The sequence below is a fragment of the Henriciella mobilis genome (assembly GCF_003576315.1).
In the GTDB taxonomy this organism is placed as follows: domain Bacteria; phylum Pseudomonadota; class Alphaproteobacteria; order Caulobacterales; family Hyphomonadaceae; genus Henriciella; species Henriciella mobilis.
On sequence record NZ_QWFZ01000033.1, the window covers coordinates 55,018 to 109,204 of the forward strand.

A 54,187-nucleotide genomic window follows, 5' to 3' on the forward strand; every position below is an offset into this window, starting at 1 on the left:
CCTCAACGGCCCGGTCGTTGTGCTCAACCTCAACCGGGACGATCCGACCGAAGCGCTGAAACTAGCGACCGAACTTCGCGCCGCTGGTATCCGCGCTGAGGCCTATATGGGCTCGTCGGGCATGCGCCCGCAGATGAAGTATGCCGACCGGCGCGGCGCGCCCGTTGCGGTCATGGTTGGTGAGGACGAGATCGCCAAGGGCGTCGTCACCATCAAGGACCTGAAAGAAGGCGCCAAACAGGCCAAGGCGATCAAGTCCAACGAGGAATACCGCGAAGCCCGCCCCGGCCAGTTCGAAGCGCCCCGCGCCGAAATGGTCGCCCGCATTCGTGAGATTGTGGAGGCGGCGGAATGAGCACGCCTCAGGATATCTTCGCCCGCCTCGGTGGCGAGCTTTGTGACCCGCCCATCGTTATGCCGGCGAACCAGCCGCTGGAGCTCTCCGGCGAGGCGGTGCGCGCGCGCCTCTGCGTCTTCGTCGGCGAGAATGGCGAGGAATGTGCGCTCCGCCCTGACCTCACCCTGCCGCTCGCCATCGCGCAGGCTGAAGCCGGGGTCTCCGGCGAGACGGTGAAGCGCTACGCCGCGCGGGCTTTCCGCCTGCCCGCCGTGGCGAGCGATCCGGTCGAGTTCACCCAGGTCGGCTTTGAGCGCTATGGCGCACCGTCCACGGCAGAGACCGACGCGGAAGCCTTCGCGCTGGTCTGCGAGGCGGCGGCGTCCTCTGGTGTCACCGAGAGCGAGACGCGCATGGGCGATCTTGCGGTCTTCCCGGCCTTTGTCGATGCGCTGGGCCTCGCGCCCGGCCTCGCCGAAGCGCTGAAGCGCGCCTTCCGCCAGGTGGGCGGCGTCTCTGCGCTGCTCAAGGCGAAGCCGAAACAGGCGGCGCATGGACTCGCTGCCCGCCTCAAGGGGGCGAGCGCTGCCGAAGCCAAGGCGATTGTCGCCGATATCTTCGCGCTGTCCGGCATCCAGCCGCAGGGCACTCGCAGCATCGACGAAATCGTCGAGGGCCTGCTCGCCCAGGCGGCCGACGCCGAACATGGCGGCGCGCCGGACCTTGCCCGCCAGACGCTGGAATCGGTCATGGCCGTCGACTGCGCGCCCGAACAGGCGGCAGACGCGCTGCTCGCCATTGCCAGACAAGCCGGTATTGACGGGGTCGAGCCGGTGCTGACCCGCCTCGATGCGCGGGTTGCCAGAATGCGCGAGGCAGCGCCCGCTTTCATGCAGGCCGCCCGCTTCGGCACGCCCTTCGGGCGGCGCTTCAACTATTATGACGGCTTTCTGTTCGAACTCTTCCGGCCGGGTGAATCCTCCGGACGGCGGCCGTTCGGGGCCGGTGGGCGCTATGACACGCTGCTGTCCAAGCTGTCGAACGGGGCGGTCGATGCCAGTGCGATTGGCGGTGTGGTCCGGCCCGACCGGCTGAATGGGGGAGACAGGCCATGACCCGGCTGACGATTGCAATCCCGTCCAAGGGACGGCTCAAGGACAATGCCGAAGCCTGGTTCTCGAAAGCGGGCTTTTCACTGAAGCAGGCCGGCGGCGAACGCGGCTATACCGCTGAGCTGAAAGGCCTGCCCGAAGCAGACGTCCTGCTATTGTCGGCGCGTGAGATCGCGCAGGGGCTGATCGACGGCGCTTTTCATATCGGCGTGACGGGCGAGGACCTTCTGAACGATCTCTCCGCCGACCTGCCTCGCGATGCGTCGGTGATCAAGCAGCTCGGCTTTGGCGGCGCAGACGTGGTCGTTGCGGTCCCGGCCGCATGGCTCGACGTGAACACGATGAGCGACCTTGAAGCGGCCGGCGCGCGGTTCCGCCAGCGTCATGGCCGGCGCATGAAGGTCGCGACCAAGTATCTGCGCCTGACGCGGAATTTCTTCGCGGCAAAGTCGGTCGGCGAGTACCGGCTGGTGGAAAGCGCGGGCGCGACCGAGGCGGCGCCGAGTTCCGGACAGGCGGAAGTGATCGTCGACATCACATCGAGCGGCGCGACGCTGAAGGCCAACTCGCTGAAGGTGCTCGACGATGGGGTGATCCTGAAAAGCCAGGCCGCGCTCACCGGATCGCTCAAGGCCGACTGGTCACAGGAAGCGCTCGGTGCACTGGAGAAACTTCTCTCATCTGTCGAGGCCGTGGAAACGGCGGATGCGACTCGCATGCTGGTCGCGGCGAATCCCATTTCTGATAGCGTTATCAAGGCTGAAGGAATGACACCTGTTTCGGCAACTTCTGTTCTTTCGCCTTCCTATGCCGCGGTAAAAAATGCCCGGGCGATCGCTGAATCCGGGGCCGGTCCAGTCACAATCTTGCGCACAGACTTCATTTTTGACCAGGAAACACCCTCATTTAAGAAGTTTGTTACCAATCTGAAATCGGTCGCTTGACAATGTGACACAAAAAAGGCGATACAGGTTTTGCAAGTTTCTGGGAGGAAACGCTGCAAGAACTCTTACAGGCGCGGCTTGATAGCCGCGCCAATTTTTTATCCGGTCTCCGCCTATTTCGCCGTTTTGACGCTGACGACTTGCGAGCCGGTTTTCCTGTTTCTCCAGCGCATATTGTGCGGCTTTGAGTGCCGACAAGGGCAAATCGACCGATTGCCCTGAATATAATGTCGCAGCCAAGAAAAAAGGGCCCTTTCGGGCCCCAAGCATAGGAGTTTCTCTGGGAGTGGAGCCCGACTGGCGGCTCAGGGTCAGGGCGTCAGGGTATCGCCAGCCGGGCTCTCTTTTCTTATTGTTAGTCAATATAGACTCTTATCGAAAAACGTCAAGGCCTTATCGAAAAACGATTCTTACAAATGCGTTAGCTGTTGCCACTGCAATCGTCAGGCAGGGCAGATAGGCAGTCCGGGAGCCGCTGGCTAGAGGCGGGATGTCATGGCGCCCATGCATAATTGCATTTGCAACCAGTTGTGGCATTTCTTCCAGACCGACAGCATTCCCTGTCCGCGGTATAGGGGCCTCGTGTTGACTTTGGCACCGGCCCCAGCCATGCGGATGGCTTCGCTGGCAAGATAAACATTGGAGTTTCAAGACATGTCAGATCCGCGCGCCCACATCATGCCCGTCTACGCACCGCCGTCAGAAGTGTTTGTGCGAGGCGAGGGCGTGCGCCTCTATACCGAAGAGGGCGCCGAGTATCTCGACTTCATCGCCGGCATCGCCGTCAATGCGCTCGGCCATTCGCACCCGAAACTGGTTGAGGCGCTCACCGAGCAGGGCAAGAAGCTCTGGCACCTGTCGAACATGTTCCGCGTGCCGGCTGGCGAGCAACTGGCCGACAAGATCTGTGCCCGCACCTTCGCCGACCGGGTCTTCTTCACCAACTCCGGCACCGAGGCGGTCGAGTGCGCACTCAAGGCGGCGCGCAAGTATCACTGGTCCAAGGGCGATGAGGAGCGCATCGAATTCGTCACCTTCACGGGCGCCTTCCATGGCCGCTCACTCGGCGCGATCAATGCTGGCGGCAATCCGAAATACCTGGAAGGCTTCGGCCCGCCAATCGAAGGCTTCACCCAGATCGAGTGGGGCGACCACGACGCGCTTGATGCGGCCGTGACCGACAAGACGGCGGCCGTCTTCGTCGAGCCAGTACAGGGCGAGGGCGGCGTGCGCGCCATGCCGGAAGAATGCCTGACCGGTCTGCGCAAGCTCTGTGACGAGCGCGGCGCACTGCTCATCTATGACGAGATCCAGTGCGGCATGGGCCGGACCGGGCAGCTCTTCGCCTTCGAGTGGGCCGAGAATGCCCAGCCGGACATCATGTGCCTCGCCAAGGGTATCGGCGGTGGCTTCCCGCTCGGCGCCTGCCTGATGACTGAGGAGGTTGGCCTGCCGATGCAGCCGGGCTCGCACGGGTCGACCTATGGCGGCAACCCGCTCGCCATGGCCGTCGGCAATGCGGTCTGGGACATTATCTCTGACGAGGCCTTCCTGGCTGAGGTACGCCGCGTTTCCGGCACGGTTGCGCAGGGGCTGAAGAGCCTAGCCGACAGCCACCCCGACAAGGTCGACTCTGTAACCGGCAAGGGCCTGCTGACCGGCCTGAAGCTCAAGGCCGCGCCGAAACCGGTCCAGAATGCCTGCCGCGAGAAGAACCTGCTCGTCGGTGTCGCGGGCGCCAACGTCTTGCGCCTCGCACCGCCACTGATCATCTCCGATGAAGATGTGCGCGAAGCCGTCGGCGTCATCGACCAGGCGCTCTCCGATTGGGAGATGGAGGGGTAGGCCGAGTGCTCGCTCTTCGATTGCTACTCTACGTAGTAAGCTGCTTTGCTATTGGAACGTCGGCTGGCATTGCTGTTTACTGGATCAACGTATGTCAGAGCGTTTGCATATCATCTGAGTCGTTGTTTTTTGGTGTGGTGTTAGGCGGTGCTTTTTCCTTCATAGGGTCGACTTATGTCGGATGGGGCCTGATGACGAAGGCGAGGAAACAGCCGAAAAAAAGCCGGCACCCCTGACAAGGTGCCGGCTTTCTGTCGATGAAGGGTTTGGAGGGAGGTCCTAGCCCTTCGTCGCTTTCTTCATGCCCATGCGGCCAAGCTCGTTGCGGCCGACCACCATGTGGTGAACCTCGTCCGGGCCGTCCGCGAGGCGCAGCGTGCGCTGCTGGGTGTACATGTCGGCGAGCGGCGTCCATTGCGAGACACCTGTTGCACCATGCATCTGGATCGCATCGTCGATGATCTTGCAGACGCGCTCCGGCACCATGGCTTTCACCATCGAGATCCAGACGCGCGCTTCCTTGTTGCCGAGCACGTCCATCGCCTTGGCGGCTTTCAGCACCATCAGCTTCATCGCCTCAAGCTCGATACGGGCCCGCGAGATTTTCTCGAGGTTGCCGCCGAGCCGGGCGAGCGGCTGGCCGAACGCATCGCGCGACATGCCGCGGTCGATCATCAGGTCGAGGGCCTTTTCGCCAGCGCCGATGGAGCGCATGCAGTGGTGGATGCGGCCCGGGCCGAGGCGGAGCTGGGAAATCTCGAAGCCGCGGCCAACGCCGAGCAGGATGTTCTCCTCAGGCACTTTCACATCCGTGAAGCGGATATGCATGTGGCCGTGCGGGGCGTCATCCTTGCCGAAGACCTGCATGCCTTCAAGGACTTCCACGCCGGGCGTGTCGATCGGGACGAGGATCTGCGACTGTTGCTGGTGGGACGGGCCATCCGGGTCCGTCTGCACCATCACGATCATGATCTTGCAGCGCGGGTCACCGGCACCCGAGGCGTAGTATTTCTCACCGTTGATGACCCACTGGCCATCCTTCAGGACAGCCTGGGTGCGGACATTGCGTGCGTCGGAGCAGGCAGTGCCGGGTTCGGTCATCGCGAAGGCGGAGCGGATCTCGCCGTTGAGCAGCGGCTTCAGCCACTTCTCTTTCTGCTCCGGTGTGCCGACGCGTTCCAGCACTTCCATGTTGCCGGTGTCGGGCGCCGAGCAGTTCAGGCATTCCGAGGCGAGCCGGTTCTTGCCGAGCTCGGCAGCGATGTAGGCGTAGTCCAGGTTGGACAGGCCTTCACCAGTCTCCGCGTTTGGCAGGAAGAAGTTCCAGAGGCCTTGTTCCTTGGCCTTGTTCTTGACCTCTTCAAGCATTTCCAGCTGGCCGTCGACATAGGACCAGCGGTCCTTGCGGCCCTCGCCGAGCTCGTGGAACTTGATGCTCATCGGCTCGACTTCCTCGGCAATGAACTTCTTGACGTGCTCATAGAGCGGCACGGCTTCTTCCGACATGCGCAGGTCATTCAGCGGATCGCGCACATCCATCTTTTCAAGGCTTCCGGTATCCATGGTTTTCTTCTCCTCCCAGAGACTCTAGCGTGAAGGATTCGAGGCCGGGGCAGCGAATTTGCGTTTATGCCCAGAACGGCTATTGTTTCACTAGTGAAGTATATCCGCCGAGGCAGGGCGGCGCAAGGGCGGGACATGGCAACAAGAACAAAAAATCCGAGGCTCTATTCCAGGCTCCAGATCGCGGCGCAGCTGCTTCGCAAGGTTACTGACCGCCAACTCGTTGAAGTGGCTGGTATTACAGGCCCGCAGCTGGGTGTGCTGACGCGCGTGGCTGCGGCAAAAGAACTCAACCAGACAAGGCTCGCGCGGGACCTGCGCCTGAACGACAGCGCCATTACTGCCATGGTTCGCCGTCTCATCGGCCTCGGCATGCTGGCCAAGGCGCGCAGCAAGACCGATAGCCGGTCCTGGGTCCTGACCCTGACAAAAGAGGGTGAGGCGGCGATCGACAAAGCCGGCAAGCAAGCCCTGTCGATCAATGCCCGCATCGAAAAGGAGTTTGGCGCCGACGGCCTCGACGCGTTCGTCACCAAGCTCAATCGCCTGATCGAGATCTGCGACGAAGAGCAGGCCGCCGAGACGGACGTGGAGTAGCGCCGCCCCTCAGGCGACGACACTCTCGCGCGCGGCCATCTTGTCATACCATTTCGAGACATTCTTGAGGTCGCGATTCAGCGGCTGACCAACCTGCTCGCCGAAAGCGAGGAAGGCGAAGAGCATGATGTCGGCGAGGGTGAACTTGTCACCGGCGACCCACTCGCGGCCTTCCAGCTGCAGGTCGAGGAAGGCCAGCTTGTCCTGCGCGATCGCCTTCAGCCCGTCGGCGGCCTCCGGAAGGCAGCGCATCCGGTCCTTGAACATGGGCAGGCCCTCAGCATAGCGGAAGCCGGCCGTCAGCGGCTCGATGATGTTGAGATCGACCCAGCGGGTCCAGCGCCGCGTCTGGGCGCGTTCCTCGGGCGTGGCGCCGATGAGGCTCTTGCCCGGCTGGGTTTCATCCAGGTACTCGCAGATTGCGGTGATTTCGGTCAGCAAGCTGCCATCGTCGAGGACAAGGGCGGGCATCTGACCGGCCGGATTGACGGAGAGATACGGCTCTTGGCGATTGGCACCGCCCATGATGTCGATTTCCTCGAGCGGCACTGAAATACCGCGCTCAGCCATGAACATGCGGACCACGTGGGGATTCGGGCCAACGGAATTATAAAGCTTCATGGTGAGACCTCCCTTTGTTTTCGAAAGAGTTAGGCACCGGGCGGGGCATCGCAAGCCGGGACGCAGCGTCAATCAGCGCTGCTCGCGAGGGCCCAGCGTGCCAGTCTGGAATCCGGTCGCCTGCGGCGTTAGGCTAAGGTCGGAGACAATCGGTGGAAGAATGAGGAAAGCAACGTCATGAAACAGGCAAGACACTGGATCGCAATCGGCTTGGTCATTCTTCTGGTGGTCTTCGCCGTCCAGAACATGGCGTCGATCCACGTCAACTTTCTGGGATTCGAATTTGCGACCAGCCGCATCATCCTGATTGCCATCTGTGTGGCGATCGGCTTTGCACTCGGCAAGGCGATCCGGATCAGGCATCACTGACTGGCCATGCACGGACCCCGAGGCGGTCTGCAGTTTCATCATCTGGAAAATCGACAAGCGGGAAGACGGACGCCATTCTCGCAAGGCTTGGTCAAGGGTGCCGACTTTCAGGGAGTTCAGCATAAAACCGATTTTTCAAGTCTTCGCAGCCCTTGCGGTCTTCGCCCAAGGTTCCTTCTGCGCGCCTGTCTTCGCTCAGGATACAAGCAGCGATCAGACTGCGGCCATCCTTCAGGACGTCAATGCTGTCTGCCATCTCGTGGCCACCCGATATGCCTACTACGAGACGCGCCGGGACGCTTGGGAGGAGGCCTGCCTGCAGGCCCGGGCCGAGGCAGAGAGCCCGCTGGTGCTGGGACAGGCTGGCCACCTTGCGCTTCTTGAGCGGCTGATAGACCAGCTGTGGGACAATCATGTGTCTCTGAACACCAATTCGGCGGTTTCCCCGCGCCTCGTGCCGTCCGGCAGTGACCTCTGGATCGAATGGCGAAATGGCGAGGCCGTGATCGGTGCTGTTCGGCCTGACTCTGGAGCAGCCCTGGCGGGATTGCAGGTCGGAGATGTCGTGCTGGCTATCAATGGAGACCCAGTGCCGGGCGCGGCCATGACGCGCATACAGGCTGGCCGCACGCAGGTGCCAGAAGCGCGTCTTGAATGGGCGCTCAACGCCGAGGCCGCCGGTTATCGCGGCGCTCCTCGGCAATTTACGATCCGGCGGCAGGACAGCGTGCAGGCGTTCGCCGTCGAACAGCCGGAACCCGCGCCGGCCGATCGTCTGGTTACCGCCCGGCGCCTGCCAGGCAATATCGGCTATATCCGGTTTGAGGATTCGCTTGACGATGACCTCACTGTGGAGGCCTTCGATGCAGCGCTGGAAGCCTTGCGCGGTGCCGATGGCTGGATCATCGATCTGCGGAATACGCCCGGCGGCGGTAATACCGATGTTGCTGAACCCATTCTCGGCCGGTTCATTTCGGGCGTGAAGCCTTACCAGAAATCCGGTCCTCGCTGGCAGGGTGAGCCGGTCCGCTATGCTGCCTCACGCGGACCTTGGAGGGTGCGGGGCAAGCTGGCCGTGCTTGCTGGCCGCTGGACGGGCAGCATGGGGGAGGGCATGGCGGTCGGCTTTGACGGGCTTCGCCGGGGCCGCGTATTTGGATCGCCCATGGCCGGGCTGGCTGGCGGAGTAAGCGGGTTCGAGCTTCCAGGCAGCGGCATGAGCCTGCGAATACCGACCTATAATCTCATGCACATCTCCGGCATCGACCGCCATCACTGGCGCCCTTCAGAAGCCGTTGTCGCCGACAACGGGAACGGCCACGACATCGCACTTGAAGCGGCCATGAACTGGCTGGACTGAACCTAGCCTTCGCTGTCCGGTTCTGGCTTGCGAAGGGTGAATTCGCCCATGTTGCGGAAATTGAGATCGCGCTGCGGGAAGGGTATTTCGATGCCGTACTTGGTCAGTGCGGTGTGCAGCGCCCAGTAATAGTCGGCCTTCACGCGGGACGGTTTCTTCACGGCCTCTTCGGTCAGCCAGATCACGAGTTCGAAGTCGAGCGCTGAGTCGCCGAAGCCGGTGAGCCAGACCTGCGGCTCACGGCCCGGCGTGTCGTCATATGTCCACGGAACGGCCTCAGCCGCTTCGAGGGCCGCCTTCTTGACCTCCTCCTTGTCCGAGGCATAGGCCACGCCGAATTCGACATGCATCCGCCGGCGCGCATCGCGCAGGGTCCAGTTGATGACCTGCGCCTTGATGAACTCCTCATTTGGGACGAGGATGTCGACATTGTCATTGGTGGTGACCAGCGTGGAACGGATGTTGATCTCCTTCACCAGGCCCGTCACGCCTGACTGAAGCTCAATGAAATCTCCAACTTTTACAGAGCGTTCGAAAAGAATGATCACGCCCGATATGAAGTTCGAGAAGATCGACTGAAGGCCAAAGCCGATACCGACGCCGAGGGCGCCGCCGAAGACGGTCAGCGCGGTCAGGTTCACCCCGAGGGTCGACAGGGCGATCAGGATGGCCACCGTCATGAAGGCGACTTTCAGCACCTGGCCGAGCAGGCCCGCCATGGACGGGTTGAGCGCCTTGTTCGAGCGCAGCTGGGATTGTGCCGCGTCACCGGCGATCCGGCCGAGCCAGAGCGCGACAATCGCGATGATGACGCTGGTGATGACGCGCAGCAGCGTGATCTTGACGCCGGCGACGGTGAAGGCGGCCGCGTTCAGCGCCTCGGTCGCCGGGCCGAGCAGGCGGAGAATATAGAGGGCAGCCACGGTCCAGGCGAGAACCGCGATGGCGCCCTGCCAGAAGCCTTCCTTCATGTTCGACGTGACAAACCGCACGACAATCCAGGCATTCATCAGGCTGGCAGCGATACGCAGGCCGGCATTGGATAGGTCGGTCGCTTCAAAGCTGGCCGTGGCGCTCCAGAGAAAGATGACGATGAAGGCGGGCCAGACGATGCGGGCGAGCGAAATCGCGAGCCTCGCGAGGACGTCGTGATGTTCGCGTCCTTCGGCGAACTTGCGCAGGCGGCCAGCCGGGTAGCGAGAGCACAGCCAGCCGAGCGCGACCGCCGCGACAAAGGCACAAAGCTGCCAGAGCGAGCCCCAGGAGATGAAGTTCTCGCTGAACGCGCTGTAGCTGTCGATGGCGCTCTGGCGGATACTGTCCCAGTCGAAGTGGGATTCCACGACGTCGCCGCCATTCTCGGAGGGTGTTTGCTGCACGCCCCGAAAAAGCGCCAGTGAAAATATCGAGTTTGCTATAGCCATTTCAGTTTCCTGAAGATCCAGAATTGCAGACCCAGCAGGGTCACGAGCATGCCGACCGTTATCCAGAAGGCATAGCTTGAATTGACGCCGGGCATGCCGCCGACATTGATGCCCAACAGGCCGGTGATGAAGCCGAGCGGAAGGAAGATCGCTGCCACGATGGACAGCATGTACATGGTCTGGTTCATCTTCGCGGCGGCGCGGTTATTGAGGTCGTCCTGCAGCACCAGCGCGCTTTCCTTCGACACGTCGAGGTCTTCAAGATAGCGCTTCAGCCGCTCGCCCGTCTCACGGATGTCGGCAAGGTTCTCTTCCGATAGCCAGGCCGGCGGTGTCTTCTGGATGAGGACCAGCGCTTCGTGCTGCGGGGACATGTACCGTTTCAGGGCGAGGCAGTTACGCCGGATGTCGGCGATCCGGGTGAGCATGGCGTCGGTATCGCGCTCGTCCTCATCCAGCGCTTCCATTGCATCGATATGATCGTTCATGTCGACAATGGCCCGGTTCATCTTCGCGACCATTTCCTCGAGCAGGGCCGTGAACAGGTCGCCGATCGTGCTGGCGCCCTTGCCGGCCAGTAGTTCGGCGAGGATGTCGCGCGGGGTTTGCAGCGGGCGGCGGCGCAAGGTGATCAGGCGCGTGCCATCACACCAGATCTGCATTGCGATCATGTCTTCAGGCTCGGCGCCCGGATTGAAATTGATGCCGCGCAGGACGGTGATCAGCGCATCGTCTTCAAGGAAGGCCCGCGGCCGGGTCTCGTTGGACAGCAGCAGGTCGGCTGTCGCCTCATTCAGGTCGAGGCGTTCTTCGAGCCAGTCGTCGAGGCCTCCATATACCCGGTCGAGGTGCAGCCACAGCGGCTTGCCGGCGATCTCGCCATCCCAGTCCCGCGCCACCTCCCAGTCCAAAAGGGCGCAGCCGCCCTCGCCATCGAGCGTGCAGCCGAATAGCAGCGGGCCATCCTGGGGAATATTCCTGGCTTGTGTCGCGGTGACCGCGCTCGCATCGTTCATCACAGTGAAACTATAGGCAAACCGGGGGCTGGCAAGTCACAGCCGCGCAGACGATCGGCGTCCTCGCAATTGGCAGTTGTGTCCGGGCACCTCTTTGCATGACGCCCATTTTCCATTATGGCGCGCGCTTTGGTTCTTGAACGCACGGTGTTTCGGCAGGAGGGCAGATGGCTATCCGGCATTTTATCGATCTATGGCAGCTTGAGAGTTCTGAGCTGCGCGCCATCCTGGATGAGGCTCATGCCATGAAGTCGGCCCGTGCGGGCTGGCCGAAAGGCAAGGTCGACGACGGCGCGCCGCTGGACGGGCACATCCTGGCGATGATCTTCGAGAAATCCTCGACGCGCACGCGCACGAGTTTCGATGTCGGAATCCGCCAGCTGGGCGGCTCTTCCATCGTGATGAATTCAGGTGACATGCAGCTCGGCCGCGGCGAGAGCATCGGCGATACCGCGCGCGTCCTCTCGCGTTATGTCGACCTCGTCATGATCCGGGCGAATGATCATTCCGATGTGGAAGACTTTGCCGAGTCGGCCTCTGTCCCGGTGATCAACGGGCTGACGGACCGCTCCCATCCCTGTCAGATCATGGCGGACCTCTTGACGCTTGAAGAGCATGGCCTCGACCTGAAGGGCGCGCGGCTGGCCTGGGTCGGGGATGGCAACAATGTCTGCTCTTCCTTCATCCACGCGTCTGCCAAGTTCGGCTTCACGCTCGCGGTGGGCACGCCGGACCGCTATGCACCGGAAGAGGATGATGTCGAGCTTGCCCGCGAGCTTCAGGGCCGTGTCGAACTCTACGACACCGCCGAGGACGCCGTCGCCGGCGCCGATGTTGTTATCGCCGACACCTTCGTCTCCATGGGTGACACCGACGCCGATGAGCGCCTGGAAGAGCTGGAACCCTTCGCCGTCACCGAGGAGCTGATGGATCTCGCCCAGCCCGGCGCGAAATTCCTGCACTGCCTGCCGGCCCACCGGGGCGAGGAAGTCGACAGCGAAGTCATCGACGGGCCCAACTCCCTGGTCTTCGACGAAGCCGAAAACCGTCTCCACGCCCAGAAGGCGATCATGCGCTGGTGCCTGGACAAGTAGTTGGTCGGGTGACCAGCCGGGCCTCTCGCTAGGGCAGGCTTTCCAAGGGACGGGTGTCCTGACAGTGTAAACCTGCATGTCAGACTGAGCGGCGCGAATAAAGACGCCGCCGGGACGATGCTGTGAGGAAACACCGGAGGAAGACCCCATGAAAGCTGCCGTGATGCGGGCGCCGAACCAGCCCCTGTCGATCGAGGATGTGACCATTTCAAAGCCCGGCCCGCGCGAGGTGCTGGTGCGCCTGAAAGCGGTCGGCGTCTGCCATTCGGACGTGCACTTCTGGGATGGCGCCTTCCCGGCGGAACTGCCGGTCATCCTCGGCCATGAGAGCGCCGGTGTTGTCGAGCAGGTCGGCTCCATGGTGAGCGCCGTGAAGCCCGGCGACCATGTCGTCTCGATCCTCTCGCCGTTCTGCGGGTCCTGCGAGTTCTGCCTGTCCGGCCACATGTCGGTGTGCCACACGGTGAACCGGGACTTTTTCAACCGGGAAGAGGGCGCCGAGCCGCGGCTCAGCGCTGGCGGAAAGCCGGTGAACCAGTTCCTGAACCTGTCGTCCTTTGCCGAGCAGATCCTCGTCCACGAGAACACGCTCTGCGCCATCGATCCGGAAATGCCGATGGACCGGGCCGCGCTGATCGGCTGCGGTGTGATCACCGGCGTGGGCTCGGTGTTCCATGCCGCGCAGGTCGAGCCCGGCTCGACCGTGGCCGTGGTGGGCTGCGGCGGTGTGGGGCTGTCGACCATCAATGGCGCGGCGATTGCGGGTGCCTCGCGTATCATTGCGGTAGACCTCGCCGACGAGAAACTCGCCATGGCGAAGAAGTTTGGCGCGACCGATTTCGTCAATCCAAAGAATGGCGACCCTGTCCTGCAGGTGAAGGAATTGACGGGCGGCGGCGTGCACTATTCCTTCGAGTGTATCGGCCTCAAACAGACGGCTGAGCAGGCCTATATGATGCTGCGTCCGCGCGGTGTTTCGACGATCATCGGGATGATCCCGCCGGGCGTGAACATCGAGGTGCCGGGCATCGAGCTGCTGGTCACCGAGAAGCGCCTGCAAGGGGCCGTCATGGGCTCGAACCGGTTCCGGATCGACTTCCCCCGCCTGATCGAACTCTACAAGCAGGACCGGCTGCACCTCGACGATCTCGTCTCCGACCGGATCGGCCTGGAGGGCATCACCGGCGCGCTGCAGAACCTCAAGGACAACAAGGGCACCGTCGCCCGGCAGGTCGTCGTCTTCGACTAGCCGGCGCGGCCGCGAATGTTCCGGCGAACGAAGGAAGACTGCGAGCGCTCTTCCAGCTCCATCAGCAGCGCCGGGTCGGCCATCTCCAGAGCGGCGTCGAGGGTGCGTTTGGTCACGCGAAGCGCATCCGGCGCCGCCTGCAGCATGTCGGCGGCGAGCTGGTCGCCATAGGCGATGAGCTCATCAGGCTCGACGACCGCGGAAACGATGCCGTTTTCCAGGGCCTGCTCGGCCGACATGGGCCGCGAGGTGAACAGGAATTCGCGCGCTTTCGAAATGCCCATTGTGCGCTGAAGGCGCCAGCTGACGCCAAGCTCAGACCCTGACAGGCCGATCTTGATGAAGGCCGGGACGAAGCTCGCCTTGGTCGAGGCAATGATGATGTCGCTGGCGAGGGCCAGCGCCAGACCGCCGCCCGCCGCCGCGCCGTTGACGAGTGAGATGATCGGCTGTGGGCAGGCGCGCATGGCCTTGATCGTGTCGCGAAGCCGCCAGTCGCCCTTCGGGCCGTCACGCAGGGCGTCCGGTGTGCCGATGGCTTTCAGGTCTGCCCCGGCATTGAAGGCGCGGCCTTCGCCGGTGACGATTATGACACGAACGTCCTGATTGCGCCGCAGCCCCTCGAAGAAGTCCAACAATTCGACCGACATGGGTTCATTGATGGCGTTCATGCGGTCCGGCCGGTTGAACGTCAGCGTCCAGACGCCATCGGCCTTCTTGATGTCGATTGTCATCGCTCTTGTCTCCCTCAAACCTTTTCCTGAGCATCCTTCCCCAGCGGCGCGTCAAGGCATTTCAACGCCCGGATTTTCGCTCGCCGGCGGGCGCGGCCACTTTTTGGTCAGGCCATGCCATTCCACCTCCAGGCTCCTGAATTTGCTGGCATGATCAGCAAACGTCGCGCTAACGTCCTGCAGGTGTCGAAGGGGGAAAGACATGACGGGGAGCTTGTCGAGACGCGATGTCATCTGGAATTTTTCCAGGGTGATGGGGCTGGCGGGGGCCTATGCCGCAATGGAAGCCCTCGGCTTTGTGGGAGATGCCGGCGCTTATTCCGGACCTCCGGCAGCGCCGTCATCGCTTGGCGCCGGACGAAGGGTCGTCATTCTCGGGGCCGGCATTGCCGGGCTTGTATCAGCCTGGGAACTGAAAAAGGCTGGCTACAGCGTCACCGTGCTCGAGGCCCGCAACCGGCCGGGCGGGCGCGTCTGGACCGTAAGGCGGGACTCGATCCTGGAACATGATCATCTGCCCGCCCAGCGCTGCCAGTTCAGTCCCGGGCATTATTTCAATGCGGGGGCCGCCCGCATCCCGGCCGTACACACAGGCATCCTGTCCTATTGCCGGGAATTCGGCGTTGCGCTCGAGCCGCATGTGAATGAAAGCGGCAGTTCGAAGTTTGTAAGCTCGAGCGTTCGCAACGGACAGCCGCTCCCCCACAGGCAGGTGGTCAACGATATCCGGGGCGGTGTCAGCGAGTTGCTGGCCAAGGCCGTCGGGCGCGGCGCGCTTGATGGAGAGATGACGGCCGAGGACAAGGACCGTCTGCTGTCTTTCCTCAACATCTATGGTGCGCTGGGCAATGGCGGCACATATGAGGGCTCGAACCGCAGCGGCTACGACCTCGAACCCACCATCCTCAATGCGCCCAGCAAGGTGCGCGCGCCCATTCCCCTGTCCGAGCTGATCGGCGATCCGACGATTGCCTTCAATCTGATGTTCGGCCAGACCATGTTCCAGCAGGCGACAATGATGCAGCCGGTCGGGGGCATGGACACGATCCCCTACGCCTTTGCTGCCCGGATGCGCCGGGACATCCGCTACGGTGTGCAGGTCAGCCACCTGACCCGGTCGGAAGAGGGCGTGCGCGTGCTCTTCGACCAGAAGGACGGAACGGGCGGCGCGATTGAAGCCGATTACTGTATCTGCACGCTGCCGTTTTCCGTGCTCAGGCACATCAACACGACATTGTCGGCGCCGGTCAAAGCGGGGATCGCGTCCTTCGATTATGACGCCGCTGGCAAGGTGGCCTGGCAGTCAAAGCGATTCTGGGAGACGGACGACCACATCTATGGCGGGCTGTCCTATGTGGACACGGACTCCAACCTCGCCTGGTATCCAAGCCAGGACTTCCATGCGCCGGAGGGGGTTCTGGTGGGCACGTATAATTTCGTCGGCCAGGCTGAGACATTTGCGGGCATGTCACTCCAGGACCAGTTCGCTGCGTCCCGGGCCTCGGTCGAGAAAATCCACCCGGGCAAGTCCGTGCAGTTGCAGCGGCCTGTCGCCGTCAATTGGGGACGTGTGCCGTATACGATGGGGGCCTGGGCGCATGAGGCATTCGGCGGCCCGCCCGTCGATCATGACACGCCTGAGGTCCGCGCGGTTCAGGCCGGCGACGGACCCATTGTCTTCGCCGGCCAGCATCTGAGCCCGATAGGGGCCTGGATGGAAGCGGCCGTGCGCACGGCGCATAATGCCGTCGGTCAGATCCACGAAAGAACAAGAGCAAACTGAGAGGAAACCATGTCCATCAAACGCGCCCATATCGCTGGCGGCCTGATCACGGGCGCCATGATGCTTGCCGGTTGCGGCGGAGCTGAGCCCGAATTGCAGGCGGCCGAGCCCGGAACGCCCGGCGTCATCAACCGCATCGCCATTCCCGGCTCGGATTTCCCCATCTCCATGGCGGTCCAGATATCGTCAGATGCAGAGATCCTCTATGTCAGCGGGATTGTTCCCCAGGTCGTCGATACGGAAGCTGACCCGAACAGCCGCGAAGCCTATGGCGATACCAAGCGGCAAACGGAGACCGTGCTGCAGGCGATGAAAGAACGGATGGAGGCGGCGGGCTGGTCGCTTGGCGATGTGGTGATGATGCGCGTCTACCTCGTGGGCGATGAGGCGACCGGCGGACGGCTGGATTTCGCGGGCTTCATGGAGGGCTATTCGCAATTCTTCGGCACACCGGAGCAGCCGAACAAGCCGGCACGCGCCGTGGTCGAAGTGGCCGGGTTGATCCGCCCGGGCTGGCGCGTGGAGATCGAGGCGCAGGCGGCCAGGATCCCCGACTAGGCTGCCGCGGCCCGGCGCTTCAGAACTGGCGTGAAAGCCAAAGCCGGACATCATTGTCCGGCGCATCGCCTGACGTTCCGAAGAGGTTCCCGGCCGTCCAGGTCCAGCTGCTGCTGCCGAGCGGACCGGAGAGCGTTGGCCCGATCTGGCTGTCCTGTCCGCCGGTGCCGAAATCCTCGCTTGTGCCAAGATCGAAAAAGCCGAGCAGGGCAATGCTGTAGCCGTCGCCGAGCCTGGTGGACGCGCTGGAGCGGCCCTCGAAGACAATAGCGTCGTCGGCATTGCCGCCAAAGGCGCGCTTTGCGATGAGCTGCGCGCGCAATTGAAGACCATTGTCGAAATTCCAGCGGTTCAGCCAGTGAATGGCAATCCTCTCGGAGTCGGGCCCATTGGAAATCCGCCCGTCAAAGCGAACGCCGCTTTGCCAGAACCTGGCAGTCTCGGGGGTCAGTTCGAAAAGCAGTTCGGCATTGATGTTATCGAAGCGCAAGTCGCTGCCGGGCTTGTCTTCCCAGCGGGCATTCAGCTTCAGGCTGGAACGCGCATTAAGGGCGAAACCGTAGTCGAACCGATGGGCATAGCTGTCGCCGGAGCCGTTCTCGCCGGGTGTCCAGCCGAAGCGGTAGCTCACCACTTTGCGGTCGTCAGTTACGACTGGCGAGGAGACCGATGAGGTGTTCTGGGCGGCGGCCCCTGTGGCACCCGCAATGAGCATTGCGACGACCGGAGCTAACCTTTTACCTGTTCGATCAATGAGAACGCAGTTCATGGAAAACGCCCAACGGAAACACCTTGCCGGGGCTAGTGCTGTGACAGTTTTGTGTCAATCATTTCGGCGCCTTAGCGCAGGGCAGAGACCATGGCGCGCGTTGCGGCCTGTTTCATCTCCGGGCGCTTGGCGATGAGCCGCGAGAGGCGATGGCGTTCCTCTCGGGTCTTTCCAAGATCGTAGAGCCAGGCGGCCTGCTTCATTGCGCGCAGCTGCTCGGCCGAAGGGGGCTCGGCACCGGTCTCATCCTTGTCCCAGCGCCCGAAATGAAACGAGCGCGTGACCTTGTCATCAGTGTTGGCAATCAGGAAAACGAAGCCGGCGGGCGCCGACACATTCTTGATGACCGCGTCAGGAATCAGGTCTAGCCAGTTCTGGTGCTGCTGCCAGCGCCAGGTGTTCGGGCTGTTCTTCGTGCGCACCTTCAGGCCGATGATCTTCAGCCGCCGCTGGACGGCATTCCAGTCAGTGCCGTCCTCGTTCGCCATCCGGTGGAGGATCTTGACCAGCGCGCCCATCGTGCCGCCATAAGCGATCATGTCGACGAGCGCGGTCGGCCGGTCTGCGGCCGCGATTCGGGCGGGCGACAGGCCGTTTTCTTCGAGGGCTTCCCTGAGCCCCGAGAACTTGTGCGCCGGGATTGCCGCAATCCCCCCTTCGCCTTCCCAGCGCATGGAAAACGGCACAAGCGACAGCGATGGCACGCCTTCGAGGCCACTGAAACAGCCGCAGAGATAGTCATAGAAGTTTTCCGGCGAGCGGCCGATGAAGGCGAGATCGGCGCCGTCGCTCATCGCCAGGATGCGGGCTGCAGACACGCGAAGCGTTTCCAGGTCTTCGGGGTGTGGGCGCCGGAAGCGCTCGGCCTGGTCGATCCAGCTGCCGAGCTGTTCGCGTTTCTCGAAGCTCCAGCGAAACGGTCGAGCCACGCACTACCCCTTCTGTCAGGCCGGTCAGCCCTCGGTCTGAAGGCTTTCCAGGAACGCGATCAGGGCATCGACCTCGTCCGGGTCGAAGCTGAACTCGGGCATGTCGGCATGGCCAACGACGATGCCTTCTGCGAGCGCTTCCTGCAGGCTGTCGATCGGGTAGCGGTCTGACAGGGTGCGGAAGGGCGGCGCGTCTGCATGCGAGCTGTCGGAGGTCGCATCCAGGGCATGGCAGGCCGCGCAATTGGTTTGCGCGATCTCGCGGCCCTGTTCAACGAGCGGCGAGCTGGCACTCTGCGGACCCGAACAGGCGGCAAGGGCGACGAAGACGAACGGTATGGCGACTCTCATGGCCACAGGGTGCCGCAATTGCAGGATTGATCAAGCCTCACTGTCGGAGGCCTGCACTTCTTCAAGGCCGAGCGCCACGACGGCGGCGCCCGCGCTCATGACGGCCAGGACGCCGATGACGGTCGCCACACCGGCCACCTCGGCCAGAAGGCTGAACACGGTCCCGAGGGCCAGCAGCACGCCGATGATCGTGTTCGACAGGGCCGTATAGGCGGCTCTTGTGTCTTGGTTTGCCATATCGACGAGATGGGTGGAGCGGCCAAGCCGGACGCCCTGATACGCAATCATCAGCGCGAAGACGACCAGTGGCAGGGCCCAGACGGCCTGGAGCTGTCCGGTAAAATGCAGGGTCAGTGTCGCCACGAGCGCGAGCGTTGCCGCGAGCGCCGAGAAGATCAGCACCTTGCGGCTCGACCGGTCGGCCAGGCGTCCCCAGACATATGAGCTCAGCAGTGCTGCCCCCGAAGAGGCGATGACCAGAAGGCCAAGCCCACCAAAGGCCGAGGTCGCCGTTTCCGACGCCGACAGGGCCACCATGAAGGGCGGGGCAAGCGCGGTCGAGATGAGCAGGCCGCGAGTCGCAATGAAGCGGCGTAGCTGCGCATCTTCCTTGAGCAGCGAGAGGTTCTTCCAGGCAGCTTTCAGGGGATTGCGTCCGCCCTCTGTCGAGCCGGGCTCTTCCTGAAGCGTGGAGAAGAGCAGCGCTGCCATCAGCCACAGGCCGCCTGCGACCAGAATGGCCGATGGCACGAGTGACGAGCGATCGAAGAGCCCCGACGCCAGGGCAAGGCCGAACAGGATGACGAAGAGCGAAGAAATCGACGCGGCTGTCCCGGTGGCTGTGCCACGGCGTGACTTGGACACGGTCTTGCCGAGGACGTCCTTGTAGGTGACCGAGCAGACGCTTCGCGCCAGGGCGAGAATGGCGAGTGCGGTAATGACTGCAGCGCCCGCAGCCGCGCCTTCTAGCGTCAGCGCGGCAATTGCGATCGATATGGCGGCAAGGCCCTGGACGACGCTGCCGGCGGCCCAGGCCCATTTGCGCTGTGCCAGCCGGCGCAGGCTGGCGGCGGTAAACAGTTGCGGCAGCAGCGCCCCGGACTCGCGGACGGGGACGAGCAGGCCGATGAAAGCGGCCGGCGCGCCAAGATGTGTCAGGAGCCAGGCGAGCACGAGTTTCGGATCGATCAGGCCGTCGGCCGTCTTGGTCGCACCGAGCGAGACGATATGCGTGAGGAAGTTGCGGGGCTGGTGGTTGCAGGCGCTTTCCGGGATGTCGAGGCAGACGCGACCGTCATCCTCGGCGGTCAGCGCCCGGTAGACCTTGTCCAGTGTGTTCATTGACAATCCGGAGTCTCTTTCACTTCCTGCCTCGCCGGGCGGAGGTAGCGCGGCTTTATCAATTAGCAAACCGGCCAGACGCTGGAGGAGTGGAAAATGTTCACGAATTGGCAGCTTCCTGCGGAACGGCTTGATGGTCTTGTCCGTTTGAAAGTCTGATGTCGCATACCGCTTCCCGTCAAAGGTCTTCGCTGCGCGAAAAGGTGTCAGCCTGGGGCAAAGGCCCGTGGTCGTTGCCACTCGCCGTCCTGATCGGTTTTTTCGAAAACACGATCATCGTTGTCCCGATGGAGCCGCTGTTCCTTCCGCTCATGGCCCTGCGCCGCAGGACGGCCTGGCTCGTCGCAGCGGCACTCCTGCTGGGCAATGTTCTGGGCGGCCTGATGATGTACTGGCTGGGCGCGACCTTTGCGGAAGAGGCGATCCAGCCGCTTGTGTCCATGTTTGACGCCGGGAGCGCCTATCAGGAGACAATGGATGGGCTGAAATCGAACGGGTTCACGACGCTATTCATGATCGGCGTCACGCCGTTTCCCTTTCAGGTAGGCGTGGCGGCGGCAGGGGCAGCCGGATACAACCTGTTGCTGTTCACAATTGCGGTGACACTTTCGCGGTCGATCCGCTATTTCGCGCTCGCGGTGCTAGTGATGCTGGTGGGTGAGCGTGCCGAGGAAATCCTGAAGGCGCATGAGCTGGAGCTCGCAGCCGTCGGTATCCTCCTGTTTGCCGGGTTTGTGGTTTACTTCTTCCTGTTCTGACCGCCGGCTTCCCTAGGGCGAGGCTTGCCCAGTGCGATATTCCCGGCGCAATTTGCTTCTGAATCAGAAACTCAGGAGGAAATCTGCCGATGGCTGGAACGGTGAAGGGGTCTTGCGATCCGAAGTTTGCGGAGCTGAAGGACGAGTTCGAGCGGAACTTCGAAGAGCGCGGTGAGGCAGGGGCTTCGGTCTGCGTCAGCGTGAATGGCGAGACGGTCGTCGATCTGTGGGGTGGTGTCGCCGATACGACCAGCGCCGAGCCCTGGCAGGAAGACACGGTTTCCATCGTTTTCTCCTGCACCAAGGCGGCGGTCGCATTGTGTGCCCACATCCTCGTCGACCGCGGCGAGCTGGAGTTGTCCGCGCCCGTTTCGAAATACTGGCCGGAGTTCGCAAAGAACGGGAAGGAAAACACCACCGTCCAGATGATGCTGAACCATGAGAGTGCCATTCCGGCCCTGCGCGAGCCGGTTCGCGAGGGCGGCTTTCTCGACTGGGACTACATGATCAAGCGGATGGAAGACGAGGCTCCTTTCTGGGAACCGGGCACGCGCAACGGCTATCACATGGTGAATTTCGGCTGGACGGTCGGAGAGCTGGTCCGGCGCGTATCGGGCAAGTCGCTCGGGACGTTTTTCGCCGACGAGGTCGCCGGGCCCACGGGCGCAAAGTTCTGGATCGGCCTGCCGGATGGGGTTTCACCGCATATCGCGCCGATCATTCCCTATGCGCCAAAGCCCGACGATCCCCTGTCAGACTTCACAAAGCTGCTGCTATCGGCGCCCGATTCCATTCAGGCGCTCTCCTTCCTCAACAATGGCGGCTGGTCGCCTAATGACCCGGCCGCTCACAAGGCCGAGATCGGAGGCGCCGGCGGGCTGTCGAATGCGCGCGGACAGGTCGCGATGTACACGCCGCTCGCCTGCAATGACGGATCGCTCGTCTCGTCCGAGCGGCTTCAGGCGATGAGCATGGTTTCGACGGCGACCCAGCAGGATGCGACACTTCTTGTTCCCACCCGGTTTGCATCCGGCTTCATGAAGTCGATGGACAACCGGGGGCAGCCGCCCGGGCGCCGGGAATCCGCCGTGATCGGTCACCGTGCTTTCGGGCATGTCGGAGCAGGCGGCCATATCGGTTTCGCTGACCCCGAATGCGGCATGGCGTTCAGCTATACGATGACGCAGATGGGACAGGGCCTGCTGATGAATGACCGCGGCCAGTCCCTGATCGATGCGGCCTACCGGGCATTGGGCTACAAGACCAATGCGCCGGGCGCCTGGTTCCGCTAGGCTGAAGCCTACTGGTTGACGACCGTGCGCAGGGGCGGGCGGTTCATCGTGTCGAACTCGATCTGCAGGACCATGTGAGCATCGCCTGATGAGAGCGGCTTGCTGTAGTAGTAGCCCTGGATCAGCTGGCCGCCGAGGTCGCAGACCAGATCGAACTGCTCCTGCGTTTCGACGCCTTCGACGATGCAGGCAATGTTCAGGTTCTCACAGAGGCTGAGCATTGAGCGCAGGACATTCTTGCTGCGCTCATTGGCGTGCAGGTCGCGTACGAAACTGCGGTCGATCTTCAGGATATCGATTGGCAGCCGGTGCACATAGGCAAGGCTGGAGAAGCCCGTGCCGAAGTCGTCGATGGCGACATGCGCCCCGGAACTGCGGATCAGGTTCAGGACTTCCATCGCGCTTTCGAAGTCGTTCATCACGGCAGATTCGGTGATCTCGAAGATCAGGCGATGCGTCGGGAAGCCAAGCTGGTCCGCGATCGAAAGCAGCCGCATGACCGGTGCTTCGGACGTCAGGCTTGTGGCGGACAGGTTGAAGCTGAGGGTCAGCTCGCCTGGCCAGTGGCGAGCTTCATCCACAGCCTTGCGGAACAGCACTTCGGTCAGCCGCCCGATCATGCCGATATTTTCGGCCGCCTTGATGAACAGGTCCGGGCGAATCCGGCCAAGCGTCGGGCAGGACCAGCGGGCAAGCGCCTCAAGTCCTTTGGTGTGACCGCAGCCAAGATCCAGGACAGGCTGGAATTCCACGCGCATTTCCTTGTCGAGGTCGGCATGCCGCAGGGCCTGTTCCAGGGCGCTGTTGGCGAAGATCAGGCGTTCGTGCTCATGCGAGAAGAAGACCGGTTCGGATTTCGCATTCTGCTTGGCGTAGTACAGGGCATAGTCGGCGCGATCGAACAGCAGGCTTCGGCTGTTGGCTGCAGTCGGGAAGCGGGCCATGCCGACCGTCGCACTCAGATTGGCGGCCCCTTCGTCGAAGGTAAAGGGCGTATCGAACGAAGCGCAGGCCATCCGGGCGATGGCCAGGACATTGTCATCGGTGCCGGGGTTGCGGATCAGCAGGCCGAACTCGTCACCACCGAGGCGGGCAACCGTGACGGGTTGGCCCTTGAACAGTTTCTGAAGACGCGCTGCGGTATCGACCAGCACCTGGTCGCCGGCCGGATGGCCAAAGACGTCATTGATCGGCTTGAAGCCGTCCAGGTCCATCAGCGCCACGACAAATTGCTGGCCCGTGCGCTCATGCTTCTCCACGCACGCGTCGATCTCGGCAAGGAACTGGCGGCGATTGGCCAGCCCGGTCAGGCTGTCCGTATTGGCCAGGCGCTCATTCTCTTCATTCAGCGCCAGCAGCCGGTTGTGCTGCTCACGCTGCACACGCCGCTGCGTGACCATGCGCGCGAAGTCCCGCTCGCTGTGAAGGACCAGCGAGCACAGGGCGACCGCAACCAGGCCCAGATTAAGGGCCACAGCAAGCATGACGGTGCTCTGGAGCGAGATCAGGAAACTGCAAGTGATGACGGTCACAGTCGTGGTGACCAGTATGGACGCCTGTTTTAGGTGCATCAGGCAGAAGGCGCAGGTCAGCAAGGTCACGCCGATGAAGAAGACGATCTGGGCGTGCTGGAGGTCATTGCCGAACTGGTAAAAGGAGAGACCCCAGGCGCAAATGACCAGTCCGGTCGGAAATGACAGCCAGAGCGTCTGACGCAGGCCGCGCAGAACTTCTTCATCTGTCAGGCTGCGATGCCGGACCCTGAGAAAATTTATCGTGCGCAAGGCCGCGAACAGCAGCACCATCACGGGCATGATCACCGACTGCAGGACGGGTGCGACATCCATATGGGTGAATGCGACCGCCAGTGTGTTGATCGACAGGATACCGTACATCAGCGGCAATTGCCGGCTCAGCGCTCTGAAGCGCGCGCGGTTCAGGTCGGTTTCGTTTTCGTCGATCTTCAGAAAGGAACGTAGTTCTTGCAGCACACTTCAGCCCTTAGGGTTGCCCTCAGCGTGTGCTTTAAACCAGTCATTTTAAAGTCGCCTTACAGCGATAGGCCGCATTTCATGAACCGTAGTAAACATTGCAGAAAGATATGCCGGGCGGCAGATCATGTGTTGCCCTGAACTTGTCGAGCCGGACTCAAGCCGCCACATCAGCGCCCAAACCGAAACCAAGGGGAAAGCATTGTGAGTGCCCTCTCTTCCCATCCTGAAGACTTCGTTGCCGGATTCTCTTCGGAGACCTTGCCCGTGGCCGGACGCATCTTGCGCATGGGCAGACGCACCCTGTCGCCCATCCTGCAGCGACATGCCTATCCGGACCATCTCGGCGAAATCCTCGGCGAGGCCTTGATCCTTGCCTCGCTTGTCGGTTCCGGCATGAAATTCGAAGGCCGGGTCATGACCCAGGCCGAGGGCGATGGCCCGGTCTCCATGCTTGTCGGCGAGTACCACAAGAATGGCAACGTCCGCGCCTATTCACGTTTCGAGCAGGAACGCTGGGCCTATCTCGAAAAGGTCAACAAGGGCGAAAAGCCTCACATGCCGCAACTGTTCGGCCCGATGGGCCGGCTTGGGCTCATCATTGTGCACGACCGGCCCAGCGCCCAGCCATACCAGGGTATTGTTCCTCTGGAGAAAGGCTCGCTGCAGGCCTGCGCCGAGGAGTATTTCCATCGGTCCGAGCAGGTGGAGACCTGCCTTGCCATGTCCGTCAAGCGCGACAAGGCCGGACAGTGGCATGGCGGCGGGATGATGATGCAGAGGATCGCGGGAGACGAAGCGCGCGGCGACACCGAGCAGGGATGGCTTGAGGCGCAGGCGCTTTTCAACACGCTGACCCCGGAAGAGCTGACCTCCGAGGAGCTGGCGGCGCCCGATCTTCTGTACCGCCTGTTCCATGAAGGCGGCGTGCGCATGGAGGCCCCGCAAATCCTGAAGGATGAGTGCACCTGCAATGAGGAGCGCTTGTTGGGGACCCTGTCCGGCATGGCGGACGAGGCCTTGCACGACATGGTCGAGCCGGACGGAACGCTGAAGGTTGATTGCCAGTTCTGCGCCCGTCACTACGACATACCGATCGAGGCTGTCACAGGCGCCACGAACTAGCGACAACCCCAACCGGATCGAAGAACAGGCGGACCCGGCGTCACGTCTCGTCACTTGCGTTGCGCGCTCCTAAGGTGGATGAAACACCGGAATATCAGGAGGAAGACTCGCATGGCTCGGACAAACAGGATCTGGAAACTTCGCAAGCGCCCGGTCGGCGATGTCAGTGAGGGCGACCTTGAACTTGTTGAAGAGCCGGTGCCCGCGCTGAATGATGGGGAGGTGCTGCTTCGCACCGTCTACCTGTCTCTCGACCCGACCAACCGGATCTGGATGTCGGACCGCGACCAGTACATGCCGCCAGTCGAGATTGGCGACCCGATGCGTGGGGGCGGGATCGCCATTATCGAGGAAAGCCGGTTCGACGGCCTTGAGCCGGGCGATATCGTCAATACCGGGCTCGGCCAGTGGGCGCTCTATCTGGTCAAGCCGGGCAATGAGGTAAACAAGCTGCCTCAGATACCGGGCCTGCCGCTGACGGCCTTCATGGGTCCACTCGGCATGACGGGGATGACGGCCTATTTCGGCCTGATGGACATCGGCAAGCCCCAGCCGGGTGAGACCGTCGTCGTATCGGCAGCGGCCGGCGCAGTCGGCTCGATGGTCGGTCAGATCGCCAAGATACAGGGCTGCCGCGCCGTCGGCATCGCTGGCTCGGACGAAAAGTGCAAATGGCTGACAGACGTCGCCGGGTTCGATGCGGCCATCAACTACAAGAAAGAGGATGTCGGCGCGGCCCTCGACAAGCATTGTCCGGACGGGATCGACGTCAATTTCGAGAATGTCGGCGGAGAGATCATGGACACGATCCTGACGCGCCTGAACGACTTTGCCCGGATGCCGCTTTGCGGCCTGATTTCTTCCTACAATGCGACGGATCCAGTACCTGGCCCCTACAATTTCTCGATGCTGCTGATGCGTCACGTGACGCTGAAGGGCTTTATCGTGACCGACTATATCGACCGTTTTCCGGAAGGCATGCAGGCGATGGGCCAGTGGCTTATGGAGGGCAAGATCAAGTTTGAAACCGATTTCGTTGAGGGGCTGGAGAATGCTCCGGCGGCGCTTGATCGGCTTTTCACCGGCAAGAACCTCGGCAAGCTAGCGGTCAAGGTATCGGAGCCTGGATGAAGCCGCTCCTGCGCATCGCCTGGCTTGCGGTTTTCCTGATCGGATTTTCGGTTCTCGTCAGCCTGCAGTTCATGTGGTTGCCCGTTGGCAGTGATGTGCTTGGATTTGTGAGGCTCTGGCTGCCCATCGCGGGCGGACTGATCTTCGTGCTTGGATACATGTTGCCGCGCGAGCCGGCTGTCTGGGCCGCGCCGCTGCTCGCCTATCTGGTGCCTGCGGCGTGGTTCAGGCGAGCAGAATTCGTCGATCCGCTCGCAATCCTGTTGCTGATTGCCGCGTCGGCCGCGTCAGCCTTTGTCTTCCGGCGGTATCTCTCCACCTGACGGTTCCTCTCCAGGAGCCTCGCCGACTGAAAAGCGGCCGGCATGCCTGCCTTCAGCGCCGGCATAGTGCGCCTGGATGCGTGGAAGGTCGGCCTCGTAGTCGCCGGTTGGCTGGATGATGCCGTCGATCCGGATTGTCCGCGACCCATAATCCAGAACCGAGACGATCAGGGGCACGCCAGCTGCCATCGCAATTCGGTAGTAGCCGCTCTTCCACTCCCCGGCCCGCGCGCGCGTGCCTTCCGGGGCGATGGCGAGGATCATCCGGTCGGCGTCTGCGAAAGCCGCAGCCATCTGTTCGACCACGTCACTGGCGGACGTCCGGTCCACAGGCACACAGCCGAGCCATCTGACCAGCCCGCCCAGCGCATGGTCCGTGAGGGACTTCTTGCCCATCCATTTCAGCTTGATCTGGTAGAGGCCTGCCGCCGCGAGCATCCAGAATCCGTCCCAGTTCGACGTGTGGGGCGCGGCGATCATGACGGCCTTAGGCGCGTCCGGCCAGTCGCCGCGAACCTTCCATCCGCCTACCGCAAGCACCAGCCGGCAGACCTGCCGCCAGACCGGCGCGAAGATGGATTTCGACGCCGCCGGACGCGCCCGCTGTCTCAAAGAATCGCACGCTTGAAAACCATCGGCGCAGACTGCGCTCATATACCGGGGCACGCCAGCAACCAGGCCGGGAATGGCCTGTTGATTCTCCCTTCCGGAGAATTCCGCCTACTTCTTCTTCACCGCACCCTGCAGGGTGAAACTGAAGGCGAGCGAAAGGATCAGCGGCACCCAGATCGGGAGCGTTCCCAGCCCGGGCGCTTCAAGCGCCGCAGCCAGATGATCATCGACACACCACCAAAGCAGGAACAGAAACATGCTCTTCGCCCTCCAGTCTTGCAGGCATGATAACCGGCCGTGCGAAGCGGGCAATCCGTCCCACCCTCCGGTGCCACCAGCTATTGCCCGTTCATGACCGATCTTCAGCCGCGCGCCCGCCCTGGGCTGCCTTTCCTGCTCAGCGCGCGCGGCGTGCAGTGCGATCCGCCGGGAGACTGGCGGACCTGGCTGTTCATGGGCGGGCGCGGCTCCGGCAAGACGCGGGCCGGTGCAGAATGGGTGCGCCGCCTCGCCCTGTTCGGTGGGGCGCGGCGGATTGCGCTCGTCGGGCCGACCTTCAGCGATGTACGCGAAGTGATGATCGAGGGCGTGTCGGGCCTGCGGGCGATCGTGCGTCCGGGCGAATTGCCGCCGTATTACCAGGCCTCCCGGCACCGCCTGATCTGGCCGAACGGGGCTGCGGCCTACGCTTTTTCTGCGGAGGATCCGGATGGGCTTCGCGGCCCTCAATTCGATGCCGCCTGGTGTGACGAGGCGGCGGCCTGGCGCAATGGACGCGATGTCTGGGACATGCTGCAGATGACGCTCCGGCTTGGCACCAATCCACGCGCCATGGTCACGACGACACCAAAACCCGTGCAGCTCATCCGCCAGCTGGTGAAGGATCCGTCTGTGGCTATCACGCGGTCGTCGACGCGCGCCAATGCCCAGCACCTGTCGCCAGCTTTCCTGAGCCATGTCGAGCGAACCTATGCCAACACCAAGCTTGGACGCCAGGAGCTGGATGGCGAATTGCTGGATGCGCCGGAAAGCGTGCTCTGGACGCGTGCCCTTATCGACCGGGTGACGCTGGGAACGGTCCCGGGCCCGTTGTCCGACGTCATCATTGCCGTCGATCCGCCAGCAGGGACCGGCCTCCAGGCCGATGCCTGCGGTATTGTTGCGGTTGGCCTCAGGCGTATGCCGGGTGCGCCGGATACCGCTTTCGTCCTTGGAGATGCGACAGTCCGGAGCCTGCCGCCGCATGAGTGGGCCTCCCGTGTGGTTTCCGCCGCCAGCCGGACGGGCGCCAGCCGTATCATCGCCGAAGCCAATCAGGGCGGGGAGATGATCCGCAGCATCCTCTACAATGCGGGCTGCCACCATCCTGTGACACTGCGCCATGCCCGGCTGTCGAAGCATGCTCGCGCCATGCCCGTCGGGGCGCTCTACGAGCAGGGCCGGGTTTTCCACATCGGTGGCTTTCCCGAACTCGAAGAAGAGATGATGGCCTTCGGCACTGCCGCGATGAAAGGTTCGCCCGACAGGGTCGATGCGCTGGTCTGGGCCGTCACCGCGCTGCTACTCGATGACCAGGGCGAGCCGAGCATTCAACGCCTGTGAGCCTCCCGATGGAGGAGCGATGAACAATCCTCCCGCCAGATATCCCGCAATGACGGGCAGGTTCCGGAAAGCGTCAGACCGCAGAGGCGGCCCGTCTAGTCTCACCATCATCGAGACACACCGGGAAGGACGGCATCGCTGTCTGCCCTGAAGCCGGAGACATCGTGCATGAAGTGGCCATGGCAAAGCGCGGAAACCCGCTCATCCTCATCGCTTGTCGCCCTTGCAAACCTGCCGACGGGGCAGTGGGGCCGCATGGATGCGGGGGCGCTGATGCGCGACGGCTATATCGGAAACGCCGTCGCCTATCGCTGCGTGCGAATGATTGCCGAGGCGGCTGCCTCCATTCCGCTAGCCTGCAATGATGATGACGCCGCGCAGCTGCTCGCCCATCCTTCGCCCGACGAAGCCGGACATGTGTTTCTGGAGCGCCTCTATGGAGACCTGCAGATCACCGGCAATGCCTGGGCCGAGGCTGTTACGCTGGCGGGTGATGCCCAACCGAAAGGCATCTTTCCGCTTCGTGCCGATACGGTCCGCGCCGAAACGAGCGCGCAGGGCGCCCTGACAGGCTGGGCGGTCCGCCAGCGCCGCGGGCAACGTATCATCCAGCATGAAGCTGATGGCTGGAGCCCGGTGCTTCACCTGAAGCTCTACCATCCGTCCGATGGCATTTACGGCCTCTCGCCGCTGGCCGCCGCGCGCAAGGCGCTCGACCTGCACAATGGCGCCGCTGCCTGGGCCAAGGCCCTCATCGACAATGCGGCTCGCCCGTCTGGCGCGCTGGTCTATGGCCGTGATGGCGGGTCCCTGACCCCGGATCAGTTCGACCGTCTGAAAGCTGAACTGGAAGCGACCCATACCGGTAGCGCGAATGCGGGCCGTCCGCTCCTGCTCGATGGCGGGCTGGACTGGAAGCCGATGTCGCTGACGCCGGCCGACATGGATTTTGCCGGGACGCGCCACGCAGCCGCCCGCGAGATTGCGCTGGCCTTCGGTGTGCCGCCGATGCTGCTCGGTATCCCCGGCGACAACACCTACGCGACCTACCGCGAAGCCAACATCGCCTTCTGGCGCCTGACGGTCCTGCCGCTGGTGCAGAAGGTGGCGAGTGCGCTCTCCATCTGGCTGTCGGCCCGGTTCGAGGACGTCGTGATCACGCCAGACCTCGATGAGGTTCCAGCCTTCGCGGCTGAACGCGAGGCGCTCTGGTCCCGCTTGGAAGCTGCGAGTTTCCTGACCGATGCCGAGAAACGCAAGCTGGCGGGGGTGGATGAATGATCGAGAAGAAGCTGACGGCTGGCTTCCTGCTGGCCATCGCGATCCAGACGGGCGGCGCGCTGGTCTGGGCCGGGGCGGCGGCGGAGCGGATATCCACGCTTGAGCATCGCGTTGAGCTGTCCCGGCCGGTCGCCGAGCGCCTGGCCCGCGTGGAGACAGAACTCGGCGCGGTGAAAGACCAGCTCGACCGGATAGAGACACGGCTGGAGCGCGCCGATGATTAGCGCGCCGGTGCTTATCGAAGGCTATGCGGCCGTGTTCGGGGCCGTGGACCTGTCGGGCGACGTGGTCCGGGCCGGCGCCTTTGCGCGCAGCCTGAAGTCCGGTCCTGTGCCGATGCTGTTGCAGCACCGGCAGGGGGCCATCGCGGGCCGTTGGACACGGGTCATCGAGGATGGACGCGGGCTTTTCGTCCGAGGTCTGATCGAGCGGCCAGGTGCGCAGACTCTGGCCAGGGCTGGTCTCGACGGCCTGTCCATTGGCTTTCGGGCCCGGCTCTGGACGCCGCGGGTAGGGGGCGGCCGTGACCTGAAGGAGGTGGACCTCGTCGAGGTCTCGCTGGTCGCCGAGCCAATGCAGCCGCTTGCCAGATTCAAACAGTTTGGAGCGGCCGCGCGGGCGGCGTGAATGCGGAGAATTAGAAGCCACCTCCGAAATTTGTCGGATCTGAATTGGGGCGATTTTCGCCCTTCGGCAGAGCCTCTCCGTAAGAGCCGAGTACAACCCAGGCGATCGCCAAGATGAGCGTCAAGGCGCCACCAATCGACGCCGAGAGATAACCACCTTTGGCGAATGAAATCGCCGAAACGATGAAGCTGAATATCAGCATTGGGACGATGAAGCGCTTCATTCGCGAAGAGTAGATCAGTTCAAACTGAATTGGAAATATTGGCCGCGCGGGCGGCCTGAGAAAGGAGAAAAATGACCAAGGAAACCAAGATGGCCGGGACGGACGTGAAGTCGCTGGCCGCCGACATGATGGCCGCATTCGAGGCCTATAAACAGGTCAATGATGCCCGGCTTTCGGAGATTGAATCGAAGGGGGCGGCCGATACGCTTCTTGATGAGAAGCTGAAGAAGATCGACCGCCGCCTCGACCAGCTGAGCCTGAAGGCCGCCCGTCCGGTGGACGGCGCTCCGGCTAGCGAGGCTGAGGGAGAGCGTTCGCAGGCCTGGTCTCGCTACCTGCGAACCGGCGACGAGAGCGGCCTGTCGCGGCTTGATGTGAAGGCCCTCACGGCCGGGACCGATGACCAGGGCGGCTACACGGCCCCGCCGGAACTCGACCGGCTGATTGAGGCGCGGCTGATGCAGGCTTCGCCGATGCGCCAGATTGCGAGCGTGCGCCAGACCTCAGCGGGCGTCTATCGCAAGCCTGTCAGCCTTGGCGTCGGTGCGGCATGGGCGGGCGAGGAAGACGCACGCACGCAGTCCACGACGGCCGGCTTGAGCCTGCTCGAATTCCCGGCCGGCGAACTATACTCCATGCCGGCGGCGACACAGACCCTGCTTGAGGATTCCTACGCAGACGTCGATGAATGGCTGGCCGACGAGGTCGAGGCGGCCTTCTCCATCCAGGAGAGCGCGGCCTTTGTGAACGGCGATGGCGACGGCAAGCCGAAGGGCTTTCTCGATTACACCATTGTCGCCGAGGCCTCGCATGCCTGGGGCCAGATCGGCTCGGTCGCGGGGGACTTCACCGCCGCCGATGCCGGTGACCAGATCATCGACCTGATCCAGACGCCGAAGTCGCAGTTCCGGTCGAATGGCCGCTTCGCGATGAACCGGCGCACGGTGGCGGCCGTCCGCAAGCTGAAGGACGCGGACGGGCGCTATCTTTGGCGGCCTGGCATGAATGGCGAGGCGCAGACCATCTTCGGCTATCCGGTCACGGAGCTGGAAGACATGCCGGATATCGGAACGGGCAATGCTGCCATCGCCTTCGGTGACTTCCGCCGCGGCTATCTCATCGCCGACCGGCAGGGCGCCCGCGTGCTTCGCGATCCATATTCGGCCAAGCCCTACGTCCTTTTCTACACGACGAAGCGCGTGGGCGGCGGCGTCCAGAACTTCGATGCCATCAAGGTGATGGTGTTCTGAGCCTGATCCTGGCCGGGGCGGGCGATGCGCTCGCCCGGCTTTTCCGTTCAAAACGAAACCATAAGGAACAATGCCATGTTTGAATCCATCGCCGTATCGCTGCTGCGCCAGGCCGCTCTGCTGACCAAGCCGCAGCAGGACGAGTTCACCACGCGGATCGCCGAAGCCATCGCCACGCTCGTCAGCTCGACCGGGACACAGATTGATGACGAGCTTCTGCGGTCGATCGGCCTGCCGCTCGGCGGCGCCGTGATCGAGAAGCTGCAGGCGCTGGTCTAGACCACTATCCGGCGGGCGTACGGCCCGCCGGTCCATCCCTCCAACACAATCAGGTATCGACCATGACACTGACGGTGCTCACACCGCCAGGCGAGGAGGCTTTGCCGCTCGCCGAGGCAAAAGCCTTTCTCAGGATCGGCCATGACGGCGAGGATACGCTGGTCGCTGATCTTGCTGCCGGCGCCCGGGCGCGGCTGGAAGAAGCCGCCGGCCTTGCACTGGTAACACGGACGCTGCGGCGGACCTGTTACGCATGGCCGACGTCGGTGATGCGGCGCGGGATTGCCCTGCGCCCCGGCCCGGTGGTCTCGCTGACTGGTGTTCGAACCGTTGATGCAGGTGAGGCCGCCACCGACCGCTCCGACCGGTTCCAGCTGGCCGCCGGACGTCTTTGCCTGAGACCCGGAGCCGCGCTCCCCACACTGTCGTCAGGTTCGCGGGTCGAGATCGATTTCACGGCCGGCTTCGGCGCGGCATCAGAGATACCCGATGACCTCGTCCATGCGCTCAAGCTGATCCTGCTGGATGCCTATCGCCGCAATGGCGAGGTGGGCCTGCCGCAAGAGGCGAAGGCGATCATCGCCGCGCGCCGGGAGGTGCTGATATGAGCGCTGACGGCATGATCTGGTCGGCCGAGGCCGCCCTGGAGCGCGCGGTTCTGATCGCCCTTCGCGCCGATACCGACGTTCAGGCAATCTTCGGCAATCCGGCCCGGATCTTCGATGATGAAACGCCGGAGCCGGCCTTTCCCTATGCCGAACTCGAGCGCCATGAGGTCGAGGGGCGCGGTTCGGCCGGCGCCTCGGGCCATGCCCATACGCTGAGCTTCGCCATTCATTCGCGAGATGGCGGGCGGGCGGCAGCCAAGGAGGCCTTAGGCGCCTTGCGCGCAGCTTGCGAGCGCATGTCGCTGACGCTGTCTGGCCAGCGGGTTGTCCTCATCCAACCGGTCTATTCCGACGTCCTGCGCGCGCCGGACCTTCGCAGTTTTCGCGGGCTCCTCAGGGTCCGCATCATCACAGAGGAGGCAGCCTGATGGCAGGCCAGAGAGGACGCGATGTCCTGATCAAGATTTCCGATGGCGGTGATCCGGAGACGTTCGTCACGCTCGCCGGTATCCGGTCCAGCCAGTTCGATCTCAACCAGCAGCCTGTCGATGCCACCAGTGCGGACAGCCCGTTCGGATGGAGGGAATTGCTGGCGGGCGCTGGGTTGAAGAGCATGCGGGTGCGCGGGCAGGGCCTGTTCAAGGATACGGCCAGCGATGAACGCATGCGCAGCGTCTTCTTTGCGGGCACGATTGCACGCTGGCAGCTCATCGTCCCCGGGCTCGGCAGCTTCACCGGTCCGTTCCAGATCGCCCAGATGAACTGGGGCGGGACCCATGACGGCGAAGCGACCTTCTCGGTTGACCTGCAAAGTGCCGGCGAACCTGTCTTCGGAGCAGCCTCATGAACGGGGCACGCGGCGAAGCAGCGATCGAGATCGATGGTAGGCAGCACCGCCTTTGTCTGACGCTGGGCGCTCTGGCGGAACTGGAAACGGCATTTGGCTGCCGGACCCTCTCTGAACTTCAGACCCGACTTCGAAGGCTCTCTGCGAGCGAGCTTTCAACCGTGCTCGCCATCCTGTTGCGAGCAGGTGGTGAAGCTGAGGCCGCCGCAAATCTGACCGGCGCTGCCCTCAGCCCGCTGGCTGCGGCGACGGCGATTGCGGAGGCCTTCCATGCTGCCCTGGGCTGACATGTTCCGCCAGGCTGTCGCGATGGGGCTTTCGCCCCAGGATTTCTGGGCCTGCTCGGTCCGCGAGTGGCGCTGGCTTTCAGGCGGCCATGAGAGCGGCCTTGTCCGGCAGCACCTGAATGAGCTGATCCGGCAATTTCCTGACAAAGAGGAGGTCCCTTCCAATGGAACCGTATGAAGACCAGCTTCAGCGCGCGGGCGACGCCCTGCAGGCGCTGGCCGACGGCCCGGGCAAGGCGGCTGCCGAAACGCTCGAGGCGGCGTTTGGCGATGCCAGCCTGCGGATCGAACAGGCGCTTGCCCGGGCCGCCCGCAGCGGCGAGCTCGATTTCTCGAACATGGCCCGCTCGGTCCTGGCCGACCTTGCCCGGATTGCGGCCGAAGCGGCGCTCGCGTCGGCCGGGCTCAACCAGGCGGGTCGATCGATGACGGTGAACCTGTCGATGCAGGACGCGTCGCAGGCTCATGCGATCTCCGGATCGGGAAGTGAGCTGTCGAAAACGATCGCGCAGGCGGTCGCGCGGGGAGGGCGGTTCCTGTGAGCGGTTCGGCATTTGATGATGTGCGGTTTCCCCTGCCGGTCGGCCCCGGTGCGAGTGGGGGGGCGGCGTGGCGAACGGATGTCGTCACACTCGCCAGCGGCACGGAAGTGCGCAATGCGAGATGGGCCGGTTCGAGGCGGCGTTGGGATATTGCCAGCGCGGTGTGTTCAACGAGCGACCTTGCCGTGCTCACGGCCTTCTTCGAAGCGCGCATGGGCCGGCTCCGCGGCTTCCGGTTCCGCGATCCGGCAGATCATTCGAGCGCCATGCCGGGGCAGGCGCCAGGCCCGCAGGACCAGTCCATTGGTATGGGCGACGGAGCGACGGACACCTTTCAGCTGGGCAAGGCGTATGGCGGACTGGTCAAGGCTGTCACCAAGCCTGTCGAAGGCACTATCAGTATCGCCGTCAATGGTGTCCCGCAGGCCACCGGCTGGAGTGTTGACTGTCTTACCGGCGAGATCGCGTTTGATACGCCGCCCGCCAATGGCGCCGCATTGACCGCCGGTTTCGAGTTCGATTGGCCGGTCCGGTTCGATACCGACCGCCTCGACATCACCCATGAGCTGATCGGCGCAGGGCGCGCCGTCAGTGTTCCGATCATCGAAATCCGCTGAGGTAGACCATGCGACTGATCGATGAGGCCTTCCGGGGCCGCCTTGCGCAATCTGTCCTGACGACGTGCTTGTGCTGGAAGCTGTCCAGAGCCGACGGTCTGACTGTCTGCCTGACCGAACATGATGAGCCTGTCGTCTGGAGCGACGAGACCTATCAGCCGGGCGCGGCTATTGAAGGCGGGCGGTTTGACCTCGCGGGCGGCCTGAAACCCGGGCGGGCCTCAGGAGCGGGCGCGCTGGCGGCCGACGCCATCTCTGAGGCCGATCTGGCGGCAGGCCTGTGGAATCGGGCTCGCGTCCACGTCTACCGCGTCGACTGGCAGGCCCCGGCTCTCGGGGCGCTCGTCTGGACCGGCTATCTCAGCGAAATCACTCATCGCGAGACCGGTTTCGAAGCGGAGCTGGTGTCGCTCAAGGCTGACCTCGAACGCCCCGTCGGGCGAACCTATTCGCGCCTCTGCGATGCCCGGTTGGGAGACGCGCGTTGCGGACTGGCCGGGGTGGAGGGGCAAAGCTGCGACAAGCAGTTTGAGACCTGCCGGGACGTGTTCTCGAACGTCTCGAACTTCCGGGGATTCCCGCACATGCCGGGGCCGGACGCGCTACTCGCCGGGCCGGGGGCGAATGGCAATGACGGCGGCAAGCGATGAGGCGGGCCGATATCGTCGATACGGCGCGCGAATGGCTTGGTACGCCCTATCAGCATCAGGCCAGCCGGAAGGGCGTGGGGACTGACTGCCTCGGACTCCTCCGTGGCGTCTGGAGAGCGCTCTGCGGAGCCGAACCGCTTCCAGTGCCGCCTTATGCGCCCGATTGGGCAGAGCTGAAGGGCGAAGACGCCTTGCTGGAGGCGGCGCGCGAAGTCCTCGTTGAAGTCCCGGCCGGCAAGGCTGCGGAGGGCGATGTCCTGCTGTTCCGGATGGTGCAGGGCGCGCCTGCCAAGCATTGCGCCATCGTCTCTGCGCCGGGCCGGATCATTCACGCCTATTGGGGCCGCTCGGTCTGTCAGACCCGGCTTGTGCCCTGGTGGGAGCGGCGGATCGCGGCCGCATTTTCGTTTCCCGGACTGGAGGACTGACGAAGCATGGGACAGATCATCCTTTCGCAGGTTGGCGCGACACTCGGCGCCAGCCTGCTTCCGAACGGCGTCGGCCTGGGCGCGCTTGGCGTATCGGGCGCCGCCATGGGTTCCATTGCCGGGTCGATTGCCGGGCGGGCGATTGATTCCGCGCTCGCCCCCACGCTGGAGGGACCGCGTATCGAGGCCTTTCACGTCATGAATGCGCGGGAAGGTGCGGGCATGGCGAATGTGTATGGGCGCATGCGCGTTGGTGGCCAGCTCATCTGGGCGAGCCGCTTCAAGGAGCGCCGCCGCGAGCGCTCGGCTGGCAAGGGCGGGCCGAAGATTTCCGACTACAGCTATTCCGTGAGCCTCGCCGTGGCCGTCTGCGAAGGCCCTGTCACGCGGCTCGACCGAGTCTGGGCGAACGGTGAAATCCTCAGGCTGGCGGACTATAATTGGCGGTTCTATGCTGGCGGCGAAACGCAAGAACCCGATCCCCTCATTGAAGCGGTCGAGGGCACAGGCGAGGCGCCCGCATTCCGGGGAACGGCCTATATCGTTTTCGAGGACCTGCCGCTCGATGCCTTCGGAAACCGGCTGCCGCAATTCAGCTTCGAGGTCGTACGGGCTGCTTCCGCCAACGAGGGGCTGCGCGCCCTTGCGCGCGGCGTGAACATTATCCCGTCGACCGGCGAATTCGTTTACGGCACCGATATTGTCCGTGAACGTTACTTTCCGGGTACGGAGCGTGCGCTCAACATGAACAATGATGCCGGTGAGGCGGATTTTCGCCGGTCGCTCGACCAGCTCCTCAGCGACCTGCCGAGCCTTGATGCGGCGACCCTGACGGTCGGCTGGTTTGGCGATGACCTGCGGGCCGGGAACTGCCGGGTCCGGCCCGGCGTCGAGACACGCGAGCGATCCACGGTCCCGTATCAATGGTCTGTTGCTGGCCAGAACCGGGCCGGTGCCTACCTCGTCAGCCAATCCGGCACGAGTGCCAATTATGGCGGAACGCCGTCTGACACTGCTGTCCTGCAGGCCATCGCGGCCTTGCAGGCCGAGGGCGTTGAAGTCACGCTGTCGCCCTTCCTGCTCATGGATGTGCCGCCGGGCAATGGGCTGAGCGACCCTTATGGCGACGCCGAACAGGCCGCCTTTCCCTGGCGCGGCCGGATCACCGAAGCGGCGGACAAGACGGCTGCCGTACGAACGGCTATCGATGCCTTCCTGGGAACGGACAATGATTTCGGATACCGGCATTTCATCCTGCATCATGCGCGGCTGGCGGCGCTAGCAGGCGGGGTCGAGGCGATCCTGATCGGCAGCGAAATGTGCGGCCTGACGCGGCTGCGCGACGAAACAGGCGCCTTTCCCTTCGTCGAGGGGCTCATCCAGCTGGCGAGTGACGTGCGTGCCATTGTCGGGCCGGATGTGAAAGTCTCCTACGCCGCCGACTGGACCGAGTACGGCGCCTATGTGCCGGGCGACGGCTCCGGCGATGTGCTCTTCCCGCTGGATGCGCTCTGGGCATCGTCAGACATCGATTTTGTCGGTGTCGACTGGTATCCGCCCGCCGGCGACTGGCGCGAGGGGGACAGCCATCTCGACCGGGTCGCGGGTTATTCGGCGGCTGATGACCCGTCCTATCTTGCCGGCCAGATGGCAGGCGGCGAAGCCTATGACTGGTATTATGCCAGCGAAGCTGACCGCGACGCACAAGTCCGTACGCCGATCTCCGATACCGCGCATGGCGAGCACTGGATCTTCCGCCAGAAGGACCTCGCTGGCTGGTGGACTGCAGCGCACCATGAGCGGCCCGGTGGCGTCAGATCAGTCAGCCCGACCGGCTGGTCGCCGGGGATGAAACCTGTCCGCCTGATCGAGATCGGCTTTCCAGCCGTCGACAAGGGCGGGAATGCGCCCAATCTGTTCTACGATCCGAAGAGCTCAGAAAGCGCCTTGCCGCCTTATTCTTCGGGAGAGCGAGACGATGTCTTCCAGCGGCGCGCTCTGGAGGCCGCGCTCGCCTTCTGGCAGGCACAGCCTTTCATTGAGCAGGTGTTTGTCTGGGCGTGGGATGCTCGTCCGTGGCCGGACTTTCCGGTTCGCGAGTCCGTCTGGCGCGACGGACCGAATTGGGCTTATGGCCACTGGCTCAATGGCCGGACAAGCCTGATCGGCCTTGCCGAGATCGTGGCCGACTTTTGTGCCCGTGCGGGCATCAGCGTCGATGCCAGCCAGCTGGGCGGGCTCGTTGAAGGCGTCGTAACGACCGGACCGGTCTCGCTGCGCCGTATCCTCGAACCGTTTCGGGTGACGGACGGGCTCGGCATGTTCGAGCGGGCTGATGGCCTGGTGTGCGTGGACGGGGCGAGCATCAGCCAGGTCAATGTGAGCGCGGACCGGCTCGTCGAGCCCGGCCTCACGCGAACCCGGCCACTTCTCGACAAGCGGCCGGGCCGCCTGCAGCTCAGCTATATCAGCGCCGACGGGCTCTATGCGCCAAGGGTGAGCGATGCGCGGTCCGATCTCGGCGATGCGGCTTTTTCCATTGAGGCAGAGTTGCCACTTGTCTTGTCCGATGCCGTTGCAACGCGGCTGGCTGCCCAGATGCTCGATGACCTGCAGGCGGCTGATACGGCCCATATCGCCTTGCTGGTCGAAGCCCTGGCGCTCGAGCCAGGCGATGCGGTGCAGCTGGACGGACTGCCGGGCGACTGGGTCGCCTCGGATATCACCGATGACGGACTGGTGCGCCACGTCTCGCTCGTCAGGGCCCCCTCAAGCGCACCGGTCCGCAGCCGGGCGCTACCCGGCGAGCCACGCCCGGCACCGCATACCGCCCAGCCGGAGCTTGTCCTGATCGACGGCCCGGCGCTATCGGGGGCGATGCCGTCAGGCCCAGTTATCGCCGTTGGCGCCGATCCGTGGCCAGGTCCTGTTATTATCCGTGCTGGCGCGACGGCGAACAGTCTCATCCCGCGCGCCGCCGCGTCCGGTCCCGCCAGCATCGCTACGCTGGCCGATCGGCTGGCCGAAGGCCCGGCGGGCCTCTGGGACCATGCGGGGACGCTGACGCTGAACATCAGTGACTCCGATCTCATGAGCCGAGACAGGCTCGACGTTCTGGCCGGGAGCAATCGCATCCTCGTGCAGAGTGGCGCAGGCTGGGAGCTGATCGGATATGAGTCAGCGAGTCTCATGACTGATGGCGTCTGGCAGTTGTCCGGCCTGCTCCGCGGCCTGGAGGGCTCGGCCATTTCACCTGCGGATGCGGGTGCTGTGTGCGTGATCGTCGACCGCGAGCTGGCGACAGCGGACATGCTGCCAGGAGAGATCGGGCGCGAGCTGGTCTGGCGTGCAGGTCAAGGTGAGACGATTGCCTTCACCTATGAAGACCGGGGCGGACTTCCCTGGAGTGTCGCTCACCTGCGGGCGACGCCGACGCCGGGCGGGGCCTTGCTGAGCTGGATTCCCCGCGGCATCGACATCCCCGTCTGCTGGGACCGTCCGGACCCGTCGCGTCAGCGGCGGTACCGGGTGGAAGCCCTGTTGTCAGGCGTCGTCGGGCATAGTCAGGAGGTCGATCTGGCCTCAGCCGCAGTGCCTGAAGGCCATGATAGCGCGCGCGTCGCTGAAATCGGAACTGACGGTCGTATCGGTCACTGGGTTTCAATCCCGCTCGGGGCATCCTAATTATGCAGCGATCCATCAACCCGAATCGAACGTGGTTATCCAGACGTGTCGCGCGACCTCTACAAAATCCTGGGCGTGTCCAAATCGGCAAGTGCCGACGAAATTCGCAAAGCCTACCGGCAGAAGGCGAAGACCCTTCACCCTGACCTGCACCCGGATGACAAGGCCAAGGCCGACCAGTTCAAGGAAGTCTCCGCGGCGTTCGAGATTCTCGGCGATGAGGAAAAGCGCAAGAAATACGACCGCGGCGAGATCGACTCCGACGGCAACCCCACCGGGTTTGCAGGCGGGGGGCAGGGTGGCTTTGGCCGGAATTACGGGGCCTATAGCGATTTTGCGCGCTCAGGCGGGTCGGCGCAGGGTGATCCGTTCGAGGATATCCTCGCCGGCATGTTCGGCCAGCAGCGCCGCCGGCCTGGTCCGCGCAAGGGCGCCGACCTTCGCTACCGGGTGGAGATATCCTTCGAGGACGCAGTGATGGGCGCCAAGCGCCAGATGACGATGGGCGATGGCAAGGCGCTCAACGTCTCCATTCCGCCCGGTATCGAGACGGGCCAGACCCTTCGTCTGAAAAGCCAGGGTCAACCTTCGTCGACGGGCGGGCCGCCCGGTGATGCGCTACTCGAAGTCCAGGTCCGGCCCAGCACGATCTGGAAGCGCGACGGCGATGACCTTCGCATGACCGTGCCGGTTCCGCTGAAAACGGCGGTGGCGGGCGGATCGGTCGACGTCCAGACGCCGGCGGGCACGGTCACGCTGAAAGTTCCGGAAGGGTCGAATACCGGAACCGTCCTGCGCCTGCGCAACAAGGGTGTCCAGTTCAAAGACAAGCCGGGCCACCTTTATGTGCGCCTGGAGATCATGCTTGAGGACCCGAAGGATCCCGGCCTCAAGGAGTGGGCCGCTGGGCGTTGAAGAGACGCCCCAACCTGACTAAAACCCACGACAATCATTCACGGGCTGTTCAGGGCTGTTCAGCCATAAGGCGTGTCATGAAACGCATCATTCTCGCTCTCGCGCTCGGCGCTGTGACCCTTGCCCAGCCGGTATCGGCTCAGGGGCAATGGGGCAACTCGTTCACCGCCGACCAGGCGCGTGACGCCCGCGAGAAGGGTGAGATCAAGCCCCTCAACGTTCTGCTACAGCCGATTCGTCAGCAATATGGCGGCAATATGCGTCGTTTCGATGGGCTCTATGAGCGGGGCGGCAAGAAGGTCTATATCATAGACTGGGTTACGGGCCGCGGCGAACTGGTGACGTTCACGATCGACGCAAGGTCTGGACGCGTGATCAGCAAAAGCTAGGTTGGGCTAATGAGAATTCTGGTTGTTGAAGACGATGCAGATCTGCGCCGGCAACTCGCCGATGCGCTGACACAGGCGGGCTATGCGGTCGATCTGGCCGCTGATGGCGAGGATGGCCACTTCCTCGGTGACACCGAACCCTACGACGCTGTGATCCTCGATCTTGGCCTGCCCAAGATGGATGGCGTGACGATCCTCGAACGCTGGCGCGATGACGGCAAGGACTTCCCCGTGATGATCCTGACCGCGCGCGACCGCTGGAGTGAAAAGGTGGCGGGCTTCGATGCCGGTGCGGACGATTACCTGACCAAGCCGTTCTACACCGAAGAATTGCTGGCTCGCCTGCGCGCCCTTCTGCGCCGGGCGGCTGGGCATTCGGCGGCTGCGCTGGAAGCTGGCGGCCTTCGGGTCGACACACGGGCCGCGCGCGCGACGGTCAATGGCCGGCCGGTCAAGCTGACCGCTCACGAGTACCGCGTGCTCTCCTATCTGATCCACCATCAGGGCCGCGTGGTGCCGCGCACCGAACTGGTCGAGCATATCTATGACCAGGACTTTGATCGCGATTCCAACACCATCGAGGTCTTCATCGGACGCCTGCGCAAGAAGATCGGTCAGGACCGGATCCAGACCGAACGCGGGCTTGGTTACAGGCTTGTCGTGCCCGAGGGCGAAGCGGCTGGCCTTGCCGGGTAGGGGCGCTGTGGCGCACGCTCGGATCTGATGAGCGAATCCAGACCTCTACGGCCAAAGCCTCGAATGTCTCTCGCGCGGCGCATGCTCATTGGTGCGATCGCCTGGAGCCTCGTTGCCGTTATCGGCGGCATCGTTGCCATGACCGTCTCCTACCGCGCGCAAACGATCAGCCTGCTGGAGCAGGAACTCGACAGCGTACTCATCACCCTGCCGCGGGCCCTGGAAGTGCTGCCGGATGGTCGCGTGACAGACATTGAGGAAAAACTGCCCAGCGACGTGCGCTTCGACCTGCCGCTGTCGGGTCGCTACTGGGCCATTGCCGCGGCACAGGAAGATGGAGCGATACGCGACGATATTCGCTCCCAGAGCCTCTGGGATGGCCCCCTGCCGCTTGCCATGGGACATGCGCAGGCAGCGCTCGCGAACCCCGGCCTGACGGTCTATGAAAATGCCCGGGGGCCGGCAGACGAACGCTTGCGGGTTGCCGCGCGTGCGATCACCGTCCCCAACCGCGACAGCCCGATCCTCATCATGGCCGCGGCCGACCGTGAGGCGACTGATGAGGGCGCGAACCAGCTGCGCTTCCTGCTCCTGATCAGCATGACTTTCCTTGCGGCCGGCACGCTGATTGCGCTCTGGGTTGGCCTGCGGCTGGCGCTGCTGCCTTTTGACCGCGTCCAGCTGCACATCTCCCAGGTGCGCGAAGGCACGCGGGCCAAGCTGGACGGCGACTATCCGGTCGAAGTTCTGCCGCTCACCCAGGAGCTCAACAAGCTGCTCGACAACAACCGGGCCATCGTCGAGCGCGCGCAGACGCATGTCGGCAATCTCGCGCACGCGCTGAAGACGCCGCTGGCCGTGCTGCGCAATGAAGCGACAGGCAGCACCCCGCTCGACGATGTTGTGCGCCGTCAGACCGAATCGATGCGCGCCAATGTCGAGCATTACCTGAAGCGGGCCCAGGCGGCTGCCCGCGCCGAAGCGCTGGGCGTTCGCACCGAGATTGCCCCGGTCGTGGACGGGCTGGTGCGGCTGCTCAACCGGCTCTTCAATGAAAGCGGCGTGACCGTGTCGTCGACCATTGCCGGCGATGTGTTCGTCCGCGTAGAGCAGCAGGACCTTGAAGAGATGCTGGGCAACATCATGGAGAATGCCTGCAAGTGGACAAAATCGCGCGTTGAAGTCTCCGCTGAGCCGGGTGACAACGGCCATATGCTGATCCATGTCGACGATAATGGCGAAGGGCTGACGCCGGAGGAAATGACCTCCGCGGTCAAGCGCGGCGTCCGCCTTGATGAGACTGCGCCCGGCACGGGTCTTGGCCTGTCCATCGTGGCCGATATCGCCGAGATGAATGGCGGCCGGCTGACACTATCTGACAGCCCGCTGGGCGGACTTCGGGCGACGATAGCCCTGCGCCGCTCATGACCCGAACCTCTCTCATCGCGCTGGCCGTAGCCGGACTGCTGGCAGGCGGGCTCTACCTCATGAACGGACGGCCTTTGCTGGCCGAGCAGCCCTATGCCGAGCGCGAAGCGGAAATCGCCAAGCGTGATGCCGCAGACCTCAATCCTTCGGAAATGCTGGCGCGGCTGCAGATGGCCGCCCGCCAGCAGCCTGATGCGCCGGAGCCGCAATATTTCATTGGTGTCCTGCTGCGCTCTCAGGGGCGCAGTGACGAGGCCTTGCGGGCTTTCCAGTCCGCCCTGCGCCGCGACGACACGCATGTCCCGTCACTGATCGCCCTGGCTGACATCATCATGATCCGCGATGGCGGCATTGTTACCGAACCGGCCGCCCAGCTATACGATCGCGCCTGGCGCCTCGATCCGAGCCAGCACCGGGCGGGCCTGCTCTCGGCTTTGCCGGCTTATGAGGCTGGCGATATCGAGGCGGCCGAGGCCCACTGGCAGGAGGTGCGCGAGGACATGGAGCCTGGCGATCCCCTGTTTACGATGCTGGAGGTCTTCAAGTCGCAGATAGACGAGGCGCGTGAGGCCCCCGCGGAGCCGGGCGAATAGGGAAGCTATCTTAGCTGATTAGGTCGCAGTGCGTTTTGATATCTCGTCCTGTATAGGAGGCCGGTCATGAGAGCGAGAACCAAGAGACTCTGGGGCGTTGGCGTTGCCGCGGCCCTCCTGATCGGGGCGGTTGCGCTGGCGACAGTGGCCCTGCGCCAGCATGCGGACCTGTTCTACACGCCGGGGCTGATCGCCGAGAAAGGCCTGCCGGATGTGGGCAAGCGCGTTCGTGTTGGCGGCTGGGTCCAGGAAGGCTCGCTTGTCTATGGCGAGGGCGCCGATATGACATTCCTCATCGAGGATGCCAGCGCCAAGACCGTGACGGTCAGCTATACCGGCATCGTCCCCGATCTCTTTAGGGAAGGCGAAGGTGTCGTCGCGACCGGCCGGTTCGACGAACAGGGCGCGTTCACCGCCGAGAGCATCCTGGCCAAGCATGACGAGAATTACGAGCCACGTGAGCTGAAGAAGGCAGGACAGGCGACTTCATGATCGAAGCCGGCCACTTCGCGGCATTCCTCGCGCTTGCATTCTGCGGTTTCCAGGCCGGGTTCGGCCTCGCGGGAGACCGGGCACGGTCCGGCCTGTTCGCGTCGCTCGGTTTTGCCGCGATGGGGTTTGCGTTCCTGACGCTGATCGTCGCCTTCGCGCGGTCGGACTTTTCGGTCCAGCTGGTCGCGGCCAACTCGCATACGCTGAAGCCCTTCGTCTACAAGATTGCCGGCACCTGGGGGAACCATGAAGGCTCGATGGCGCTCTGGTGCCTGGTCGGGCTTGGATTTGGCGCAGCCGCCGACTGGCTCATGAAGTCGGACCGGCGCGCCTTCGAGGCGCGGGCGCTCGGCGTGCAGGGCCTGCTCAGTCTTGGCGCGCTGGCCTATCTCCTGTTTGCCTCATCGCCCTTCACCCGGCTCGACCCGGCACCCTTGCAGGGGCAGGGGCTCAATCCGTTGCTTCAGGATCCGGCGCTCGCGATCCATCCGCCGATGCTCTATCTCGGCTATGTCGGCTATTCTTTCGTGTTCGCGCTGGCGGCGGCCGGCCTGATTGAGGGACGGATCGACAGGCAATGGGCCAGGATGGCGCGCGGCTGGGCCCTCGCAGCATTCGTCCCGCTCACCCTCGGCATCGCGCTCGGCAGCTACTGGGCGTACTACGAGCTGGGCTGGGGCGGCTGGTGGTTCTGGGACCCGGTCGAGAATGCGAGCCTGATGCCCTGGCTGATCGGGGCGGCGCTCATGCATTCCCTGATCGTAACGGAGAAGCGAGGCAGCTTCAGTGCGTGGACGGCTCTGCTGGCGGTGCTCGCCTTCTGTTTCTCGATGCTTGGAGCCTTCCTGGTTCGTTCGGGCGTGCTGACCTCGGTACACTCCTTTGCTGTCGATCCCCTGCGCGGGTCCATCCTGCTTTTTGGCTTGCTGGCCTTTGGCGGGTTTGCGCTGGTGCTTTTCGCCCTGCGGGCCCCGAAACTGTCGGGTGGTCCGGCCTGGCTGGCGGCCAGCCGCGAAGGGGCGATGATGGGCAACAACCTTGTCCTGACCGTCGCCACCGCAACGGTCATGCTGGGCACGCTCTTCCCGCTGATTGCCGAAGCCGCGGGCCAGACCATTTCCGTGGGCGAGCCCTATTTCAACCTGACTTTCACCCCCATCATGGCGCTGGCGCTGATTGCCTTGCCTGTGGTGCAGGCCTGGGCGTGGGGCAAGGCGGATCTCTCTTCGCTCTGGAAATGGGCGGCCGGGTTTGCTGGTCTTGTCGCAGTCTTCTGGCTGGCCGGCATCGGGCCGATGGACATACCGCTGCTGGCTGGCGTCGGCCTCGCAATCGGGGTCTGGCTGCTTTTCGGTGCAGGCCAGGAAGCCTGGCGCCGGGCAAAGACACTGGAACGCCTGCCGAAACTGCCGCTTCGCGTCTGGGGCATGACGCTCGCCCATGCCGGTCTCGGCATTTTCATCGTCGGCGCCGTCCTGCAGACCTCGGGACGCACGCAGACGACGCTCGCCCTTCAGGAGGGCGAAACACAGTCCATCGCCGGCTGGCAGGTGCGCCTTGATGACGTCTCAAGCGTCGAGGGGCCGAACTGGTATGCCGAACGTGCCACGCTGACAGCAGAGCGCGGCGGCTCGGAAACCCTGCTGCAGCCGCAGAAACGCTACTATCCAGCTGCCCGCATGCCCACAACGGAAACCGCCATTCACAAGACCGGAATGGGCGACCTCTACGTCGCGCTGGGTGACGGGCGTCGGAACCGGGCAGGCGAGACCCGCTGGACGTTCGAAGTCTTCTTCAACCCGCTTATCGACTTCATCTATCTCGGTGTTACCCTGATCGCGATTGGTGCCGGGCTCAGCATGTTCGGCAAGCGGACGAAAGCCAGGCCAGAGTCCTAGATGAAGACGGTACTTGCCTCCCTCCTGTTTCTTCTCGCCGCCGAAGGCCCGGCGCATCTCGACGATCCCGAACAGGAAGCCCGCGCGCAGGACCTGATGCGTGAAATCCGCTGCGTCGCCTGCGAGAATGAGCCGATCTCCAATTCGGGCTCCGACATTGCCGCAGACATGCGAGAGCGGGTGCGGGCCATGGTCTCCGAGGGCAAGTCGAACGAGGAAATAAGGGCCTGGTTTTCCGAGCGCTATGGCGAATTTGTCCTGTTCCGGCCAAGCGCGGATGGGCCGGGCGGCTGGCTGCTCTGGGGAACGCCATTCGTGCTGCTGATTGCCGGCGGGGCTTTGGCATTCGCCATAAGGCGCCGGCGTGACCGCAGCCGTGACACCATCGAGCCCGTGGCCCCTGAAGAGGCCGGCTGACGCAGGTGTGATCGAAAAACTCATGGCCGTCCGCGATGGGTATACCTATCTCGGACGCCTGTAGCTGGAAGGTGAAACGCCATGCATTCGGAAACGGTTCGCTTCGAGGGCGCAGACGGACAGACGCTGGTTGGACGGATAGACCACCCTGTCGGCGATGTTCGCGGCTGGGCCATCTTCGCGCATTGCTTTACCTGTTCGAAGCAGTCGCGCGCCGCGCTTCGCGTTTCCAAGGGTCTTGCCGAACGGGGCATTGGCGTGCTGCGTTTCGATTTCACCGGGCTCGGCGAGTCCGATGGCGACTTCGAGACGACCAACTTCTCCAGCAATGTTGCCGACCTTGTCGCCGCTGCCGGCTGGATGGCGTCCAAGGGCTGTGGACCGAGCCTGCTCGTCGGCCATTCGCTTGGCGGTGCGGCGGTGATCGTTGCGGCCTCGCAGATCGATTCGATCAAGGCGGCCGCGACCATCAATGCACCGTCGGATGCCGAGCATGTGATCCACAATTTCGCCGACAGCCTCGCCGATATCGAGGCAAAAGGTCAGGCAGAAGTCTCGCTGGGCAACCGGCCCTTCACGATCACGCGGCAATTCGTTGAGGATGTCCGCGCCTCGCACGTGACCAATGCGCTCCGCTCGCTGCGGCTCCCGCTGCTCTTTCTGCATGCGCCGACCGACAATGTGGTCGGGATCGACAACGCGACCGGCCTGTTCATGGCGGCGCGGCATCCCAAGAGCTTTGTCAGCCTCGATGATGCCGATCACTTCCTCTCCAATCCGGATGACGCGGCCTTTGCCGCCAGTGTTATCGCCGCCTGGGCCAACCGGTATATCGACGGGCCTGCCAATGACGGCGACCTGATTGACCAGACCCATGACGTGATTGTCCGTGAAACAGGCGAGGCCGGGCCATACCAGAACGAGGTCTTCATCAATGGGCGGCGCTATCTTGCCGACGAACCGGAAGATGTCGGCGGCTCGGATACCGGTCCCGACCCCTATGAATGGGTAACGACGGGGCTCGGTGCGTGCACCTCCATGACACTTCGCATGTATGCCGCGCACAAGAAGTGGCCGCTCGAACGCGTCACCGTGCGGCTCAATCATGAGAAGAGCCACCGCGAGGACTGCAAGACCTGCGGGCCGAAGGACAAGATCGATGTCTTCACCCGAGATATCGAGATCGAAGGCGCGCTTGATGAGGAGCAGGTCGCCCGGCTGAAGGAGATCGCGAACCGTTGCCCTGTCCACCGGACCCTGGAGGGTGAGCTGGAAGTCCGGACCCAGATCAGCCTGTCGTCCGGCAAAAAATCCAATGAAAACGCCTGACTGCCTTACTCATGTCTAAATGATCTTTAATTCAGGAATGGTCTGGCGCTGTCCTAGCATCGCCCCCACTATCGATGGGGCGACACACGATCAGGAGGTGAGTGATCAAGATGAAGTGGTTTGGTATTTCTAAGCAGGCTCTGGCCGCGGCTGTTGCCGGTGCCGGTCTGACGGGCGCTCTCGTCTACGTCCCGCAGAATTTTCAGCAGGCTGACGCGAAGCAACCGATCACTATTGAGGCGCCCCAGGGCGCCCCGCTCAGTTTTGCGGACCTCGTCGAAAAAGTCAGCCCTGCAGTGGTCAGCGTGAACGTTGTCTCCGAGCAGGAAGTCTCCGGCATGGGCAATATGGAGCAGTTCTTCGACCGCTTCCGCGGCCTGCCAGGCTTTGACGACTACATGCAGGAGCGCGAGCAGGAAGAGGGCGAAGACAGCCCGCCTCGCACCCGTGAAGCGCGCTCGCTCGGTTCGGGCTTCTTCATTTCCGATCAGGGCTACATCGTCACCAATAATCACGTCGTCCAGGACGCCACCGAAATCGAGGTTGTGCTGGAGGATGGCCGTGAGCTTGAAGCTTCGCTGGTCGGGACCGATCCGCAAACCGACCTCGCCGTCATCAAGGTCACAGAGCCGGGCAAGTATCCTTATGTCGAGTTCGAAACCGACGCAGAACTGCGCCGGGGTGACTGGGTCGTTGCGCTTGGCAACCCGTTCGGTCTTGGCGGCACGGCAACGGCCGGCATCCTTTCAGCCGATGGGCGTGAGCTTGGCGGCGACAGTCCCTATACCGATTTCCTCCAGATCGATGCGGCCATCAACCGGGGTAATTCCGGCGGCCCGACCTTCGACCTGCATGGCCGCGTTGTCGGCGTGAATACGGCGATCTTCTCGCCCACCGGCGGCTCTGTCGGCATCGGGTTCGCCATTCCGGCCGAACTCGCTGTCGAGGTCACCAGCGCCCTGATCAAGGACGGCAAGGTGTCGCGCGGCTGGCTCGGCGTCACGATCCAGGATGTGACGGACGATATGGCCGAAGCCCAGGGCCTCGCCGAAGTGCGCGGCGCCATCATCGCCGACGTCAATGACGAGAGCCCGGCTCGCAAGGCTGGCTTGAAGCGCGGCGATGTCATCCTCTCGGTCAATGGCCGGGATACCACCGATGCGACGTCCGTGACGCGTATGGTCGGCAAGCTGCTGGCCGGTTCGAAGAATGAGTTCACCGTTCTTCGGGACGGCAAACGCCAGAAGATCAGTGTCACGGTCGGAGAGCGCCCGGTCGATCCGAACGCTCTTGTGCCGTCGAGCCGCGACAGCTCAGGCTCTTCCAGCGGCGATGCCGAAGAAGGCCCGCTCGGCGTCAGCCTGCGGCCGCTCGATTCCACGGCGCGTCAGGCCCTCGGCCTCGACGAGGACGAAGCCGGCCTGATCATCGGCGATATCGACAATGACAGCCCTCTCTACGAGGCGGGCCTGCGCCCGGGCATGGCGATCCTGTCGGCATCCTACATTCCGCTGAAGTCCGTGAAGGACCTCGAAAAGGCAATCGACGAAGCCAAGGCGAAGGGCCGCGACAAGATCCTGCTCGCCGTGCGGAACGGCCAGCGGACCCAGTTCGTTACGCCCGAGATCACCAGTTCGTCGGAAGACTGAGAGTAGAGGAGTGCCCATGATGCGGGTCTTGGTAATCGAGGATGATCGCGAGCATGCGACATTCATCAACAAGGTTCTGTCCGAAGCCGGTCACGATGTTGAGACGGCCTATGACGGAGCCAATGGGCTTGCCATGGCCCGCGACCGGGAATTCGATGCCCTGGTCGTCGACCGGATGCTGCCGGAGAAAGACGGGCTGAAGCTCGTCGAGGAGTATCGGAACGGGGGCGGACAGACGCCGGCCCTTTTCCTCTCCGCCCTGTCGGACGTCGACAATCGCGTCGAAGGCCTGAAAGTGGGCGCCGACGACTACCTGGCAAAGCCTTTCGCACCGGCTGAACTCGCCGCACGCGTCGAGGCCCTCGGCCGGCGTCAGTCCAAGGAAGAGCCGCCTGTCACCAAGCTGAAGGTTGGCGATCTCGAGATGGACCTGCTGGCCCGGAAGGTCTGGCGGCAGGGCCAGAAGATCGACCTGCAGCCGCGTGAATTCCGCCTCCTGGAATTCCTGATGCGGCATGCCGGCCAGGTCGTCACCCGCACCATGTTGCTTGAGAAGGTCTGGGATTATCATTTCGACCCCCAGACCAACGTCATCGACGTGCACATTTCCCGCCTGCGCGCTAAAATCGATAAAGATTTTGATGAAGCCCTCCTTCAAACGGTGCGCGGCGCGGGTTACTGCCTACAGGCATGAAATCTGGCCCCTTCGCGTTTGTCCGGACATCCACCTTCCGGCTGGCGCTCGTCTACTCAGTCCTTTTCGGACTGTTCTCATTCCTGCTGCTTGCCTACCTCTATCAGGCGACGGTCGGATCATTGCGAGCCGAAGCAGACGAGCGTCTCGACGCGGAAATGCGGGCCTTGGGCCTGGCCTACAATGCCGGTGGACTTGAACGGCTTGAACAATCTGTCATCGAGAGGGCGCTCGTACCGGGCGCCCCTTTTCGTTACCAGCTAGAGACCCCCGACGGTGAACGCATCATCGGGGACTTTCCCTACCTGCCGGTCTCACCGCCTGAACCGGTCGGTGAAGTCCGCATGGTCAGCCTCTCCATCGAAATGCCGCGCGGCAATGGCGAAACCGTCGTCACCGAAGCTGAGGGCCGGATTGTCCGGCTGGCGAATGGCAATGTCCTGCTGGTCGCCATCGAAACCGGGGAGCGCGGCCGGATTGTCCGACGAATTACATCCGCCGTCACCACGGCAGCGCCCATCGGGGTATTGCTGGCACTGGTCGGCGGCATCTTCATTTCGCGATATGCCGCCCGCCGCGCCGAGCAGCTGACGCGCACGACCGAGGAAATCGTCGCGGGCAACCTCTCCATCCGCGCGCCGGTGCAGGGCTCTGGCGACGAATTCGACCGGCTGGCGACGCACCTCAACACCATGCTGGAGAAGCTGGAGCGCCTGATGGCAGCGAGCCGGCACTCCGGGGATGCGATTGCGCACGACCTGCGCTCACCGCTTTCGCGGCTCCGGAACCGGCTGGAAGAGGCCTTGCTGAGCCCCATGGACCAGGAGTCGGCACGCGAGACACTGGCCAGCACGGTGGAAGAGGTCGACCGCGTGCTGCTGACCTTCAATGCGATCCTGCGGCTGTCGCGCCTCGATGCGGGGTCCGAAGGACGCATGGTCAAGATCGACCTGCACGATGTTCTTGAGGAACTCGCCGAACTCTATGAGCCGGCCTGCGAGGATGCCGGGCTGACCTTCCACAGCGACATTTCCCAGCCGATCATCGTGCTCGGGGATCGTGAGCTGATCGCCCAGGCCGTTTCGAACCTGCTCGACAATGCGATGAAATACACGCCGGAAGGCGGCACGATCCGGTTCACGGCCCGCCGAACGTCGGATTCGGTCGTGATTACCGTGTCAGACGACGGGCCGGGCATCCCGGAACACATGCGCGACAAGGCCAAGGAACGCTTCTTCCGGCTTGATTCCGCACGCACCCAGTCTGGGTCCGGGCTGGGGCTTGCGCTGGCCGATGCTGTCGCCGAACTCCACAAGGGACATCTCGATCTCCTGTGGACACAAGGCCCGCCTGAGCCAAAAGGCCTGAAAGCGGTTTTAACCTTGCCGCGAGACAAGTAAGACAGTCTCGATGCTGGATATCAGACCCCTGGCCGAGACAGGCCGCGATGCCTTTGAGGCCGGGACCGACCTCGCCCCCTATCTTGCCAGGCTCGTCCGGCGAGCGCCTCAAGCCTATTCCCTGCTGCAACGCGAAGGCGCCACCGAGCTTGCCGCGCATGCGCTGAAACAGGCGAAGGATGCCGCAGCTCTGGAGGATCGCGAGGAAGCGATGACGGCGCTTCGCCAGGCCAAGCTCGCCAACCACATGGCTGTTGCGGCAATGGACCTGTCCCGGTCCCTTCCTGTCCACGACCTGACCGGGCACCTGACCGGCTTTGCCGATGCGGCCGTTCAGTCGGCGCTGACGATTGCGCTTCGCCAGCGTTCGCTGACACAGGACGGCATCTTCGTGATTGCGCTCGGCAAGATGGGTGCATTCGAGCTGAACTACTCATCCGATATCGACATGGCGGTCTTCTTTGATCCAGCCGTGTTCTATGAGGGCAGCATCGAGGCCGGAGATCTCGCGAGCAAGGTGGTGCGCGATGCAATGCGGATCCTCGAGGAAGATACTGGCGATGGCTATGTCTTCCGCACCGACCTGCGCCTGCGTCCTGATCCCGGATCGACACCGCCGGCCGTGTCCACGCAGATGGCTGAAATCTACTATGAAAGCGTCGGCCAGAACTGGGAGCGCATGGTCTGGATCAAGGCGCGCGCCTGCGCCGGCGACATCCGGGCGGCCGACCGCTTCATCGGGATGCTGGAGCCCTTCGTCTGGCGCCGCCATATGGACTACTGGGCGATTGCGGATGTGCAGGCCATCAAGCGGATGATCAATTCGCGAACCAGCGCCAGCGATCTTGCGGACACATCGCCGGACCTGAAGCTCGGCCCGGGCGGCATCCGCGAGATTGAGTTCTTCGTCCAGACGCAGCAGATCATCATGGGCGGGCGCAACAGCTTCCTGCGCCACCGCAAGACGCTGAAAAGCCTTGATGCGCTCGTCGCCGCCGATGCTGTCGATGCGTCTGTCGGGAAGGAGCTGACCGAAGCTTATGAGGTGCTACGCAATATCGAGCACCGCATCCAGATGCTGGAAGACCAGCAGACCCACCGTCTGCCATCCGATGAGAACACCCGCCTGCGCGTCGCAAAACTCTGCGGCCATGATGATCTGGCCGCCTTCGACCGCGCCGTCGCCGAGGTCCGGAAGACGGTGCACGGCCACTACCGTGACCTCTTTGCCGAGGAAGAGCGCAAGCATGAGAATGCCGTGCAGGGCAATCTCGTCTTTACCGGCGTCGATGACGATCCCGGAACGGTGGAGACGCTGAAGGCCTACGGTTTTTCCGATCCCTCGCGCATCATTGCGACCATATCCAACTGGCACCGCGGCAAGACGCCGGCGACGCGTACCGCCCGGGGGCGCGGCCTGCTGACGGCTCTGTTGCCAGACCTGCTGGCGGCGATGAGCCGGACCGGCGAGCCGGACATGGCCTTCACGCGGTTCACCCGTTTCTTCGAGGGCCTTCGGTCCGGCATCCAGACCCTGTCCATGCTGGCCAATGAGACAAGCCTCCTGGAAGACCTCGTGACCACGCTCGCCATCGCGCCGCGCCTGTCGCAGACCCTGGCGCGACAGCCTGGTCTGCTTGAAGCGCTGGTCACGCCGAGCGGTCAGGAATATCCACCCGCCCTCTCGCGCGGGGCCGATTTCGAAAGCCAGATGGATGAGGTTCGCCGCTGGCAGAATGAGCGCGCCTTCCTCATCGGTCACCGCCTGCTGCATTCGCGCCTGCCGGCCCAGCAGGCTGCGCTTGCCTGGAGTGACCTTGCCGACCATTGCGTCCAGCTGATGTCCGAGGCCGCCGCGATCGAGACCGCCCGGCGTTATGGTCCGCAGCCCGGCAACTGGATGATCGGCGCGCTTGGCAAGCTTGGCGGACGCGAGCTCACGGCCGGGTCCGATCTCGATCTCATCATCATCTTCGAGGATGATGGCGATGCCGCCAGCGAGGCCGGGCACTGGTTTACCAAATTCGCCCAGCGCCTGATCACCGCGATTTCCGCCGAGACCGCCGAAGGCAGCCTCTACGAGGTCGACATGCGGCTTCGGCCTTCGGGCAGGGCAGGCCCCGTCGCGACGTCC

The 54,187-nt window shown here is 63.5% G+C and carries 59 protein-coding genes (2 of these 59 running past the window's edge); 45 read left to right on the top strand and 14 right to left on the bottom strand.

Translation table 11 applies throughout. The features are described 5' to 3' along the window. The 4 genes from hisS to D1227_RS14955 form a co-directional block, all read left to right on the top strand. Positions 1-355, top strand: partial view of a histidine--tRNA ligase gene (gene hisS, locus D1227_RS14940; protein ID WP_119405184.1) — the 3' portion only. 1,136 nt of this gene lie to the left of the window's left edge; only the last 355 of its 1,491 coding nucleotides appear in the window; its start codon lies beyond the left edge, outside the window; its stop codon occupies positions 353-355. Beyond that, a complete protein-coding gene (locus D1227_RS14945; RefSeq protein WP_119405185.1) occupies positions 352-1,452 on the top strand; it encodes an ATP phosphoribosyltransferase regulatory subunit in 1,101 nt (366 codons plus the stop codon). Before hisS ends, D1227_RS14945 begins: the two co-directional genes overlap by 4 nt. Next, the gene (gene hisG, locus D1227_RS14950) at positions 1,449-2,393 is read left to right on the top strand and encodes an ATP phosphoribosyltransferase (RefSeq protein ID WP_119405186.1); all 945 of its coding nucleotides are present in this window, start codon (positions 1,449-1,451) and stop codon (positions 2,391-2,393) included. Before D1227_RS14945 ends, hisG begins: the two co-directional genes overlap by 4 nt. Before the next feature lie 654 nt (positions 2,394-3,047). Further along, positions 3,048-4,238, top strand: a complete 1,191-nt coding sequence (locus D1227_RS14955; RefSeq protein WP_119405187.1) for an aspartate aminotransferase family protein — start codon at positions 3,048-3,050, stop codon at positions 4,236-4,238. A 279-nt stretch (positions 4,239-4,517) separates the two neighbouring features. On the opposite strand, the gene D1227_RS14960 is transcribed toward D1227_RS14955, so the two are convergent. After that, positions 4,518-5,801 (bottom strand): acyl-CoA dehydrogenase family protein, encoded by a 1,284-nt coding sequence (locus D1227_RS14960; RefSeq protein WP_119405188.1) that lies wholly within the window; start codon positions 5,799-5,801, stop codon positions 4,518-4,520. A 135-nt stretch (positions 5,802-5,936) separates the two neighbouring features. Between D1227_RS14960 and D1227_RS14965 the strand changes: the two genes are divergently transcribed. Further along, positions 5,937-6,398, top strand: coding sequence for a MarR family winged helix-turn-helix transcriptional regulator (locus D1227_RS14965; RefSeq protein WP_158586667.1), 462 nt, complete (start codon positions 5,937-5,939; stop codon positions 6,396-6,398). A 9-nt stretch (positions 6,399-6,407) separates the two neighbouring features. On the opposite strand, the gene D1227_RS14970 is transcribed toward D1227_RS14965, so the two are convergent. After that, positions 6,408-7,019: a glutathione S-transferase family protein gene (locus tag D1227_RS14970; protein ID WP_119405190.1), complete on the bottom strand. Its 612-nt coding sequence runs from the start codon at positions 7,017-7,019 to the stop codon at positions 6,408-6,410. Between the two features lie 177 nt (positions 7,020-7,196). On the opposite strand from D1227_RS14970, the gene D1227_RS14975 reads away from it, so the two are divergent. Next, positions 7,197-7,388: a LapA family protein gene (locus D1227_RS14975; RefSeq protein WP_119405191.1), complete on the top strand. Its 192-nt coding sequence runs from the start codon at positions 7,197-7,199 to the stop codon at positions 7,386-7,388. Between the two features lie 91 nt (positions 7,389-7,479). Here the strand turns inward: D1227_RS14975 and D1227_RS19970 are convergent, their stop codons facing one another. Next, positions 7,480-7,644 (bottom strand): hypothetical protein, encoded by a 165-nt coding sequence (locus D1227_RS19970; protein ID WP_158586668.1) that lies wholly within the window; start codon positions 7,642-7,644, stop codon positions 7,480-7,482. Positions 7,645-7,647: 3 nt separating this feature from the next. On the opposite strand from D1227_RS19970, the gene D1227_RS14980 reads away from it, so the two are divergent. After that, positions 7,648-8,748, top strand: a complete 1,101-nt coding sequence (locus D1227_RS14980; protein ID WP_147373327.1) for a S41 family peptidase — start codon at positions 7,648-7,650, stop codon at positions 8,746-8,748. A 2-nt stretch (positions 8,749-8,750) separates the two neighbouring features. Here D1227_RS14980 and D1227_RS14985 read toward each other — a convergent pair whose 3' ends face one another. Further along, on the bottom strand, positions 8,751-10,172 hold the full coding sequence (locus D1227_RS14985; RefSeq protein ID WP_119405193.1) for a mechanosensitive ion channel family protein: 1,422 nt from the start codon (positions 10,170-10,172) through the stop codon (positions 8,751-8,753). Next, positions 10,163-11,188: a zinc transporter ZntB gene (locus tag D1227_RS14990; RefSeq protein ID WP_119405194.1), complete on the bottom strand. Its 1,026-nt coding sequence runs from the start codon at positions 11,186-11,188 to the stop codon at positions 10,163-10,165. Before D1227_RS14990 ends, D1227_RS14985 begins: the two co-directional genes overlap by 10 nt. Positions 11,189-11,355: 167 nt before the next feature. Between D1227_RS14990 and argF the strand changes: the two genes are divergently transcribed. Together argF and D1227_RS15000 are read left to right on the top strand one after the other, a co-directional pair. After that, positions 11,356-12,282, top strand: coding sequence for an ornithine carbamoyltransferase (gene argF / locus D1227_RS14995; RefSeq protein WP_119405195.1), 927 nt, complete (start codon positions 11,356-11,358; stop codon positions 12,280-12,282). Positions 12,283-12,430: 148 nt separating this feature from the next. Then, positions 12,431-13,531, top strand: coding sequence for a Zn-dependent alcohol dehydrogenase (locus D1227_RS15000; RefSeq protein WP_119405196.1), 1,101 nt, complete (start codon positions 12,431-12,433; stop codon positions 13,529-13,531). On the opposite strand, the gene D1227_RS15005 is transcribed toward D1227_RS15000, so the two are convergent. Beyond that, entirely contained in the window at positions 13,528-14,265 is a 738-nt protein-coding gene (locus D1227_RS15005) for an enoyl-CoA hydratase/isomerase family protein (protein WP_119405197.1), read from the bottom strand. The genes D1227_RS15000 and D1227_RS15005 overlap by 4 nt on opposite strands. A 202-nt stretch (positions 14,266-14,467) precedes the next feature. Between D1227_RS15005 and D1227_RS15010 the strand changes: the two genes are divergently transcribed. Together D1227_RS15010 and D1227_RS15015 are read left to right on the top strand one after the other, a co-directional pair. After that, a complete protein-coding gene (locus D1227_RS15010) occupies positions 14,468-16,048 on the top strand; it encodes a flavin monoamine oxidase family protein (protein WP_119405198.1) in 1,581 nt (526 codons plus the stop codon). Between the two features lie 9 nt (positions 16,049-16,057). Next, entirely contained in the window at positions 16,058-16,606 is a 549-nt protein-coding gene (locus D1227_RS15015) for a RidA family protein (protein ID WP_119405199.1), read from the top strand. Positions 16,607-16,625: 19 nt separating this feature from the next. On the opposite strand, the gene D1227_RS15020 is transcribed toward D1227_RS15015, so the two are convergent. The 4 genes from D1227_RS15020 to D1227_RS15035 all read right to left on the bottom strand — a co-directional run bounded on the left by D1227_RS15020 (position 16,626) and on the right by D1227_RS15035 (position 19,996). Next, complete coding sequence (locus D1227_RS15020) at positions 16,626-17,321, bottom strand: hypothetical protein (protein ID WP_119405200.1); 696 nt, start codon at positions 17,319-17,321, stop codon at positions 16,626-16,628. Between the two features lie 125 nt (positions 17,322-17,446). Next, complete coding sequence (locus D1227_RS15025; RefSeq protein WP_119405201.1) at positions 17,447-18,304, bottom strand: hypothetical protein; 858 nt, start codon at positions 18,302-18,304, stop codon at positions 17,447-17,449. 24 nt (positions 18,305-18,328) lie between these two features. Next, complete coding sequence (locus tag D1227_RS15030; protein WP_119405202.1) at positions 18,329-18,655, bottom strand: c-type cytochrome; 327 nt, start codon at positions 18,653-18,655, stop codon at positions 18,329-18,331. Positions 18,656-18,685: 30 nt separating this feature from the next. Continuing rightward, on the bottom strand, positions 18,686-19,996 hold the full coding sequence (locus D1227_RS15035; protein ID WP_199288333.1) for an MFS transporter: 1,311 nt from the start codon (positions 19,994-19,996) through the stop codon (positions 18,686-18,688). Positions 19,997-20,154: 158 nt separating this feature from the next. Here D1227_RS15035 and D1227_RS15040 point away from each other — a divergent pair, with 158 nt between their 5' ends. Then, positions 20,155-20,754 carry a YqaA family protein gene (locus tag D1227_RS15040; protein ID WP_119405204.1) on the top strand — a complete coding sequence of 200 codons (600 nt, stop codon included), beginning with the start codon at positions 20,155-20,157 and terminating at the stop codon, positions 20,752-20,754. 89 nt (positions 20,755-20,843) lie between these two features. Continuing rightward, on the top strand, positions 20,844-22,046 hold the full coding sequence (locus D1227_RS15045; protein ID WP_119405205.1) for a serine hydrolase domain-containing protein: 1,203 nt from the start codon (positions 20,844-20,846) through the stop codon (positions 22,044-22,046). Between the two features lie 8 nt (positions 22,047-22,054). On the opposite strand, the gene D1227_RS15050 is transcribed toward D1227_RS15045, so the two are convergent. Then, positions 22,055-24,037, bottom strand: coding sequence for a putative bifunctional diguanylate cyclase/phosphodiesterase (locus D1227_RS15050; RefSeq protein ID WP_119405206.1), 1,983 nt, complete (start codon positions 24,035-24,037; stop codon positions 22,055-22,057). Positions 24,038-24,241: 204 nt separating this feature from the next. Between D1227_RS15050 and D1227_RS15055 the strand changes: the two genes are divergently transcribed. The 3 genes from D1227_RS15055 (at position 24,242) to D1227_RS15065 (ending at position 26,616) form a co-directional block, all read left to right on the top strand. Then, positions 24,242-25,162 (top strand): Hsp33 family molecular chaperone HslO, encoded by a 921-nt coding sequence (locus D1227_RS15055; RefSeq protein WP_233350133.1) that lies wholly within the window; start codon positions 24,242-24,244, stop codon positions 25,160-25,162. A 111-nt stretch (positions 25,163-25,273) separates the two neighbouring features. Next, on the top strand, positions 25,274-26,293 hold the full coding sequence (locus D1227_RS15060) for an NADP-dependent oxidoreductase (protein WP_119405208.1): 1,020 nt from the start codon (positions 25,274-25,276) through the stop codon (positions 26,291-26,293). Continuing rightward, positions 26,290-26,616 (top strand): hypothetical protein, encoded by a 327-nt coding sequence (locus D1227_RS15065; protein WP_119405209.1) that lies wholly within the window; start codon positions 26,290-26,292, stop codon positions 26,614-26,616. Before D1227_RS15060 ends, D1227_RS15065 begins: the two co-directional genes overlap by 4 nt. Here the strand turns inward: D1227_RS15065 and D1227_RS15070 are convergent. Both D1227_RS15070 and D1227_RS20065 read right to left on the bottom strand, forming a co-directional pair. Then, positions 26,581-27,228: a 1-acyl-sn-glycerol-3-phosphate acyltransferase gene (locus D1227_RS15070; protein ID WP_158586669.1), complete on the bottom strand. Its 648-nt coding sequence runs from the start codon at positions 27,226-27,228 to the stop codon at positions 26,581-26,583. The two genes, D1227_RS15065 and D1227_RS15070, sit on opposite strands and share 36 nt — an antisense overlap. 108 nt (positions 27,229-27,336) lie before the next feature. Continuing rightward, the gene (locus D1227_RS20065; RefSeq protein WP_199288217.1) at positions 27,337-27,486 is read right to left on the bottom strand and encodes a hypothetical protein; all 150 of its coding nucleotides are present in this window, start codon (positions 27,484-27,486) and stop codon (positions 27,337-27,339) included. Between the two features lie 93 nt (positions 27,487-27,579). Here D1227_RS20065 and D1227_RS15075 point away from each other — a divergent pair, with 93 nt between their 5' ends. The 4 genes from D1227_RS15075 (at position 27,580) to D1227_RS15090 (ending at position 30,738) form a co-directional block, all read left to right on the top strand. Beyond that, complete coding sequence (locus D1227_RS15075) at positions 27,580-28,830, top strand: DNA-packaging protein (RefSeq protein WP_233350132.1); 1,251 nt, start codon at positions 27,580-27,582, stop codon at positions 28,828-28,830. Between the two features lie 168 nt (positions 28,831-28,998). Further along, the gene (locus D1227_RS15080) at positions 28,999-30,111 is read left to right on the top strand and encodes a phage portal protein (protein ID WP_119405211.1); all 1,113 of its coding nucleotides are present in this window, start codon (positions 28,999-29,001) and stop codon (positions 30,109-30,111) included. Continuing rightward, positions 30,108-30,335 (top strand): hypothetical protein, encoded by a 228-nt coding sequence (locus D1227_RS15085; RefSeq protein ID WP_119405212.1) that lies wholly within the window; start codon positions 30,108-30,110, stop codon positions 30,333-30,335. Before D1227_RS15080 ends, D1227_RS15085 begins: the two co-directional genes overlap by 4 nt. Continuing rightward, positions 30,328-30,738, top strand: a complete 411-nt coding sequence (locus D1227_RS15090) for an HK97 family phage prohead protease (RefSeq protein WP_199288334.1) — start codon at positions 30,328-30,330, stop codon at positions 30,736-30,738. The genes D1227_RS15085 and D1227_RS15090 overlap by 8 nt, the downstream gene beginning before the upstream one ends. 10 nt (positions 30,739-30,748) lie before the next feature. Here D1227_RS15090 and D1227_RS15095 read toward each other — a convergent pair whose 3' ends face one another. Continuing rightward, positions 30,749-30,961, bottom strand: coding sequence for a hypothetical protein (locus D1227_RS15095; protein ID WP_119405213.1), 213 nt, complete (start codon positions 30,959-30,961; stop codon positions 30,749-30,751). A 71-nt stretch (positions 30,962-31,032) separates the two neighbouring features. On the opposite strand from D1227_RS15095, the gene D1227_RS15100 reads away from it, so the two are divergent. The 25 genes from D1227_RS15100 to D1227_RS15220 all read left to right on the top strand — a co-directional run. After that, a complete protein-coding gene (locus D1227_RS15100; protein ID WP_119405214.1) occupies positions 31,033-32,211 on the top strand; it encodes a phage major capsid protein in 1,179 nt (392 codons plus the stop codon). Positions 32,212-32,286: 75 nt separating this feature from the next. Continuing rightward, positions 32,287-32,490, top strand: a complete 204-nt coding sequence (locus D1227_RS15105; RefSeq protein ID WP_119405215.1) for a hypothetical protein — start codon at positions 32,287-32,289, stop codon at positions 32,488-32,490. A 62-nt stretch (positions 32,491-32,552) separates the two neighbouring features. Further along, entirely contained in the window at positions 32,553-33,098 is a 546-nt protein-coding gene (locus tag D1227_RS15110) for a head-tail connector protein (RefSeq protein WP_119405216.1), read from the top strand. After that, complete coding sequence (locus D1227_RS15115; protein WP_119405217.1) at positions 33,095-33,526, top strand: DUF3168 domain-containing protein; 432 nt, start codon at positions 33,095-33,097, stop codon at positions 33,524-33,526. The genes D1227_RS15110 and D1227_RS15115 overlap by 4 nt, the downstream gene beginning before the upstream one ends. Continuing rightward, positions 33,526-33,945, top strand: coding sequence for a phage major tail protein, TP901-1 family (locus tag D1227_RS15120; RefSeq protein ID WP_119405218.1), 420 nt, complete (start codon positions 33,526-33,528; stop codon positions 33,943-33,945). Before D1227_RS15115 ends, D1227_RS15120 begins: the two co-directional genes overlap by 1 nt. Beyond that, positions 33,942-34,232: a GTA-gp10 family protein gene (locus D1227_RS15125; RefSeq protein ID WP_119405219.1), complete on the top strand. Its 291-nt coding sequence runs from the start codon at positions 33,942-33,944 to the stop codon at positions 34,230-34,232. The genes D1227_RS15120 and D1227_RS15125 overlap by 4 nt, the downstream gene beginning before the upstream one ends. Further along, positions 34,216-34,410, top strand: coding sequence for a phage tail assembly chaperone (locus tag D1227_RS15130; RefSeq protein WP_119405220.1), 195 nt, complete (start codon positions 34,216-34,218; stop codon positions 34,408-34,410). Before D1227_RS15125 ends, D1227_RS15130 begins: the two co-directional genes overlap by 17 nt. After that, positions 34,397-34,774 (top strand): phage tail tape measure C-terminal domain-containing protein, encoded by a 378-nt coding sequence (locus tag D1227_RS15135; protein ID WP_119405221.1) that lies wholly within the window; start codon positions 34,397-34,399, stop codon positions 34,772-34,774. The genes D1227_RS15130 and D1227_RS15135 overlap by 14 nt, the downstream gene beginning before the upstream one ends. Next, on the top strand, positions 34,771-35,391 hold the full coding sequence (locus D1227_RS15140) for a DUF2460 domain-containing protein (RefSeq protein ID WP_119405222.1): 621 nt from the start codon (positions 34,771-34,773) through the stop codon (positions 35,389-35,391). Before D1227_RS15135 ends, D1227_RS15140 begins: the two co-directional genes overlap by 4 nt. 8 nt (positions 35,392-35,399) lie before the next feature. Further along, entirely contained in the window at positions 35,400-36,041 is a 642-nt protein-coding gene (locus D1227_RS15145) for a DUF2163 domain-containing protein (RefSeq protein WP_119405223.1), read from the top strand. Next, entirely contained in the window at positions 36,038-36,469 is a 432-nt protein-coding gene (locus D1227_RS15150; protein ID WP_119405224.1) for an NlpC/P60 family protein, read from the top strand. Before D1227_RS15145 ends, D1227_RS15150 begins: the two co-directional genes overlap by 4 nt. A gap of 6 nt (positions 36,470-36,475) precedes the next feature. Beyond that, positions 36,476-40,153, top strand: a complete 3,678-nt coding sequence (locus D1227_RS15155; protein ID WP_119405225.1) for a baseplate multidomain protein megatron — start codon at positions 36,476-36,478, stop codon at positions 40,151-40,153. A gap of 45 nt (positions 40,154-40,198) precedes the next feature. Beyond that, positions 40,199-41,068, top strand: coding sequence for a DnaJ C-terminal domain-containing protein (locus D1227_RS15160; RefSeq protein WP_119405226.1), 870 nt, complete (start codon positions 40,199-40,201; stop codon positions 41,066-41,068). Positions 41,069-41,145: 77 nt separating this feature from the next. After that, positions 41,146-41,457 carry a PepSY domain-containing protein gene (locus D1227_RS15165; protein ID WP_119405227.1) on the top strand — a complete coding sequence of 104 codons (312 nt, stop codon included), beginning with the start codon at positions 41,146-41,148 and terminating at the stop codon, positions 41,455-41,457. A gap of 9 nt (positions 41,458-41,466) precedes the next feature. Next, entirely contained in the window at positions 41,467-42,153 is a 687-nt protein-coding gene (locus D1227_RS15170) for a response regulator transcription factor (RefSeq protein WP_119377025.1), read from the top strand. A gap of 63 nt (positions 42,154-42,216) precedes the next feature. Beyond that, a complete protein-coding gene (locus D1227_RS15175; RefSeq protein WP_233350131.1) occupies positions 42,217-43,581 on the top strand; it encodes an ATP-binding protein in 1,365 nt (454 codons plus the stop codon). Further along, on the top strand, positions 43,578-44,174 hold the full coding sequence (locus D1227_RS15180; RefSeq protein ID WP_119405229.1) for a tetratricopeptide repeat protein: 597 nt from the start codon (positions 43,578-43,580) through the stop codon (positions 44,172-44,174). The genes D1227_RS15175 and D1227_RS15180 overlap by 4 nt, the downstream gene beginning before the upstream one ends. A gap of 66 nt (positions 44,175-44,240) precedes the next feature. Next, on the top strand, positions 44,241-44,666 hold the full coding sequence (locus D1227_RS15185; RefSeq protein WP_119405230.1) for a cytochrome c maturation protein CcmE: 426 nt from the start codon (positions 44,241-44,243) through the stop codon (positions 44,664-44,666). Continuing rightward, positions 44,663-46,564, top strand: a complete 1,902-nt coding sequence (locus D1227_RS15190) for a heme lyase CcmF/NrfE family subunit (protein ID WP_119405231.1) — start codon at positions 44,663-44,665, stop codon at positions 46,562-46,564. Before D1227_RS15185 ends, D1227_RS15190 begins: the two co-directional genes overlap by 4 nt. After that, the gene (locus tag D1227_RS15195; protein WP_119405232.1) at positions 46,565-46,981 is read left to right on the top strand and encodes a cytochrome c-type biogenesis protein; all 417 of its coding nucleotides are present in this window, start codon (positions 46,565-46,567) and stop codon (positions 46,979-46,981) included. A gap of 81 nt (positions 46,982-47,062) precedes the next feature. After that, on the top strand, positions 47,063-48,310 hold the full coding sequence (locus D1227_RS15200; RefSeq protein ID WP_119405233.1) for a bifunctional alpha/beta hydrolase/OsmC family protein: 1,248 nt from the start codon (positions 47,063-47,065) through the stop codon (positions 48,308-48,310). A 110-nt stretch (positions 48,311-48,420) separates the two neighbouring features. After that, positions 48,421-49,959, top strand: coding sequence for a Do family serine endopeptidase (locus tag D1227_RS15205; RefSeq protein ID WP_119405419.1), 1,539 nt, complete (start codon positions 48,421-48,423; stop codon positions 49,957-49,959). A gap of 19 nt (positions 49,960-49,978) precedes the next feature. Beyond that, positions 49,979-50,653 carry a response regulator transcription factor gene (locus tag D1227_RS15210; protein ID WP_119377155.1) on the top strand — a complete coding sequence of 225 codons (675 nt, stop codon included), beginning with the start codon at positions 49,979-49,981 and terminating at the stop codon, positions 50,651-50,653. Further along, positions 50,650-52,053: a sensor histidine kinase gene (locus D1227_RS15215; RefSeq protein WP_119405234.1), complete on the top strand. Its 1,404-nt coding sequence runs from the start codon at positions 50,650-50,652 to the stop codon at positions 52,051-52,053. Before D1227_RS15210 ends, D1227_RS15215 begins: the two co-directional genes overlap by 4 nt. Before the next feature lie 10 nt (positions 52,054-52,063). Further along, positions 52,064-54,187, top strand: partial view of a bifunctional [glutamine synthetase] adenylyltransferase/[glutamine synthetase]-adenylyl-L-tyrosine phosphorylase gene (locus D1227_RS15220; protein WP_119405235.1) — the 5' portion only. It continues 606 nt past the right edge of the window; 2,124 of the gene's 2,730 nt are visible here — the first part of the coding sequence; the start codon lies at positions 52,064-52,066; its stop codon lies beyond the right edge, outside the window.

Bases quoted from the DNA above. Each gene is read 5' to 3' on its own strand.
- D1227_RS14945 (WP_119405185.1), top strand. From the start codon at position 352: ATGAGCACGCCTCAGGATATCTTCGCCCGCCTCGGTGGCGAGCTTTGT.
- hisG (WP_119405186.1), top strand. From the start codon at position 1,449: ATGACCCGGCTGACGATTGCAATCCCGTCCAAGGGACGGCTCAAGGAC.
- D1227_RS14955 (WP_119405187.1), top strand. From the start codon at position 3,048: ATGTCAGATCCGCGCGCCCACATCATGCCCGTCTACGCACCGCCGTCA.
- D1227_RS14960 (WP_119405188.1), bottom strand. From the start codon at position 5,801: ATGGATACCGGAAGCCTTGAAAAGATGGATGTGCGCGATCCGCTGAAT.
- D1227_RS14965 (WP_158586667.1), top strand. From the start codon at position 5,937: ATGGCAACAAGAACAAAAAATCCGAGGCTCTATTCCAGGCTCCAGATC.
- D1227_RS14970 (WP_119405190.1), bottom strand. From the start codon at position 7,019: ATGAAGCTTTATAATTCCGTTGGCCCGAATCCCCACGTGGTCCGCATG.
- D1227_RS14975 (WP_119405191.1), top strand. From the start codon at position 7,197: ATGAAACAGGCAAGACACTGGATCGCAATCGGCTTGGTCATTCTTCTG.
- D1227_RS19970 (WP_158586668.1), bottom strand. From the start codon at position 7,644: ATGGCAGACAGCATTGACGTCCTGAAGGATGGCCGCAGTCTGATCGCT.
- D1227_RS14985 (WP_119405193.1), bottom strand. From the start codon at position 10,172: ATGGCTATAGCAAACTCGATATTTTCACTGGCGCTTTTTCGGGGCGTG.
- D1227_RS14990 (WP_119405194.1), bottom strand. From the start codon at position 11,188: ATGAACGATGCGAGCGCGGTCACCGCGACACAAGCCAGGAATATTCCC.
- argF (WP_119405195.1), top strand. From the start codon at position 11,356: ATGGCTATCCGGCATTTTATCGATCTATGGCAGCTTGAGAGTTCTGAG.
- D1227_RS15000 (WP_119405196.1), top strand. From the start codon at position 12,431: ATGAAAGCTGCCGTGATGCGGGCGCCGAACCAGCCCCTGTCGATCGAG.
- D1227_RS15005 (WP_119405197.1), bottom strand. From the start codon at position 14,265: ATGACAATCGACATCAAGAAGGCCGATGGCGTCTGGACGCTGACGTTC.
- D1227_RS15010 (WP_119405198.1), top strand. From the start codon at position 14,468: ATGACGGGGAGCTTGTCGAGACGCGATGTCATCTGGAATTTTTCCAGG.
- D1227_RS15015 (WP_119405199.1), top strand. From the start codon at position 16,058: ATGTCCATCAAACGCGCCCATATCGCTGGCGGCCTGATCACGGGCGCC.
- D1227_RS15020 (WP_119405200.1), bottom strand. From the start codon at position 17,321: ATGCTCATTGCGGGTGCCACAGGGGCCGCCGCCCAGAACACCTCATCG.
- D1227_RS15030 (WP_119405202.1), bottom strand. From the start codon at position 18,655: ATGAGAGTCGCCATACCGTTCGTCTTCGTCGCCCTTGCCGCCTGTTCG.
- D1227_RS15035 (WP_199288333.1), bottom strand. From the start codon at position 19,996: ATGAACACACTGGACAAGGTCTACCGGGCGCTGACCGCCGAGGATGAC.
- D1227_RS15040 (WP_119405204.1), top strand. From the start codon at position 20,155: ATGTCGCATACCGCTTCCCGTCAAAGGTCTTCGCTGCGCGAAAAGGTG.
- D1227_RS15045 (WP_119405205.1), top strand. From the start codon at position 20,844: ATGGCTGGAACGGTGAAGGGGTCTTGCGATCCGAAGTTTGCGGAGCTG.
- D1227_RS15060 (WP_119405208.1), top strand. From the start codon at position 25,274: ATGGCTCGGACAAACAGGATCTGGAAACTTCGCAAGCGCCCGGTCGGC.
- D1227_RS15065 (WP_119405209.1), top strand. From the start codon at position 26,290: ATGAAGCCGCTCCTGCGCATCGCCTGGCTTGCGGTTTTCCTGATCGGA.
- D1227_RS20065 (WP_199288217.1), bottom strand. From the start codon at position 27,486: ATGTTTCTGTTCCTGCTTTGGTGGTGTGTCGATGATCATCTGGCTGCG.
- D1227_RS15075 (WP_233350132.1), top strand. From the start codon at position 27,580: ATGACCGATCTTCAGCCGCGCGCCCGCCCTGGGCTGCCTTTCCTGCTC.
- D1227_RS15080 (WP_119405211.1), top strand. From the start codon at position 28,999: ATGAAGTGGCCATGGCAAAGCGCGGAAACCCGCTCATCCTCATCGCTT.
- D1227_RS15085 (WP_119405212.1), top strand. From the start codon at position 30,108: ATGATCGAGAAGAAGCTGACGGCTGGCTTCCTGCTGGCCATCGCGATC.
- D1227_RS15090 (WP_199288334.1), top strand. From the start codon at position 30,328: ATGATTAGCGCGCCGGTGCTTATCGAAGGCTATGCGGCCGTGTTCGGG.
- D1227_RS15095 (WP_119405213.1), bottom strand. From the start codon at position 30,961: ATGAAGCGCTTCATCGTCCCAATGCTGATATTCAGCTTCATCGTTTCG.
- D1227_RS15100 (WP_119405214.1), top strand. From the start codon at position 31,033: ATGACCAAGGAAACCAAGATGGCCGGGACGGACGTGAAGTCGCTGGCC.
- D1227_RS15105 (WP_119405215.1), top strand. From the start codon at position 32,287: ATGTTTGAATCCATCGCCGTATCGCTGCTGCGCCAGGCCGCTCTGCTG.
- D1227_RS15110 (WP_119405216.1), top strand. From the start codon at position 32,553: ATGACACTGACGGTGCTCACACCGCCAGGCGAGGAGGCTTTGCCGCTC.
- D1227_RS15115 (WP_119405217.1), top strand. From the start codon at position 33,095: ATGAGCGCTGACGGCATGATCTGGTCGGCCGAGGCCGCCCTGGAGCGC.
- D1227_RS15120 (WP_119405218.1), top strand. From the start codon at position 33,526: ATGGCAGGCCAGAGAGGACGCGATGTCCTGATCAAGATTTCCGATGGC.
- D1227_RS15125 (WP_119405219.1), top strand. From the start codon at position 33,942: ATGAACGGGGCACGCGGCGAAGCAGCGATCGAGATCGATGGTAGGCAG.
- D1227_RS15130 (WP_119405220.1), top strand. From the start codon at position 34,216: ATGCTGCCCTGGGCTGACATGTTCCGCCAGGCTGTCGCGATGGGGCTT.
- D1227_RS15135 (WP_119405221.1), top strand. From the start codon at position 34,397: ATGGAACCGTATGAAGACCAGCTTCAGCGCGCGGGCGACGCCCTGCAG.
- D1227_RS15145 (WP_119405223.1), top strand. From the start codon at position 35,400: ATGCGACTGATCGATGAGGCCTTCCGGGGCCGCCTTGCGCAATCTGTC.
- D1227_RS15150 (WP_119405224.1), top strand. From the start codon at position 36,038: ATGAGGCGGGCCGATATCGTCGATACGGCGCGCGAATGGCTTGGTACG.
- D1227_RS15155 (WP_119405225.1), top strand. From the start codon at position 36,476: ATGGGACAGATCATCCTTTCGCAGGTTGGCGCGACACTCGGCGCCAGC.
- D1227_RS15165 (WP_119405227.1), top strand. From the start codon at position 41,146: ATGAAACGCATCATTCTCGCTCTCGCGCTCGGCGCTGTGACCCTTGCC.
- D1227_RS15170 (WP_119377025.1), top strand. From the start codon at position 41,467: ATGAGAATTCTGGTTGTTGAAGACGATGCAGATCTGCGCCGGCAACTC.
- D1227_RS15175 (WP_233350131.1), top strand. From the start codon at position 42,217: ATGTCTCTCGCGCGGCGCATGCTCATTGGTGCGATCGCCTGGAGCCTC.
- D1227_RS15180 (WP_119405229.1), top strand. From the start codon at position 43,578: ATGACCCGAACCTCTCTCATCGCGCTGGCCGTAGCCGGACTGCTGGCA.
- D1227_RS15185 (WP_119405230.1), top strand. From the start codon at position 44,241: ATGAGAGCGAGAACCAAGAGACTCTGGGGCGTTGGCGTTGCCGCGGCC.
- D1227_RS15190 (WP_119405231.1), top strand. From the start codon at position 44,663: ATGATCGAAGCCGGCCACTTCGCGGCATTCCTCGCGCTTGCATTCTGC.
- D1227_RS15195 (WP_119405232.1), top strand. From the start codon at position 46,565: ATGAAGACGGTACTTGCCTCCCTCCTGTTTCTTCTCGCCGCCGAAGGC.
- D1227_RS15200 (WP_119405233.1), top strand. From the start codon at position 47,063: ATGCATTCGGAAACGGTTCGCTTCGAGGGCGCAGACGGACAGACGCTG.
- D1227_RS15205 (WP_119405419.1), top strand. From the start codon at position 48,421: ATGAAGTGGTTTGGTATTTCTAAGCAGGCTCTGGCCGCGGCTGTTGCC.
- D1227_RS15210 (WP_119377155.1), top strand. From the start codon at position 49,979: ATGCGGGTCTTGGTAATCGAGGATGATCGCGAGCATGCGACATTCATC.
- D1227_RS15215 (WP_119405234.1), top strand. From the start codon at position 50,650: ATGAAATCTGGCCCCTTCGCGTTTGTCCGGACATCCACCTTCCGGCTG.